Source organism: Belnapia rosea (genome assembly GCF_900101615.1).
In the GTDB taxonomy this organism is placed as follows: domain Bacteria; phylum Pseudomonadota; class Alphaproteobacteria; order Acetobacterales; family Acetobacteraceae; genus Belnapia; species Belnapia rosea.
This window is the reverse complement of record NZ_FMZX01000025.1, coordinates 1-50,226: the sequence shown is the minus strand read 5'-3', so window position 1 is coordinate 50,226 and position 50,226 is coordinate 1. Positions and strand designations below refer to the sequence as shown.

General features: G+C 71.7%; 47 protein-coding genes. 24 read left to right on the top strand and 23 right to left on the bottom strand.

All coding sequences use genetic code 11. From position 1 onward, the window contains the following. A partial coding sequence (locus tag BLR02_RS24050; RefSeq protein ID WP_090664920.1) for a transposase occupies positions 1-685 on the bottom strand: 685 nt, incomplete at its 3' end. A gap of 177 nt (positions 686-862) precedes the next feature. On the opposite strand from BLR02_RS24050, the gene BLR02_RS24045 reads away from it, so the two are divergent. Beyond that, positions 863-2,623, top strand: a complete 1,761-nt coding sequence (locus tag BLR02_RS24045) for a putative bifunctional diguanylate cyclase/phosphodiesterase (protein ID WP_090664919.1) — start codon at positions 863-865, stop codon at positions 2,621-2,623. Positions 2,624-2,630: 7 nt separating this feature from the next. Here BLR02_RS24045 and BLR02_RS24040 read toward each other — a convergent pair whose 3' ends face one another. The 6 genes from BLR02_RS24040 to BLR02_RS24015 form a co-directional block, all read right to left on the bottom strand. After that, positions 2,631-2,975: a gamma-glutamylcyclotransferase family protein gene (locus BLR02_RS24040; RefSeq protein ID WP_090664918.1), complete on the bottom strand. Its 345-nt coding sequence runs from the start codon at positions 2,973-2,975 to the stop codon at positions 2,631-2,633. After that, on the bottom strand, positions 2,962-4,389 hold the full coding sequence (pgmG, locus tag BLR02_RS24035) for a phosphoglucomutase/phosphomannomutase PgmG (protein WP_090664917.1): 1,428 nt from the start codon (positions 4,387-4,389) through the stop codon (positions 2,962-2,964). The genes BLR02_RS24040 and pgmG overlap by 14 nt, the downstream gene beginning before the upstream one ends. 69 nt (positions 4,390-4,458) lie before the next feature. Beyond that, the gene (locus BLR02_RS24030) at positions 4,459-5,334 is read right to left on the bottom strand and encodes a UTP--glucose-1-phosphate uridylyltransferase (protein WP_090664916.1); all 876 of its coding nucleotides are present in this window, start codon (positions 5,332-5,334) and stop codon (positions 4,459-4,461) included. Between the two features lie 131 nt (positions 5,335-5,465). Beyond that, positions 5,466-5,678: a hypothetical protein gene (locus tag BLR02_RS24025; protein ID WP_090664915.1), complete on the bottom strand. Its 213-nt coding sequence runs from the start codon at positions 5,676-5,678 to the stop codon at positions 5,466-5,468. A 67-nt stretch (positions 5,679-5,745) separates the two neighbouring features. Then, entirely contained in the window at positions 5,746-6,423 is a 678-nt protein-coding gene (locus BLR02_RS24020) for a J domain-containing protein (protein WP_090664914.1), read from the bottom strand. Positions 6,424-6,429: 6 nt separating this feature from the next. Then, a complete protein-coding gene (locus BLR02_RS24015; protein WP_090664924.1) occupies positions 6,430-7,125 on the bottom strand; it encodes a vWA domain-containing protein in 696 nt (231 codons plus the stop codon). Positions 7,126-7,251: 126 nt separating this feature from the next. Here BLR02_RS24015 and BLR02_RS24010 point away from each other — a divergent pair, with 126 nt between their 5' ends. After that, positions 7,252-8,850: a hypothetical protein gene (locus BLR02_RS24010; RefSeq protein WP_090664913.1), complete on the top strand. Its 1,599-nt coding sequence runs from the start codon at positions 7,252-7,254 to the stop codon at positions 8,848-8,850. 71 nt (positions 8,851-8,921) lie between these two features. Here BLR02_RS24010 and BLR02_RS24005 read toward each other — a convergent pair whose 3' ends face one another. The 3 genes from BLR02_RS24005 to BLR02_RS23995 form a co-directional block, all read right to left on the bottom strand. Further along, a complete protein-coding gene (locus tag BLR02_RS24005) occupies positions 8,922-10,145 on the bottom strand; it encodes a lipase family protein (protein ID WP_090664912.1) in 1,224 nt (407 codons plus the stop codon). Positions 10,146-10,237: 92 nt separating this feature from the next. Next, the gene (rlmN, locus tag BLR02_RS24000; RefSeq protein ID WP_090664911.1) at positions 10,238-11,398 is read right to left on the bottom strand and encodes a 23S rRNA (adenine(2503)-C(2))-methyltransferase RlmN; all 1,161 of its coding nucleotides are present in this window, start codon (positions 11,396-11,398) and stop codon (positions 10,238-10,240) included. Further along, entirely contained in the window at positions 11,395-11,883 is a 489-nt protein-coding gene (locus BLR02_RS23995; RefSeq protein ID WP_090664910.1) for an invasion associated locus B family protein, read from the bottom strand. The genes rlmN and BLR02_RS23995 overlap by 4 nt, the downstream gene beginning before the upstream one ends. A gap of 185 nt (positions 11,884-12,068) precedes the next feature. Here BLR02_RS23995 and BLR02_RS23990 point away from each other — a divergent pair, with 185 nt between their 5' ends. The 4 genes from BLR02_RS23990 (at position 12,069) to BLR02_RS23975 (ending at position 16,046) form a co-directional block, all read left to right on the top strand. Continuing rightward, positions 12,069-13,325: a methyltransferase gene (locus tag BLR02_RS23990; RefSeq protein WP_090664909.1), complete on the top strand. Its 1,257-nt coding sequence runs from the start codon at positions 12,069-12,071 to the stop codon at positions 13,323-13,325. Between the two features lie 10 nt (positions 13,326-13,335). Beyond that, entirely contained in the window at positions 13,336-13,851 is a 516-nt protein-coding gene (locus BLR02_RS23985) for a YdcF family protein (protein WP_090664908.1), read from the top strand. 129 nt (positions 13,852-13,980) lie between these two features. After that, positions 13,981-15,063: a TauD/TfdA family dioxygenase gene (locus BLR02_RS23980; RefSeq protein WP_090561534.1), complete on the top strand. Its 1,083-nt coding sequence runs from the start codon at positions 13,981-13,983 to the stop codon at positions 15,061-15,063. 14 nt (positions 15,064-15,077) lie between these two features. After that, positions 15,078-16,046 carry a Bug family tripartite tricarboxylate transporter substrate binding protein gene (locus BLR02_RS23975; RefSeq protein WP_090561536.1) on the top strand — a complete coding sequence of 323 codons (969 nt, stop codon included), beginning with the start codon at positions 15,078-15,080 and terminating at the stop codon, positions 16,044-16,046. A 235-nt stretch (positions 16,047-16,281) separates the two neighbouring features. Here BLR02_RS23975 and dnaN read toward each other — a convergent pair whose 3' ends face one another. From dnaN to mutM, 5 genes are all read right to left on the bottom strand, one after another. Next, entirely contained in the window at positions 16,282-17,409 is a 1,128-nt protein-coding gene (dnaN, locus tag BLR02_RS23970) for a DNA polymerase III subunit beta (protein WP_090561537.1), read from the bottom strand. 85 nt (positions 17,410-17,494) lie between these two features. Further along, on the bottom strand, positions 17,495-18,892 hold the full coding sequence (gene dnaA, locus BLR02_RS23965; protein WP_408735539.1) for a chromosomal replication initiator protein DnaA: 1,398 nt from the start codon (positions 18,890-18,892) through the stop codon (positions 17,495-17,497). A gap of 366 nt (positions 18,893-19,258) precedes the next feature. Beyond that, positions 19,259-19,525, bottom strand: a complete 267-nt coding sequence (rpsT, locus tag BLR02_RS23960) for a 30S ribosomal protein S20 (protein WP_090561541.1) — start codon at positions 19,523-19,525, stop codon at positions 19,259-19,261. Between the two features lie 122 nt (positions 19,526-19,647). Continuing rightward, the gene (locus BLR02_RS23955) at positions 19,648-20,427 is read right to left on the bottom strand and encodes an enoyl-CoA hydratase (RefSeq protein WP_090561542.1); all 780 of its coding nucleotides are present in this window, start codon (positions 20,425-20,427) and stop codon (positions 19,648-19,650) included. A 29-nt stretch (positions 20,428-20,456) separates the two neighbouring features. Further along, positions 20,457-21,302, bottom strand: a complete 846-nt coding sequence (mutM, locus tag BLR02_RS23950; protein WP_090664906.1) for a bifunctional DNA-formamidopyrimidine glycosylase/DNA-(apurinic or apyrimidinic site) lyase — start codon at positions 21,300-21,302, stop codon at positions 20,457-20,459. A gap of 41 nt (positions 21,303-21,343) precedes the next feature. Here mutM and BLR02_RS23945 point away from each other — a divergent pair, with 41 nt between their 5' ends. After that, a complete protein-coding gene (locus BLR02_RS23945; protein ID WP_090561547.1) occupies positions 21,344-22,102 on the top strand; it encodes a class I SAM-dependent methyltransferase in 759 nt (252 codons plus the stop codon). 139 nt (positions 22,103-22,241) lie between these two features. After that, positions 22,242-23,246 carry an SH3 domain-containing protein gene (locus tag BLR02_RS23940; RefSeq protein ID WP_090664905.1) on the top strand — a complete coding sequence of 335 codons (1,005 nt, stop codon included), beginning with the start codon at positions 22,242-22,244 and terminating at the stop codon, positions 23,244-23,246. On the opposite strand, the gene BLR02_RS23935 is transcribed toward BLR02_RS23940, so the two are convergent. After that, complete coding sequence (locus tag BLR02_RS23935; RefSeq protein ID WP_090664904.1) at positions 23,247-24,497, bottom strand: cation:proton antiporter; 1,251 nt, start codon at positions 24,495-24,497, stop codon at positions 23,247-23,249. Between the two features lie 113 nt (positions 24,498-24,610). Between BLR02_RS23935 and BLR02_RS23930 the strand changes: the two genes are divergently transcribed. After that, positions 24,611-25,585 (top strand): 2-dehydropantoate 2-reductase, encoded by a 975-nt coding sequence (locus BLR02_RS23930; protein WP_090664903.1) that lies wholly within the window; start codon positions 24,611-24,613, stop codon positions 25,583-25,585. A gap of 337 nt (positions 25,586-25,922) precedes the next feature. Here BLR02_RS23930 and BLR02_RS23925 read toward each other — a convergent pair whose 3' ends face one another. Continuing rightward, the gene (locus BLR02_RS23925) at positions 25,923-26,606 is read right to left on the bottom strand and encodes a cyclic nucleotide-binding domain-containing protein (protein WP_143018269.1); all 684 of its coding nucleotides are present in this window, start codon (positions 26,604-26,606) and stop codon (positions 25,923-25,925) included. Positions 26,607-26,827: 221 nt separating this feature from the next. On the opposite strand from BLR02_RS23925, the gene BLR02_RS23920 reads away from it, so the two are divergent. From BLR02_RS23920 to BLR02_RS23855, 13 genes are all read left to right on the top strand, one after another. Further along, on the top strand, positions 26,828-28,198 hold the full coding sequence (locus BLR02_RS23920) for an MFS transporter (protein WP_090664901.1): 1,371 nt from the start codon (positions 26,828-26,830) through the stop codon (positions 28,196-28,198). Between the two features lie 26 nt (positions 28,199-28,224). Then, entirely contained in the window at positions 28,225-29,589 is a 1,365-nt protein-coding gene (locus BLR02_RS23915; protein WP_090664900.1) for an MFS transporter, read from the top strand. Positions 29,590-29,608: 19 nt separating this feature from the next. Then, entirely contained in the window at positions 29,609-33,322 is a 3,714-nt protein-coding gene (locus BLR02_RS23910; RefSeq protein WP_090664899.1) for a nitrate reductase subunit alpha, read from the top strand. Then, a complete protein-coding gene (narH, locus tag BLR02_RS23905) occupies positions 33,322-34,950 on the top strand; it encodes a nitrate reductase subunit beta (protein ID WP_090664898.1) in 1,629 nt (542 codons plus the stop codon). The genes BLR02_RS23910 and narH overlap by 1 nt, the downstream gene beginning before the upstream one ends. A 2-nt stretch (positions 34,951-34,952) precedes the next feature. After that, positions 34,953-35,672 carry a nitrate reductase molybdenum cofactor assembly chaperone gene (narJ, locus tag BLR02_RS23900; RefSeq protein WP_090664897.1) on the top strand — a complete coding sequence of 240 codons (720 nt, stop codon included), beginning with the start codon at positions 34,953-34,955 and terminating at the stop codon, positions 35,670-35,672. Between the two features lie 6 nt (positions 35,673-35,678). Beyond that, positions 35,679-36,389 carry a respiratory nitrate reductase subunit gamma gene (gene narI, locus BLR02_RS23895; RefSeq protein WP_090664896.1) on the top strand — a complete coding sequence of 237 codons (711 nt, stop codon included), beginning with the start codon at positions 35,679-35,681 and terminating at the stop codon, positions 36,387-36,389. Beyond that, the gene (locus BLR02_RS23890; protein WP_218128044.1) at positions 36,386-37,138 is read left to right on the top strand and encodes a peptidylprolyl isomerase; all 753 of its coding nucleotides are present in this window, start codon (positions 36,386-36,388) and stop codon (positions 37,136-37,138) included. Before narI ends, BLR02_RS23890 begins: the two co-directional genes overlap by 4 nt. A 2-nt stretch (positions 37,139-37,140) precedes the next feature. Continuing rightward, the gene (locus BLR02_RS23885; RefSeq protein ID WP_218128043.1) at positions 37,141-37,788 is read left to right on the top strand and encodes a hemerythrin domain-containing protein; all 648 of its coding nucleotides are present in this window, start codon (positions 37,141-37,143) and stop codon (positions 37,786-37,788) included. Between the two features lie 13 nt (positions 37,789-37,801). Further along, positions 37,802-39,058 (top strand): molybdopterin molybdotransferase MoeA, encoded by a 1,257-nt coding sequence (locus BLR02_RS23880; protein ID WP_090664894.1) that lies wholly within the window; start codon positions 37,802-37,804, stop codon positions 39,056-39,058. 31 nt (positions 39,059-39,089) lie between these two features. Then, on the top strand, positions 39,090-39,827 hold the full coding sequence (locus tag BLR02_RS23875; RefSeq protein WP_090664893.1) for a carbonic anhydrase: 738 nt from the start codon (positions 39,090-39,092) through the stop codon (positions 39,825-39,827). After that, the gene (locus BLR02_RS23870) at positions 39,824-41,017 is read left to right on the top strand and encodes an NnrS family protein (RefSeq protein ID WP_090664892.1); all 1,194 of its coding nucleotides are present in this window, start codon (positions 39,824-39,826) and stop codon (positions 41,015-41,017) included. The genes BLR02_RS23875 and BLR02_RS23870 overlap by 4 nt, the downstream gene beginning before the upstream one ends. 46 nt (positions 41,018-41,063) lie before the next feature. Then, positions 41,064-41,411 carry a carboxymuconolactone decarboxylase family protein gene (locus BLR02_RS23865; protein ID WP_218128042.1) on the top strand — a complete coding sequence of 116 codons (348 nt, stop codon included), beginning with the start codon at positions 41,064-41,066 and terminating at the stop codon, positions 41,409-41,411. A gap of 325 nt (positions 41,412-41,736) precedes the next feature. Next, complete coding sequence (locus BLR02_RS23855) at positions 41,737-43,449, top strand: sensor histidine kinase (RefSeq protein WP_143018266.1); 1,713 nt, start codon at positions 41,737-41,739, stop codon at positions 43,447-43,449. On the opposite strand, the gene BLR02_RS23850 is transcribed toward BLR02_RS23855, so the two are convergent. Genes BLR02_RS23850 through BLR02_RS23835 form a run of 4 tightly spaced genes read right to left on the bottom strand, consistent with a single transcriptional unit; the run spans position 43,387 to position 45,752 of the window. After that, the gene (locus tag BLR02_RS23850) at positions 43,387-44,076 is read right to left on the bottom strand and encodes an NnrU family protein (RefSeq protein ID WP_090664888.1); all 690 of its coding nucleotides are present in this window, start codon (positions 44,074-44,076) and stop codon (positions 43,387-43,389) included. The genes BLR02_RS23855 and BLR02_RS23850 overlap by 63 nt on opposite strands. A gap of 10 nt (positions 44,077-44,086) precedes the next feature. Then, positions 44,087-44,623: a molybdopterin adenylyltransferase gene (gene mog, locus BLR02_RS23845; protein WP_218128041.1), complete on the bottom strand. Its 537-nt coding sequence runs from the start codon at positions 44,621-44,623 to the stop codon at positions 44,087-44,089. Between the two features lie 2 nt (positions 44,624-44,625). Beyond that, a complete protein-coding gene (ytfE, locus tag BLR02_RS23840; protein WP_090664887.1) occupies positions 44,626-45,300 on the bottom strand; it encodes an iron-sulfur cluster repair protein YtfE in 675 nt (224 codons plus the stop codon). Continuing rightward, positions 45,297-45,752 (bottom strand): group III truncated hemoglobin, encoded by a 456-nt coding sequence (locus BLR02_RS23835; protein WP_090664886.1) that lies wholly within the window; start codon positions 45,750-45,752, stop codon positions 45,297-45,299. Before BLR02_RS23835 ends, ytfE begins: the two co-directional genes overlap by 4 nt. 75 nt (positions 45,753-45,827) lie before the next feature. On the opposite strand from BLR02_RS23835, the gene BLR02_RS23830 reads away from it, so the two are divergent. Both BLR02_RS23830 and BLR02_RS23825 read left to right on the top strand, forming a co-directional pair. After that, positions 45,828-46,277, top strand: coding sequence for an RrF2 family transcriptional regulator (locus tag BLR02_RS23830; RefSeq protein ID WP_090664885.1), 450 nt, complete (start codon positions 45,828-45,830; stop codon positions 46,275-46,277). Positions 46,278-46,341: 64 nt separating this feature from the next. Further along, on the top strand, positions 46,342-48,768 hold the full coding sequence (locus BLR02_RS23825; RefSeq protein ID WP_090664921.1) for a recombinase: 2,427 nt from the start codon (positions 46,342-46,344) through the stop codon (positions 48,766-48,768). 60 nt (positions 48,769-48,828) lie between these two features. Here the strand turns inward: BLR02_RS23825 and BLR02_RS28885 are convergent, their stop codons facing one another. Together BLR02_RS28885 and BLR02_RS23810 are read right to left on the bottom strand one after the other, a co-directional pair. Further along, positions 48,829-49,011 carry a hypothetical protein gene (locus BLR02_RS28885; protein ID WP_143018265.1) on the bottom strand — a complete coding sequence of 61 codons (183 nt, stop codon included), beginning with the start codon at positions 49,009-49,011 and terminating at the stop codon, positions 48,829-48,831. A gap of 876 nt (positions 49,012-49,887) precedes the next feature. Beyond that, a partial coding sequence (locus BLR02_RS23810) for a transposase (protein ID WP_143018264.1) occupies positions 49,888-50,226 on the bottom strand: 339 nt, incomplete at its 5' end.

Sequence of the window (50,226 nt, the reverse complement as noted above, 5' to 3'; positions counted from 1 at the left end):
CGGCCATGCGGTGCATCGAGTGCAAGGTTCGCCAGACGATGCGGGGCGGGTACCAGGGGCGGGCGAGGAAGCTCTCGGCGAAGCGGCGGAAGATGGGGCGGTAGATTTCGGACAAATCCGGGTCGGGGAGGAGTTGGGAGGGCGCGGGCAGGGCGGAGAACAGGCCGAGGCGGCGGGCGAGGACGATGGCGTGCAGGCCGCCGCAGAGGCGGATGGCGCGGCGGAAGGCGCAGCAGATGCGGTGCGCGAGGGAGGCGAGGCGCTCCGGGTGGAGGGCGACGGCGAGCAGCAGGCGGGGCCAGAGGCCGGCGCGGGCCCAGCGGCGGTAGGAGCGGGAGACGGTGTCGGGCTTGCCGAAGTCGTGCGGCAGGATGCGCCAGGGGGCGCGGCCGCCCCCGTGCTTGGTGGTGGCCCAGTGGAAGATGGCGTCGAGGCGGGCGCGGGGCGTGCAGTCCATGGGTCGGCCGCGGTCGGCCATGCCGCAGCCCATGGCGGCGAGGATGGGGGCGAGGGCCCGCCATTCGGCATCGGTCATGGGTGCCCAGGGCCGGGGCGGGGTGAGGCGGGTCAGCGGGTCGAGGTAGAGCCTGCGGAAGAGGTCGTGCCTCGCCACGAGGTCGGCGGGGAAGATGCCGACCGGGATGGGGTCGGGCTGGATGCGGCGCCTGCGGCGACGGAGAGGCATAGGAAGGGGTCCAGCAATTGGGACGATCATCCTATAAGGATTTTATTCCTTATTCAAGACGTTCGGCAACCTTTGCGCGATAAAGCTGATGGCAATCATCCTGTGATGTAGTGGTCTGGCAAGTCACCCCATATGACGCGACAGGTCGCCAATTTTCCGTCGCCAATAAGGACAGCGATGTCTACCGAAGCTGCGCGCCTGGACGCCCTGCGGCAACTCGACCTGCTCGATACGCCACCGAGCGAGGCGTTCGACCGCATCACCCGCATGGCGGCACAACTCTTCCGCCTGCCCATCGCCGCCGTCTCCCTCACCGATTTCGACCGGCAGTGGTTCAAGTCCCGCGTCGGGGTGGAGCATCGGTCCATCCCCCGCGAGCGGGCGCCCTGCGCCGAGGTGGCCGAGACCACCGACCCGTTGCTGATCCCTGACCTGCTGGCCCATCCCTGCTACCAGGAGAGCCTGCTGGCCCGCTCCGGCATCCGCTTCTATGCCGGCGCGCCGCTGGTCACGCGGGATGGTTATGCGCTCGGCGCCATGTGCGTGCTGGGGACGGAGCCGCGCGAGGCGACGGCCACGGAGATGAGCATGCTCGCCGACCTGGCCGCCATGGTGATGTCGCAGATCGAGCTGCAGCACGCCTTCGGCCGCATCGACCCGATGAGCAGCCTGCCCAACCGGCTGCAATTCATCGAGGATCTGGAGGACATGGCGCGGGACCTGACGGCGCCGGAGCGCCGCCTCGCCGTGCTGGTCGACCTCGCCGGATCGGAGCAGATCAACCAGGCGGTCCGCGTGCTCGGCCCGGATTTCATCGACGAGCAGGTGCGCCATGTGGCGCGGCAGCTGCGCCAGGTGGTCGGGCCGCAACGCAGGGCCTACCATGTCGCCGCCACCCAATTCGCCTTCCTCGCCCGGTCCGGCGCGGAGGAGGAGGCCTATGCCGATCGGCTGGCCGAGACGCTCGAGCGGCTGCGGGGCGGCGATGCCCGCTTCCTCGCCGGTGCCACCGCGGGCGTCGCCCCCTTCATGCTGGGCGAAACCGAGCCGCAGGACGTGCTGCGGATCGCCTATAGCGCGGCGCAGGATGCACGCCAGGTGGAGCGGCGGGTCGGCTTGTTCTCATCCGCCCAGGATGCGGCGCATCGCCGGCGCTTCACCCTGCTGGACGCCTTCGCCAAGGCGCTGGAGCGGCCCGAGCAGCTCCGCCTCGTCTTCCAGCCGAGGGTCGACCTGGCGAGCGGGCGCTGCACCGGGGCGGAGGCGCTGCTGCGCTGGCGCCATCCGACCCTTGGCGACGTCTCGCCCGGTGAGTTCATGCCGCTGGTCGAGCAGACCGCCATGGCCCGGCCGGCGACCGCCTGGGTGCTGGAGCAGGCCATGACGCAGCTCGCCGCCTGGCGGCGGGCGGGCCTCGACCTGCGGCTCTCGGTGAATATCTCGGCGACCAACCTGACCGAGCCGGATTTCGCCGAGCGGGTGCGGGAGGGGCTGGCGCGGCACGGGCTGGAGGCGGATTGGCTGGAGCTCGAGCTGACCGAGAGTGCCGTCATGGCCGATGCCGGCCAGGCGCTGGCGGTGCTGGAATCCCTGGCGGGCATGGGATTGCGGCTGGCGATCGACGATTTCGGCACGGGCTACAGCAGCCTGTCCTACCTGCAGCGGCTGCCCGTGCATGTGGTGAAGATCGACCGCAGCTTCGTGCAGGGGCTGACCGAGGATGGACGACGGCGCTCGCTGGTCTCGGCCATGATCGCGCTGCTGCAGGATCTCGGCCACAGGGTGGTGGCCGAGGGGGTGGAGACCGATGCGGTGCTCGACCTGCTGGTTGGGGATGGCTGCGACGAGGCGCAGGGCTACCTGATCGGCCGCCCGATGGCGGCGAAGGACCTGGATGCCTGGCTGCGGGCCAGGCAGGAGGCGGTGCCGGCCCTCTGAGGGGTGGTCAACCGGCGCGCCAGCGCGGGGCGATCCAGGCGCGGGCGCGGACCGGGCCGCGGGGTGTCATGGGGCGAACGGGCGTGAGGCGGTACTCGGCGCCCTCATAGGCCGCGAGGCGGCGGAAGGCGGCAGGGCCGGCCCGCAGCAGCGCGCCCTCGGTCATCGCGCCGGGATGCGGCACCAGGGTCGGGTAGCGGGTGCCGCGAAGCGGGCAGCGGGCATAGCCCGCGAGGCTTGCGGGGCGGAGGCGGCGGGCGAGGCCGTGCTCGCCCGATTGCCGGGCGAGCACCTTCGGGTCGAGCAGGCTGCCATAGAGGAAGAGCAGCACGCCGCGGTCAGTGGCCGGCATTCTCCGCCGAGAAATCGGGGGCGGGGAGGCCGCTGGCGACGAGCTGCTCGACCAGCAGCGCCTTCAGCCGCTCCAGCCCCGCCTCGGTGGAGGCCTCGCAGCGGGCGACCAGCACCGCCTGGGTGTTGGAGGCGCGCAGCAGCCACCAGCCATCCTCGGTCAGCACGCGGACGCCGTCCACGTCCTGCACCTTGGCGCCCGCGGCGGCGAGGCGGTCCTTCACCTCCTTCACCACGGCGAATTTGCGGGCCTCGTCGCAGTCGAAGCGCAGCTCCGGCGTGTTGATGACCTGCGGCAGGGCGGCGCGGACCTCGCCCAGCCTCTCCTGCATCCGGGCGACGATGCCGAGCAGGCGGATGGCGGAATAGGGTGCGTCGTCGAAGCCGTACCATTTGTCGGCGAAGAAGATATGGCCCGACATCTCGCCGGCGAGCGGGCTGCCGGTCTCGGCCATCTTCGACTTGATGAGGGAGTGGCCGGTCTTCCACATGAGCGGCGTACCACCGGCCTTCTGCACCTCGTCGAACAGCACCTGGCTCGCCTTCACATCGGCGATGATGGTGCCGCCGGGCTTCGACTTGAGCACGTCGCGGGCCAGGATGATGAGCAGCTGGTCGCCGAAGAGGATATGGCCCTCATTGTCCACCACGCCGATGCGGTCGGCGTCGCCGTCGAAGGCGATGCCGAGATCGGCGCCGGTGCGGGCGACCTCGGCGATGAGCTGCTCGAGGTTCTTCGCGACGGTCGGGTCGGGGTGGTGGTTGGGGAAGGTGCCGTCCACATCGCCGTTGATGACGGTGTGCTCGCCGGGCAGCTTGCCGGCCAGCGCCTTGGTCACATCGCAGCCGGAGCCGTTGCCCGGGTCCCACACGACCTTGAGGGGGCGCTCGCCGCCGTCATAGTCCTGCAGCACGCGGGCGACGTAGTCCTCCATGATCTCGACATGGCGGTCGCTGCCCTCGGTGGCGACGGGGACGACGTCGCCGTCCCGCGCCATCCGGCCGATCTCCTGGATCTGCGGGCCGAAGAAGGGCTTCTGGCCCATCATCATCTTGAAGCCGTTGTAGTTCGGCGGGTTGTGGCTGCCGGTCACCATGATCGCGCCATCGGCCTGCAGCGCATGGCTGGCGAAATAGAGCATCGGCGTGGCGACGAGGCCGATGCGCAGTACCTCGATCCCGCAGGCGCGCAGCCCGGCGACGAGCTGCGGCTCGAGGTCCGGCGAGGAGAGGCGGCCGTCATAGCCCACCGCGACCTTGGCGCCGGCCTTGTTCCCGTTGGCGCGCACCACGAGCGAGCCGAAGCAGCGGCCTATGGCGAAGGCATCCTCGGGCTGCAGCGTCTCGCCGATGATGCCGCGGATATCGTATTCGCGGAGGACGGTGCCGTGGAATTCGTGGTGGAAGACGGACATCGATGGGGGGTCCTGATGGTGCGGATGGCCGGGTTTCAGCCGGCCATGGCGTAGCGGATGCGGGCCGGTTCAGGCGTGGCGCTTGAGGATCTCACGCATGGCCGGCGCCATGTCCGGCCGGGCCAGGGCGAAGGCGACCTGCGCCTCCAGGTAGCCGGCCTTGTCGCCGCAGTCGAAGCGCCGGCCCTGGTAGAGAACGCCGTGGAAGGGCTGGCTGCCGATCAGCTTCGCCATGCTGTCGGTGAGCTGGATCTCGTTGCCGGCGCCGCGCTCCATCTTCGAGAGATGGCCGATGACCTCCGGCATCAGCACGTAGCGGCCGATGACGGTGAGGTTGGAGGGAGCCTTCTCGATGGGCGGCTTCTCGACCAGCCCCTTCACCTCGACGAGGTTGCCGGTGGTGGCGCCCGGGTCGATCACGCCGTAGCGGTTGACGATCTCGCGCGGCACTTCCTCGACGGCGACGACGTTGCCGCCGGTCTCGTTGTAGGCGTCCGCCAGCTGCCTGGTGCAGGAGACCTCGCACTGCATCAGGTCGTCCGGCAGCAGGATGGCGAAGGGGTCGTCCGCGATGAAGGCGCGGGCGCACCAGATCGCGTGGCCGAGGCCGAGCGGCACCTGCTGGCGGGTGGTGATGATGGAGCCGGGCGGCAGCGCCTGGGCGTGGAGCATGTCGAGCTCCTTCTGCTTGCCACGCTCGGTCAGCGTCCGCTCCAGCTCGACGGCGACGTCGAACTGGTCGACCAGCATCACCTTGCCGCGGCCGGTGACGAAGCAGAACTGCTCGATGCCGGCGGCACGCGCCTCCTCCACCGCGTACTGGATCAGAGGCTTGTCCACCACGGGGAGCATTTCCTTGGCCATCACCTTGGTGGCGGGCAGGAAACGGGTGCCGAGGCCGGCGACGGGCAGGACGGCCTTCTTCAGCGGCTTCTTGGCGGGCACTGGGCTCTCCCTGAGGGATGACGATCGATGCGCCCGGGTCGTGGCGCGCAGGGGGAGGCATGCCATGCGGGGCGGGGGCGGGGCAAGCTAAGCTAGGTCATGGCGGGGGATCCGTCCCCCGCCATGGCCGGTCAGTCGCCCTTCGGGGTGGTGTCGTCGGCCCAGGGGCCGCGGGCGGCATCGCCGGGCACAGGGGCCTCCTCCTCCTCCTGCAGCAGGGTGCTGTCGCGGGTCAGGCCGCGGGCGTCCTTCTCGCCGGTGGCGGGCTGGCCACGATTGCCCTGGCGGAATTCGGTCTCGCCGAGCTGGCCGTTGCGGTCGTCGCTGCCTTTGTTGTCGGGCATGGGGCTGCTCCCTGGCTTGGGGTGGATGGAAGCAACGCGACCGGGCGGTGGATGTTCGTTGCGGCCCTCAGCCCAGCAGCAGGTCGCGGGCCTGGTTGATGCGCGTGGCCAGCCAGTCGCTGCCGCCCTGGTCGGGATGGGCCGTCCGCATCAGCCGGCGGTGGGCGGCACGGATGGCGGCGGCATCGGCACCCTCGGCGAGGCCGAGGATGGCGAGGGCCTCGGCCCGCGTCATCGGGCCATCGGGGGCGGGCGGGGCGGCCTCCCGCCAGCCGGGATGGGCCCGGTCGAGCCAGGTCTCGAGCAGCGGCAGGCTCTCCGGGTCGGTGGCGCGGCAGTCGTCCAGCAGGGCGAGCAGCCGGGGGAGGTCGAGCTCGGCCAGGTCGCGCCCGGCCTCGGCGCCGCGCAGCACGCGGCCGGTGAGGGTGCCGGCGGCATGGTCGAGCCGCATGGCCAGCGTCGCGGTCTCGATCGTGCTGGCATCGGCCTCGCCCGGCCGGCCGAAGCGGCGGGCGGCGGCCCAGCCGCGGAGGCGGCGCCACAGCATCGGGCCGAAGACGAGCAGGGCCCAGAAGGCCTGGCCGCCGCGTCCGCTGACCAGCAGCAGCACGAAGAGCCCGGCGCCGAGCAGGCCGAGCAGCCAGAACAGGGCCTGGCGGATGGCCGCGGGCGGGGCGGTGGCGAAGGCGCGCAGCAGCCAGAGGCCGAGCAGCAGCGCCCCGGTGCCGATTGCGAGCCAGGCCATCGGCGCCTAGCCGGGGGCGGGGAGCTGGCCGGCGATGCGCCGGGCGGCCTCGCCCGGCAGCCGGGCCAGGGCGGCGCGGCCGCCGGCGGCATAGACGGCGACGGCGCGGAGCAGGGCGCGCAGCGCCTCGGCGCTCGCCGCATCGAAGGGGGCGAAGGCACCGCCGGATAATTGGGCGAATTGGCGGAAGGCCTCGGCCGCGCGCCGGTCGCCGCCTTCATGGAAGGCGAAGATGGGCGTGCCGTGCAGGCCGAGTTGGCCGGCGAGGTGGCAGAGCGGGTCCAGCGGCTCCTCCTGCGCATCGCCGATGAGGATGAGGGCATGGACCCGGTCGCGCCGCGTCTCGGCCAGGGCATGGTCCAGCACGCGGCCGATCTGGGTCTGGCCGCCGAGGCATTGCAGGCCGGTCATCCGCCGGGTGAGCTCCGCCGCATCGGTCAGGAAGGGGGTGGCGGCGAATTCACCGAAGCCGCGGAAATAGGCGAGGCGGATGGCGAGGCCGCCGAGGTCGCGCGTCGCCGAGAACATCTCGCCCTGGAGCTGGCAGGCGCGGTCCCAGCTCGGCTGGCGGGAGGCGGTGGCGTCGATGGCGAAGATCAGCCGGCCGCGCCGCCCGCTGGCCGGGCGCACGGGCAGGCTCTCGACCTGGCGCAGGAAGGCGCTGACGGCGGTGGAACCCGGGGCGGCGGGCAGCTTGCTCATGCGGGAGAGATGGGCGCGCCGCATGGTGGCCGCCAGGGGCGGCGGCCTTCGTGCCGATGGCGCAAAATTGCGGGCGGGCGGCGCCCCGGCATGCGACAACCGGGCAGCGCAGGAACGGAGGCAGGAATGCGGGGGCTCCGCGGGATCGGGATGCTGGGCGGCTTCGTCGCCGTGCTCGGGGGCGGGCTGGCGCTGGCCCAGACCAAGCCGCCGGCGCAGGGGGCACCACAGCCGGTGCCGCAGCCGGGCAGCAAATTCGCCCCGTCTCCGGCTCCCTCGCCCGCCACGCCGCCGCTGCCCGACAAATTCGCCAATCCGCCGGTTATCCCGCCGCCGGTGCCGCCGCGGGCCCAGGCGCCCGGGCCCACCCCTGGCCCTGGCCCCGCACAGCCCACCGATAAATTCGGCACCCAACCCCCGGCCACCACGGCGCCGGCGCCGCCCGCCGCGGCCCCGGTTCCGCCGAACGAGCCGGCGGCCCTCGGCCAGCTGCGGGCGCTGCTCGGGCCGGGCGTCGGCCTCACCTATCGCAGCGCGACGGTGGCCGATACCGCGACCGGCGCCGTGCGCCTCACTGATGCGGAGCTGCGCCACCCGGATGGCCAGCGGATCGCTGCCGGCGAGATGCTGGTGGACCGGCCGCGGCCGGATGGCATCGCCGGCCTCACCGCCAGCACCGTCACCGTCACCGGCACCGAGGGCAAGGTCACGGCCATTGGCCGGGCGGAGCTGCGCGACCTCACCGTGGCGCGGCCGGCGCCGGGCGAGACGCTGCGGCCCGACCAGCTCTCGCTCGGCCTGCTGCGGCTGGAGGCGCTGGCGGTGCAGGGCGACCGCCCCGTCGCCATCGCCGAGGTGATGGTGCAGGACTACCGGCCGGGCGGGCCGGGCCGGGCCAGCCTCGCCGGGATTGACGTGCTGGTGCCGGAAGGCGGCGGCGTGGGTGACCGGGTGAAGGTCGGCCGCATCGCGCTGGAGGGGGTGGACCTGCCCGGCACCTTCGCCGCGCTGGCCGAGAAGGAGGCGCCGCCGCGGCCGCCCGGCGCCTATAACGCCGCGGTCGAGGGCGTCACCGTCACCCAGGGCGGCACGCCGGTCGGCTCGCTCGGCGCGCTGCGAATCACCGGGGCGCTCGACCAGAGCGGGCCGGATACCGGGCGGATCACGCTGGAGGGGCTGCGGGTCGAGCCCTTCCCGATGATCGCCCTCTGGCTGCAGCGCCTCGGCTACCAGGCGCTGACCGGGGATTTCTCGGTCGAGACGCGGATGGACCAGGCGGCGGGGCGGCTGGAGCTGGTCGGGATGCTGCTCGGCGTGCGGGATGCGGGGGCGCTCGGCCTCTCCCTCACCCTCGAGGGCGTGGCGCCGGACGGGGCGACGCAGGACCGGTTCCAGGCGGCGCGGCTGGCGGGCTTCGCGCTGCGCTATCTCGACCAGTCCCTGCTGCAGCGGCTGGCGGCGGCCGAGGCGCGGCAGAGCCGGCGGCCGGAGCGGCAGGTGCGGGATGGCTGGGCCAGCCAGGCGGCCGGCGCCATGGGCGGCGGCATCGGCGCCGTCGCCCCGGTGCTCTCGGCGGTGCAGCGCCTGCTGCGCGGCCAGGCGCAGGAGGTGACGATCACCGCCCAGCCGCCGAAGCCGGTGCCGATCGCCGAGTTGTCCGGCGCCGCGGCCGGCGGTGCGGAGGAGGTGCAGCGGGTGCTCGGGATCACCGCGACGGCGCGCTGATCCCCGGAGCACACCCGATCAGGGTGGACTCACCGGATCGGGGTGGTTGGCCCGAATACGACGGAAACCGCTCAGCCGCCTGCCTTGGGCAGTGCCGCGCAATCGGCCGCGCCCGGCTGGCCGGCGAAGCGGGCGGCGATCCAGGCCCGGGCTTCCGCCTCGCCCGTCACCATCACCCCGTTATGGTCGGCGCCGGCGACAGGCCGGTAGGCGAGGCCGGTGCCATCGGCGCAGAGCTGCGCCGCCAGGCTGTCCGTCCAGCCGGGCGGCACGGTCACGTCGGCCGTGCCCTGCATGATCATCGTCGGCGCGGCGATGCGCAGCCCGCCCGGCTCGTTCGCCTGTGCCATGCGGGTGAAGGCGGCGAGGTCCGGCTGGGGCAGGAACTGGTCGCGGGCGATGGCCTTTGACCAGTAGCCGGTGGTCAGCGCATGGGTCATGCAGCCCTCCTGCAGGTCCGGCAGGTGCACCAGGGCGGGTGGTGCCAGCACGCGGCGCAGGTCGATCTCCCGGTTCGTCCCGGCGAAGGAGAGCAGGGTGTAGAGCACATAGGGCAGCGAGAGCTCGACATCCGCCGCCTGCCGCACCGAGTCCAGCCGGCCCATGACCTGCGAGCCGGGGGCGAAGGCGAGGGTGCCGAGCTGGGTGAATTCCGGCACGTAGTCCGGCCCCTGGGCGCCGGTGAAGAGCGCCGCATGCCCGCCCTGGGAATGGCCCATCACCGCATAGCGCCGGCCGATGCCGGGCTCCACCGCGCGGCCGGCGCGCAGCATGTCGAGCGCGTTGCGGCCATTCGGCCGGCCCTGCAGGAAGGGATGCGGGCCGGGCGTGCCGAGGCCCTGGTAATCCGTCGCCACCACCGCATAGCCCCCGCGGACGAAGCCATCGAGCAGCCGGCGCAGTCCGGCGAGGTAGGGATGCTCCGGCCCCTGCGGCGTGTCGAGCGAGGGGGCGCAGGCGGAGGCGAGGCCGGTCGTGCCATGCGTCCAGGTGATGACGGGCCAGCCGCCCTCGGGCGGGCTGCCCTGCGGGACATGCACGGTGCCGGAGACGGCGATCGGCTTCCCGTCGGGATCCTGCGAGAGATAGAGCACGAGCAGGTTGCGCGCCGCGCCGGGCAGCGAGGCCTCCGCCGCGAGCGGGCGGCTGCGGATCACCGTGCCATGCTCGCCACGGGGCAGGGGGTTCGGCGGCTGGTAGAAGGCCGCCACCGATGCCGGCTCGGCCGCAAGGGGCGGGGGCGAGGCAAGGCCGGCCGCCAGCAGCAGGCCGGCCAGCAGCAATGGACGGAGCATGGCGGGGCGTTCCCTTGGGGGTCTCTGTCGGTTCCCGCACAAAGCGGGAGTGGACGCTACCACCCAGGGTTTTACCCGCGCAACGACCTGACTCAGGCCGCCGGGCGCTTCCGCTCGCTCTCGGTCTTCAGCTGGCCGCAGGCGGCGAGGATGTCCCGCCCGCGGGGCCGGCGGATCGGGCTGGAATAGCCGGCATCGTTGAGGATGGCGGCGAATGCCGCCGTCTGCTCATAGGTGCTCGTCTGGTAGGGGCTGCCCGGCCAGGGGTTGAAGGGGATCAGGTTGATCTTGGCCGGGATGCCCTGGAGCAGCCGCACCAGCTCGCGCGCCTCGGCCTCCGAGTCGTTGACGCCGCGCAGCATGACGTATTCGAAGGTGATGCGCCGCGCGTTGCTCGCGCCGGGATAGCGCCGGCAGGCATCGAGCAGCTCCTTGATCGGGTATTTGCGGTTCAGCGGCACGATCTCGTCGCGCAGCTCATCCGTCACCGCATGCAGCGAGACGGCGAGGTTGACGCCCAGCTCCTGGCCGCAGCGGTCCATCATCGGCACGACGCCGCTGGTGCTGAGGGTGATGCGCCGGCGGGAGAGGCCGATGCCCTCGCCATCCATGATGATGCGCAGCGCCTTGGCGGTGTTCTCGTAATTGTAGAGCGGCTCGCCCATGCCCATGACGACGATGGTCGAGAGCAGCCGCGGCTGGTCGTCCTTCGGGCTCGGCCATTCGCCGTAGCTGTCCCGCGCCGCCATGAACTGGCCGACGATCTCGGCGGCGCCGAGGTTGCGCACCAGCTTCTGGGTGCCGGTATGGCAGAAGCGGCAGGACAGGGTGCAGCCGACCTGGGTGCTGATGCAGACGGCGCCGCGATCGGCATGGCGGTCGGGGATGTAGACCGTCTCCACCTCCTGCCCGTCACGCCAGCGGAACAGCCACTTGCGCGTCTCGTCCTGGCTGGTCTGCACCGTGGTCGCCTGCGGGCGGCCGACGGTGAAGCGCTCGGCGAGCTTCGCCCGCATCGGCCCGGCGATGCTGGTCATCGCGCCGAAATCGGTCACGCCCTGGTGGTAGATCCAGTGCCAGAGCTGCTTGGCCCGGAAGGGCTTCTCGCCGAGGGCCGCGAGCTCGGCCACCAGCTCCTCGCGCGAAAGGCCGACCAGCTCGCGCCGGCCGTCCGGCAGGGTTGCCTCAGGCGGGTTGAAGAGGGCGGATTTGGCGAGGATGCGCTCGCGCTCGGCACTCGTCAGGTCACTCATCCGTTCCGGCCTCCCGGCGGGCATTCCTTGCTGATGGCATCATAGGCGGCGCTGAAGCCGGCGAGGGGGAAGGTGTCGGAGACGGTGCCCCGCCCGTTCGCGCCGGGGCCCTTCAGCACCGCCTCCCGTCCGTTGCGGAAGGCGCGGATGGCGGCCGCGCCGTCCCGCGCCGCGGCGGTGGAGCCGGCGGTGTAGAAGGGCAGGTCCGTGCCGCCCACCGTTGCCGTCGCCTCAGCATTGCGCGGATAGGCGTAGCCGGCCGAGACCGTCACCGTGTCCCGCCGGCCCTGCCGGTGCGTCACCGTCAGCATCACGCCCTGGCGGCTGGCGCGGGCGAAGGCATAGCAGACCTTCTGCCCGCCCTCGGCGAAGGAGGCGGCGATCCAGGACTGGAATTCGCCGAGCTTCTGCGGCCTGGCCTGCTGCGCCTGGGCAGCGGGGGCGAGGAGGCTGGCGAGGAGGAGGAAGCAGGGAAGCGCACGCATGCCGCTGGAAGCACCTGTCAGAGCCGGTCCGGCCGCTGCCCCGGGGGAGGGCGGCGCCGTCGAGGCGGAGGTCGAGTGAAGGTGGGGCCGCGGGGGTGGCGGTCTCTCGCCGCTAGATAGGCTTCTCACCGCGCCGCAGCAACCGGGCTGGCGGCCCGGGCCATCGCGCCTTATGCAACCCGGCCATGAGCGACGCCCCACAGGACCCTGGCGACCGGCATCTCGCCGCCCAGTACGAGGCCTTTCCCTACCCCGCGCGCGACCCGCGGGAGGAGGCGCGGCGCCTCATCATCGGCAGCCCGAGCCATCTGCGCGAGATCGACCACTGGATCTTTGGCAGCCGGCGCCACGCCTCGGTGCCGTTGCGGGCGCTCTTCGCCGGTGGCGGGACGGGCGACGGCACCATGATGCTGGCCCAGCAGATGGCCTGGGCCGGGCGGGAGGGCAGCGTCACCTGGCTCGACCGCAGCGGCGCCGCCCGGCGCATCGCGGAGGCCCGTGCAGCGACCAGGAAGCTCGGCAATATCCGCTTCGAGGAGGGCTCCCTGCTGGAGCTGGCCGGCTCCGGCCTCGGCCCTTTCGACTACATCGATTGCTGCGGCGTCCTCCACCACCTGCCGGACCCGCTGGCGGGGCTGCGCTCGCTCGTCTCGGTGCTGGCGCCGGGCGGCGGGATCGGGCTGATGGTGTATGCGCCGCATGGCCGCACCGGGGTCTATATGCTGCAGGACGCGCTGCGGCTGCTGGCGCCGGAGGGCGAGGCGCCGCCGGCGCGGATCGACATCGCCCGCCGCCTCTGGCGCCAGGTGCCGGAGACGGCCTGGCTGAAGCGCAACCCCTGGCTCACCGACCATATCTCGGGCGGCGATGCCGGGCTCTACGACCTGCTGCTGAACCCGCGCGACCGGGCCTATACGGTGCCGCAGCTGGCGGCGCTCGTCGCGGAGGCCGGGCTCCGCATCACCTGCTGGGTGGAGCCGGTGCGCTACGACCCGGACAGCTACCTGCCGGACCCGCGGCTCCGCGCCCGGACCGCCGCGATGACGCCGATCGAGCGGGCGGCGCTGGCCGAGGCCATCACCGGCAACATGGGCATCCACATCCTCTACTGCCGCCGCGCCGAGGAGGCGGACCCGGCGCCGCCCTGGGAGGAGCCGGAGGCGGTGCCGGTGCTGCGCGAGATGGATGGCGCGGCGCTGGCCCGCGGCCTGCCGCGCGACGGCACCATCCCGGTCAGCTTCGACGGGCTGCGGGTGAACCTGCCCATGCCGCGGCTGGCCGGCGCCATCCTGCAGCGTGTCGATGGCCGCCGCAGCTTCGGCGCCATCGCCGATGAGCTGGCGGCGAACGGGGTGGCGCGGGAGGCGTTCTGGCGGGATCTCGCCGCCCTCCGCCGCAGCATGGAAGCGATGAACCGATTGCTGATCGCCGCACCGACGTGACCCACCCAGCGTGAGGGCGGCCATCGTCATCTTCGGCGCCGCCGTCCGCCCGGATGGCAGCGCCAGCCCAACGCTGCGCCGCCGGGTGGAGGCCGCCGCCCGCTTCGGCGCCCGCCTCGCCGACCCACTCTATGTCCCGACCGGCGCAAAGGGGCGCTTCGGCCCCGCCGAGAGCCGGGTGATGGCGCGGCTGCTGGAGGAGTTCGGCGTGGCCGCCGCTAATATCCTGGAGGAGCCGACGGGGACGGACACCCTCTCCTCCGCCCTCGCCAGCGTGGCGCTGCTGCGGGGCATGGGCCATGCGGGGCCGGTCTATGCCGCGACCAGCCGCTTCCACCTGCCGCGCTGCCTGCTGCTGCTGCGCCTGGCCGGGATGCCGGCGCGGCCGGTGCCGATCGGCGGCTCGGCCGGGGCGGAGGGCTGGCGTCGGCGCTGGTACTGGCGCCTGCGGGAGGTGCCGGCCATCCCCTATGATGCCGGCCTGGCGCTCTGGCACCGTCTGGTGCGGCGGGGCGGGCACTCCTAGGCTGGCTGCCAGCCGAACCGCCTATACCGGCCGCACCCTGCGGGAGAACCTGCGCGACCCGGGCTGAGCGCGCCACCTCGACAGCCCCCCGGCTGCTTGCCATCCTCCACCCCCGGAGGAACGACACGAATGATCCAGCCCATCGCGACCGCGGCGGCCTGGCGGCCGGCCATGCTCGAAGCGTCCGGCGCCTGGCTGCGCCGGCTCACGGCGGAGGAGGTCGATGATCTCCGCGTTGCCTTTCGCCGCCTGCAGGCCACAGGCAAGCCCATGCTCGGGATGACGCGGGAGGACTTCCCCCTCGGCCCCTTCGGCGCCGTGCTGGCCGAGGCGGCGCGGGAGATGGAGGCGGGGATCGGCTTCCGCACCATCCGCGGCATCCCGGTCGGCGACTACACCGCCGAGGAGGCGAAGCTGCTTTTCTGGGCCATCGGCACGCATCTCGGCGTCGCCCGGCCGCAGGGCAAGGCGAGCCAGCTGATCTCCGATGTGCGGGATGCCGGCGGCACCTATCGCGGCACCGGCGGCCGTGGCTACAACACCAATGCCGAACTCGACTTCCACACCGATGGCAGCGATGTCGTCGCCCTGCTCTGCCTGAAGACGGCGCGCAGCGGCGGCCTCAGCCGCCTCGCCAGCTCGGTCGCGATCCATGACGCGCTGCTGGCCGAGCGGCCGGAGCTGGTCGAGACTCTCTATGGCCTCTTCCCGCATAGCCGGCAGAAGGAGGAGGCGGCGGATGAGACGCCGACCTATATGGCGCCCGTTTATAGCCTGAAGAGCGGGCATTTCGCCGCCCGCTACATCCGCAACCACATCCGCTCGACCCAGCTGATCGAGGGCGAGCCGCGGTTGACCGAGCGGCAGCACGCGGCGCTCGATGCCATCCAGGAGATGGCGAGCAGCGACGCCTTCTGCTTCTCCATGTGGCTGGAGCCGGGCGACCTGCAGCTGGTGAACAACCACGTCCTCATCCACAGCCGGACCCATTACGAGGATTTCGAGGAGCCGGAGCGGAAGCGCCACCTGCTGCGCCTCTGGCTCGCGGTGCCGGAGGGGCGGCCGCTCTGCGACGCCATGCGGGAGGTCTACAAGAACGTGGCGCCCGGCAGCGTCCGCGGCGGCTTCAAGGGGCAGAACCTGCCGCCCGGTCTGGCCGCCTGGCAGGCCCGCGCCGCCGCCGCGCTCGGCATGCGCGACACCCCGTATTGAGGAGGACCGGCAACATGGCGATCACGCGGCGCCTGGCGCTCGGCACCCTCGGCGCGGGGCTTGCCTCCCCCTTCGTGGCGGCACAGCCTGCCTGGCCATCCCGGCCCGTCGCCATGGTGGTGCCCTATGCGCCGGGCGGCGGCACCGACATCTTCGCCCGCGCCGTGGCGGAGGGCATGCGGGAGGCGATCGGCCAGCCGGTGGTGGTGGAGAACCGGGCCGGTGCCAATGGCGTGGTCGGCGCCGAGTATGTCCAGCGCGCCCCGGCGGATGGCCATATGCTGATGGTGGCGACCGGCGCGCATGTCATCAACCGCTATGCCATGCCGAACATCCCCTTCGACCCGGTGAAGGATTTCACGCCGGTCTCGATGCTCTCGGGCTATCCGCTGGTGCTCGCCGCGCATGGCGGCCAGCCCTATTCCGACATCGCCGGCCTCATCGCGGCGGCCAGGGCGAAGCCCGGCAGCATCGCCTTCGGCTCGACCGAGGCGGCGACCAGCTATGCCGGCAATTCCTTCGCGCGCCAGGCTGGCATCCAGCTGATCGAGGTGCCCTATCGCGGCAGCGGACCGCAGCTGAACGACCTCGTCGCCGGCCATGTGCCGCTGGCCGTCACCAGCACCGTCGCGGTGCTGCAGCATGTGGCGAGCGGGGCGGTGAGGGTGCTGGCGGTGACCTCGGCGCGCCGCTCCGCCCTGCTGCCCCGGGTGCCGACCATGGCGGAGGCGGGGCTGCCCGGCTACGAGTTCAACGGCTGGTACGGGATGTATGGCCCGCCCGGCCTGCCGCCGGCGATCGCCCAGCGGATCTTCGCCGCGGTGCAGGCCTCGCTCGCCAGGCCCGCCATCGGCCAGCGCCTGGCCGAGCTGGGCGCCGATCTGGCGACGCTCGGGCCGGCCGAGTTCGGCCCCTTCCTGGAGCGCGACAACCGCCGCTGGGCGGAGGCCGCGGCGGCGGGGCTCATCAGCACGGCGAACTGAGAAACGGGCCGCGGGCAGCCCATGATGCGAGAAGAATTCCAGTCAAAGATGTCATTTGCTGGAAAGAGTCCGGCCTTTGCCGCGCGCTGGCCTTCCCTCCGGTGGCCGACCCGCGCCGACGCTGGTGCAGGCACATCTCCACCTGCCCAAAGGTGCGTTGGCGTGGCTGCCGAAGGGGAAGGAGCCGGTGAAGCCGGCTTGATGAGCGGGGAAGGAGGCGGGGGAGCCCCCTCCGTCACACCCGCATCGGCATCAGGACGTAGAGGGCTTCCGGCTTCGCCGCATCCGTCACCACGGTCGGCGCGCTGCCGTCGGCGAAGCGGAACTCCACCATGTCGGCGATCTGGTCGGTGATGTCGTTCAGGTAGCGGGCCTGGAAGCCGATCTCGAGCGGCGTGTTGTCATAGGTCACCACCTCGCCATCCAGCTCCTCCTGCGCCTGGCCCTGCTCGGCGGAGCTGGCGGAGAGCAGCAGGCGGTTGCGCTCGAGGCTGATCTTCACCGGGCGGGAGCGTTCCGAGCTGATGGCGGCGACGCGGCCGACGGCCTCGGCGAACTCCTTCTTCCGCACCTGCAGCACCTTGTCGTTCCCGCGGGGGATGACCCGGTCGTACTCCGGGAAGGTGCCGTCGATCAGCTTGCTGGTGAGCTGCACCGCACCGATGTCGAAGCGGATCTTGGTGTCGGAGAGGCGGATGGTGATCTCGTCCTGCGTCTCCTCGGCGAGCTTGCGCAGCTCGTTCACCGTCTTGCGGGGGATGATGACGCCCGGGATGCCGGCCGCACCCTCCGGCAGCGGCTCTTCCACCCGCGCCAGGCGGTGGCCATCGGTCGCCACCGCGCGCAGCACCGGCGAACCCTCGCTCTCCGTCGCATGCAGGTAGATGCCGTTGAGGTAGTAGCGCGTCTCCTCGGTGCTGATGGCGAAGCGGGTGCGGTCCACCAGCTCGCGCAGCTGCCCGGCGGGGAGGGCGAATTGATGCGGCAGCTTGCCCTCGGTCATGGAGGGGAAGTCCTCGACCGGCAGCACCGAGAGGTCGGTGTTGAAGCGCCCGGCGCGCAGCTTCAGCGGCGCATCGCCGCCGGCATGGTCGAGCTCCACCTTGGCGCCCTCGGGGAGCTTGCGGACGATCTCGTAGAGGGTGGCGGCCGGCGCCGTGGTGCGGCCCGGGCGGGCGACCTGCACCCCGGGCACCTCCTCGACGACGGCGATCTCCATATCCGTCGCGGTCAGCCGCAGGATCCCGTCCTCGGCGGAGAGCAGGACATTGGCGAGGATGGGGATTGTGTTGCGGCGCTCGACCACGCTCTGCACATGGGCGAGCGCCTTGATCAGGATCGCCCGTTCGACCGTGAACTTCATCTGCCCCAGGCTCCCCCACACCCGACCATCTCGTCAGGGTAGCTATTCTAACAGCCTTGATTCACAAGGGTAAGCGGGGGATTCCTCAGGTTTCCAGCATCTTCCGCAGCAGGGCGACGTCCTCGGCGAAGCCGGCATCGGCCTCCATCAGCTCGGCGACGCGGGAGACGGCATGCATCACCGTGGTGTGGTCCCGGTTGCCGAAGCGGCGGCCGATCTCGGGCAGGCTGCGCTGGGTGAGCTGCTTCGCCAGGTACATCGCCACCTGGCGTGGCCGGGCGACGTTCCGGGCGCGGCGGGCGCTGCTCATGTCGGTGAGGCGGATGTTGTAGTGCTCGGCCACCTTCTTCTGGATCTCCTCGATGGAGACCCGCTTCTCATGGGCGCGGAGCACGTCGTGCAGCACCTCATGGGCGCTGTCCACGGTGATGGGCCGGCCGAAGAGGTTGGCATGCGCCACCAGCCGGTTCAGCGCGCCTTCCAGCTCCCGGACATTGGCGGTGATCTTGTTCGCCAGAAGCTCCAGCACCTTGGGCGGCACCGCCACCTGGGCGGCGGCGGCCTTGGCCTGGAGGATGGAGAGGCGCAGCTCATAGGTCGTTGCATGGATGTCGGCGACCATGCCGCAGCCGAGCCGCGTCCGCAGCCGGTCCTCGATTCCCGCCAGGTCGGAGGGCGATTTGTCCGAGGAGACGATGATCTGCTTGCCCTGATCGACCAAGGCGTTGAAGGTGTGGAAGAATTCCTCCTGCGTATTGTCCTTGCCGATCAGGAATTGCAGGTCGTCGATCATCAGCACGTCGACGGCACGCAGCGTCTCCTTGAACTCCATGGTGTTCTGGGAGCGGAGTGCCGCGATGAAGCGGTACATGAACTTCTCGGCGGACATGTAGGCAACGGTCCGCTGCGGGTCATGCGCGCGGATCGCCCAGGCGGTCGCGTGCATCAGATGCGTCTTGCCGAGCCCGACGCCGCCATAGAGGAAGAGCGGGTTGAAGCCTGGGCTTGCCGGCTTCTCCGACACCCGCCGGGCGCAGGCATGGGCGAATTCATTCGGCTTGCCGACGACGAAGGTGTCGAAGGTGAAGCGGGCCTCGAGCGGCACCACCCAATCGGAGCGCGGCTCCGGGGCGGGGCGCGTCTCGGCCGGGCGCGGGGCCAGGGGTTCGGCGAGGCCGCGGCCGTCGATCCGTTCGGTCCCGGCGCGCTCCTCCGCCCCGGCCAGCACCGCCTCGGGCGGTGGGCTGGCGGAGACGCGGATGTCGATGCGGCGCACCTCCGGATACTCGGCCTGCCACAGCGACCGCAGCCGGTCGCCGTAATGGCTGTTCACCCAGTCGCGCAGGAAGCGGGTGGGCAGGAGGATGATCGCATCCTCGCCCTCGATGCCGGCCAGCGTCATCTGGCGCAGCCAGGTGCGGTACTCGACCTCGCCGACCTCTTCGCGTAGGCGGCCGCGGATGCGGGCCCAGCCGGCAGCCAACTCTCCGGAGGATTGGGGGGGCAAGCGGGCCGGCCTCCTGTTCGATCCATACGAAAGCCAGCAGGCGCCAGCCGATGGTCGCGCAGTGGTTCAGAGACCTGCGCGGCGGTATCGGTCTAGGTGCTGGCGGGGAGTGGGATGAACCGCACGTCGATCCGACGAACGGGATGCTACCGCAGCCTCAAAGTCGGCGACAATAGCAACTTTCCATTTGGCGACGCCGCGGCAGTATCGACTGAATACAACCGCGAGCAAACGAGACCCCGCGCAACAGTGATGGTTGCGGGTCTTCGCAATCAATGCGCCGTGATGACATCACATGGTCCGGGCCATGGCTGCCCGGACACTCATGCGGTGAGACGGGGCTCAGACGCTGATCGACTTGATCCGGGCCGAGAGGCGGGACAGCTTCCGTGCCACGGTATTGCTGTGGAGCACGCCCTTGGTCGCGGCGCGCTGCAGCTCGGGCTGGGCCGACTTGAAAGCCTCCTGCGCCTGGGTCTTGTCGCCGGTCGCGATCGCCGCTTCCACCTTGCGCAGGAAGGTCCGCACCCGCGAACGACGCGCACGGTTGCGGATCGTGCGCTTCTCGGTCTGACGGATGCGTTTGCGGGCGGAAGCCGTGTTCGCCATGGCGCTGTATCAACTCGGGCAGGGGTGATGGAAATGCCACGCGGTCCGGCCTTGCTACCCGGTCCGCGCGAGGAAGGGGCTTCTACCCCCGGCCGGAGCGGGGCGTCAAGCGAGGCCTTGCCTCAGCGGTTGCTGAAGGCGGGCTTCCGCTTCTCGGCGAAGGCGGCCATGCCCTCCTTCTGGTCCTCGGTGGCGAAGAGCGCCTGGAAGGCCCGGCGCTCGAACTTCACCCCCTCGGCGAGTGTCGTCTCGAAGGCGCGGTTCACCGCCTCCTTCGCCACGGCGACGGCGGGGGCGGAGAGGGTGGCGATCTTCTCGCCGACCTTCATCGCCTCGGCCACCACCTCGGCGGTCGGGACGATGCGGGCGACGAGGCCGGAGCGCTCGGCCTCGGCGGCATCCATCATCCGCGCGGTCAGCACCAGGTCCATCGCCTTGGCCTTGCCGATGGCCCGCGTCAGCCGCTGGGTGCCGCCGGCGCCCGGGATGACGCCGAGATTGATCTCGGGCTGGCCGAATTTGGCGTTCTCGGCGGCGATGATCATGTCGCACATCATCGCCAGCTCGCAGCCGCCGCCGAGCGCATAGCCCGCGACCGCCGCGATCACCGGCTTCTGGACGTAGGTCACGGCCTCCCAGCGCTTGCCGATGAAGTCGTCGAGATAGACCGCCGGGTAGGTGCGGGACTGCATCTCCTTGATGTCGGCGCCGGCCGCGAAGGCCTTCTCGCTGCCGGTGATGACGATGGCGGCCACCTCCGGATCCGCATCGAAGCCGCGCAGCGCCTGGCCGAGCTCGTCCATCAGCTGGTCGCAGAGCGCGTTCAGCGCCTGCGGCCGGTTGAGGCGGATCAGCGCCACCCGCCCCTGCATCTCGGTCAGGATCATCTGATAGTCGGCCATGCGCATCCTCCGTCTTGGCCGGGAGGATATCAGCGCTGCAGCCGCGGGCAATAAAAGCTGGCCCGGCCGGACTGGACGATCCGCTGGATGCCCGGGCAGGCGGGCGGGCCGGGGCAGGCCTCGCAGGGCAGCCCTTCCCGGTCATAGACCTTGAACCGTTCCTGGAAGAACCCGATCCCGCCATCCGCCTGGACGTAGTCGCGCAGCGAGGAGCCGCCGGCCGCGATGCTCTCCTCCAGCACCGCCTTGATCGCCGGCACCAGCCGGACGGTGCGGGCGCCCGCGACGCTCGCCGCCAGCCGCCGGGGCGAGATGCGGGCCCGGAACAGCGCCTCCGACACATAGATATTGCCGAGTCCCGCCACGACCTTCTGGTCGAGCAGCGCCGCCTTGACCGGTGTCCGCTTGCCGGCCAGCGCCACGCTCAGCACCGCCGGGGAGAAGGCCTCCTCCAATGGCTCCGGCCCGAGGCCGGCCAGCAGGCGGTGCCGGTCCTCCCCGGCGGTCGGCACCAGGTCGATGCTGCCGAAGCGGCGGGGATCGACGAAGCCGACCCGGATGCCCTCCTCCGTCTCCAGCGAGAAATGCTCATGCGCGATGGGGGCGTTGGGCAGGTCCCCGGCCGGCCGCGCCACCATCCGCCCCGACATGCCGAGATGGATCAGCACGGAATCGCCGCCCGAGAGGCGCATCAGCATGTATTTGGCCCGGCGCCGGAACCCCTCCACGCGGCTGCCGGCCAGCCGTGCGGCCAGCCCCTCGGGGAAGGGCCAGCGCATATCCGGCCGGCTGATGGCGGCCGCGCGGATCACCCTGCCCTCCAGCACCGCGGCAAGGCCGCGCATCACCGTCTCGACTTCCGGCAATTCAGGCATAGGTTCCGCGTCGCCCCCAACCGGCCTATGGTGCCCGCCGCATGACCGAACGCAACTCCCCCTCCGACGAGACGATCGATTTCGGCTTCCGTGCCGTGAAGCGGGAGGAGAAGGCGAGCCTGGTCCGCCAGGTCTTCGACAGCGTGGCGCCGCGCTACGACCTGATGAACGACCTGATGTCGCTCGGCCTGCACCGGGCCTGGAAGGCCGCCTTCGTCGCCGCCATCGCCGCCTCGCCGCGGGAGGCGCTGCTCGACCTGGCGGGGGGCACGGGCGATATCAGCTTCCGGGCGCTCGAGGCGGGGGCGGGGCGCGTCATCCTGTCCGACATCAACCCCTCCATGCTGCAGGTGGCGCAGGGCCGGGCGCTGGAGCGGGGGCTGGCTGCCAACCTCACCTTCCTGTGCGCGGATGCCGAGCATCTGCCCTTGCCGGACCGCAGCGTGGAGAAGGTCTCGATTGCCTTCGGCCTGCGCAATTGCACCGACAAGCCCGCGGTGCTGCGCGAGGCCCGCCGCGTGCTCCGCCCCGGCGGCCGCTTCCATTGCCTGGAGTTCAGCCGGGTCGAGGTGGCGGCCCTGGCGCCGCTCTACGATGCCTGGTCCTTCAAGGTGCTGCCCCGTCTCGGGGCCCGCATCGCCCAGGATGCCGAGAGCTACCAGTACCTGGCCGAGAGCATCCGCATGTTCCCCGACCAGGATACCCTCGCCGGCATGATGCGGGAGGCGGGGCTCGAGCGTGTGACGTATCGCAACCTGTCGGGCGGGATCGTCGCTATCCATACCGGCTGGCGGCTGTAGCCGCCGGTCACCTGGCCGGGGTTCGGCGCCCCAGTCCTATGCTGCGCTGCAACTCAGGCTGACGTATACGTTCAGACGATGAGGGGCTCCGCTGTCCCAGAATGGCGGAGACGAGCCGCAGGGGGGCCATTTGCAACCCATGATCCATCACCCGGAGGCACAATATCGCCTCGACCAGCCGACCCAGCCGTTGCCGGAGGCGGATACCCATGCCTCGGTGGTGCCGGAGGGCTGGATCAGCCTGCCTGACTGCCTGCTGGAGCAGCGCCCGGCCTCGGGCGGAGCGGTGGCCAATGTGCTGGTGCCGCTGGTGCTGCTGCACCCGGAATTCGGCGTGGCCCTGCTCGGCGTGCCCGGCGCCGTGGCCGAGGCGGCGGCGGCGGCCCTGCGCCAGCGGCTGGAGGCGGCCCGCTTCAGCGCCATCTTCCCCGGCTACCTGCCGGTGGTGACGCTCGCCATGATGCCGGGCGAGCCCCTGAACCTGCAGCGCCGCCTGGCGGCCGCCTTCGCCGCGGTGCCGCCGCTGCATTTGGCCGGCGGCGATGGCTGGATCGCCCTGGTGCAGCGCCTGCTGCTGAGCCGCCCGCTCGTCCGTGTCGGCGCGCCGACGCCGGTGCGCGAGGCGCGCCCGGAGAGCGGCCGTCGCCGTCCGGGAGCGGGGCTGGCCGGGCTGCCCTGGCCGATGCTCGGCCTGGCGGGGGGCGGGCTGGTGATCGGGCTGCTGCTCGGCCTGAACCATCACTCGCCGGCACCGCAGACCGGGGCCGATGTGCCGGCCCAGCCAGCGGCCAGCGCCCCGCCATCCCGGCCGGAGGCCGCCGCCCCACCCCCGCAGCAGGCAACTGCGCCGCGGCCTGCGCCGGCGGCACCCCAGTTGCCGCAGCGCGTGGCGCCGCCGCCCGCCGCACCGCCGCCCGCCCCGGCGGCCGAGGCGCCGCCGGCGCCTAATCCTGCCCTGCCGCGCGTGCTGGTGCGGACGGCGGCCAATCTCCGGGCCGGGCCGGACAGCAGCGCCCCGGTGCTCCGCACCGCCGCGCGGGGCGAGGCCTTCCGTATCCATGGGGAGGCGCGCGGCGGCTGGATCCAGGTCGGCGGTGCGGCCCCGGAGGGCTGGATCCATTCGAGCCTGCTGACCGAGCCCTGATCACGCCTCCAGCGGCAGCACGCCCTGCCGCCGGCGGCGCTTGTCCAACCAGCGCATCGCCGGCGTCACCGTCATCCCATGCAGCCCGACCGAGAGCAGCACGGTCGCGCTGATCACCGCCCAGAGCTCCGGCATCTCGGCGAAGGAGGCGGCATTCGCGGCGAAGGCCAGGTAGTAGAAGCTGCCGAGGCCGCGGATGCCGAAGAAGGAGATCGCCAGCCGCTCCTCCATCGGCTGGTCGACGCCGATCAGCGAGATCATCCCGGCCGCCGGCCGCACCAGGAAGACGAAGCCGAGCGCTGCGGCGACACCGGCCCAGGTGAGATGCGCCAGCACGCCCCCTGCCAAGACGCCGCCGAACAGCACCAGCAGCACCATCATCAGCAGCCGCTCGGTCTGCTCGGCGAAGTCGTGCAGCCGGTCGTGGTAGTCATGCTGCCGCTCCGCCGCGCGCATGCCGAGGGCGGCGACGAAGACTGCGATGAAGCCATAGCCATGCACCATCTCGGTCAGGCCATAGGCGAGGAAGGTCGCGCCCAGCGCCACGAACCCATCCCCGGTACGGGAGAGGCGGGCCCGGTTCGGCATGCGGAAGGTGAGCCAGCCGAGCAGCCGCCCGATGGCCCAGCCGGCCCCGAGGCCGGCGGCGAGCTTCCAGAGCACATCCACCCCGATCCAGTGCAGCGCCCAATCCTCCGGCGCCAGGCCCAGCGCCGCCAGGCTCACCGCCAGGTTGACGAAGGGAAAGGCCAGCCCGTCATTCAGCCCCGCCTCGGCGGTGAGGGTGAAGCGCACCTCATCCTCCTCGCCGGAGCGCGGCGGCCCGACCTGGACATCGGAGGCGAGCACCGGGTCGGTCGGTGCCAGTGCGGCGCCGAGCAGCAGGGCGGCCGGGATGCCGAGGCCAAGCCCCCAATAGCCGATGAGGCCGATGCCCAGGATCGACAGCGGCATGGCCAGCGCGAGCAGCCGCCAGGTCAGTGTCCAGCTTCGCCAGGCCAGCTTCCGGTCGAGCTTCAGCCCGGCGCCGGTGAGCGCGACGATCACCACCAGCTCCGTCAGCCGTTCGGTCGTGTGCGGGTAGTGGTTCGGGTCCGGCCTGTCCCCGGTCGAGAGGCTGAAGGCCGCGAAGCCGAAGCCGATGCAGAACATGGGCAGCGAGAGCGGCAGCTCCCGCAGCACCATCGGCAGCCAGGCGACGAGCAGGATCAGGGCGCCGGTGCCGACGAGCAATACGATATAGGGGTCCATCCCCCTGCAACGTCCGAGCCGTGCCCAAGGTGCGGGCCAGCCGCAACGAAGCCCCGCTCGATCCCATCCACCCCGATGCGGCATAACCGGCCGGGCAAGGAGGAGGGGATGCCATGCGGGTCACGGTCCTGGGTGCTGGCGCGGTCGGCGGCTGGTTGGCGGCCGGCCTGGCGCGGGCCGGCCTGCCGGTCGCCATCTTCGCGCGCGGCGCCAGCCTGGTCGCGTTGCGGGCCGAGGGACTCGTCTTCCTTGAGGGCGAGCGGCGCGAGGCCTTCCCCGTCATCGCCTCCGACGACCCCGCGGCCCTGCCGCCGGCCGACCTGCTGCTGATCGGGCTGAAAAGCCATGACCTGCCGGCCGCCCTGCCGCTCGTGCAGCGGCTGCTGGGCCCGGAGACCCTGGTCGCCACGGCGCAGAACGGCCTGCCCTGGTGGTTCCTCCAGGGGTTCGGCGGGCCGGCCGAGGGCCTCGTGCTGCAATCGGTCGATCCCGGTGGGGCGCTTGCCGCCGCCATCCCGGTGGAGCGCGTGCTCGGCGGTGTCGCCCATGTCGGCAGCCGGGTCGAGGCGCCAGGGGTGATCCGGCTGATGAAGCAGGACCGGATGCTCTATGGCGACCCCTCGGGCCGCCACCCCGCCGCGCTGGCCGCGCTGGTCGAGGCGCTGCGCCGCGGGGGCATCCCGGCCGAGGCGGTGCCCGAGCTGCGGCGGGAGATCTGGCTGAAGCTCTGGGGCAATTCCAACATGAACCCGCTGAGCGCCCTCTGCCGCGCCGACATGCAGGCGATGCTGGAGGATGACGGCGTCCGCGGCCTGGTCGAGGCGATGATGGCGGAGATGGCGGCGCTCGGCGACCGCATCGGCCTGCCCACCGGCCAGACCATTGCCGAGCGGATGGCCGTTACCCGCCGGCTCGGCCCCTTCCGCACCTCCATGCTGCAGGATCTGGAAGCGGGACGGCCGCTGGAGCTCGGCCCCGTGCTGGGCGGGCTGGTGGAGCTGGCGGCCCATCTCGGCCAGCCGGCGCCGATGCTTGCCGCCGTGCACGGGCTGGCCAGGCTGCTGGCCCGGAACCTCGGTCGCGCGTGAACCGTCCTCTCGCGATGGAGAGGATTGCAAGACGCCACTGACTGGTGGCCTGCTGGCCCTGGTCGCCCCACCCGCGATGGCCGAGGGTCGCCAGCAGGCCCGGCCCCGGACCGCCGGTCACCCTCCGCCGGATCGGGCTTCGGGCATGTCGCCGAAGCCTCGTATCCGCTCTCCCCTGGCGATCCGGTCCCTCACGGGTGCCCTCCAGCGGGACATCGTTCGTCTCCGCCCCAGAGGCATGGCCGGCTCAGCGCGTTCCGAACAACAATGGACTGATCAAGGCTTGCCTACTGATGATTGAGCGATGCTCCCGCAGGCTCGGACCCCTCCCGGAAGCCTACCTCGCCCTACCCTGCAGGAGGCGGGCGCGGTCCAGAATATGGGCCTCCCGAGAGGACATGCGGATGGCGCCCTGCGCCTCAAGCGCGTTGAGCGCCCGCGAGAGCGTTTCGGGGGTCATGCCCAGCCGGGCGGCGATGGCTGTCCGTGGCTCCGGCAATGCGGCAACACCGGCGCCCGCCTCCTCCGGGACGCGCCGGGCCAGGAACCTCGCCACGCGGCGCTCGGAGGAGCGCAGCTTCAGATCCACCACCTGGTCCACCATCAGGCGCCAGTGGCGCGACAGGAGCTCGATGGCCGCGCGGCTGAGCGCCGGGTCGGCTGCGATGCCCTCGCGGAAGAGGTCGGCCGGGATCATCAGCACCCGCACGTCGGTCAGCGCCGCCCCCGAGACGAGGTAGGGCAGGCCGAGGATGGCCGCCGGCGCCAGGAAGAGCTCGCCGGCCCCGAAGATCTCCACGGTCGTCTCCGTCCCCGCCTCGTCCCGGGCCTGGAGGCCGACGCTGCCAGCGAGCAGCAGGTGCAGGAAGTTCGGCATCTCGTGCTGTTCGAACAGCACGGCGCCACGCGGCAGTTGCTGCGTGAAGCTGGGGCGGAGCAGGCGCGCCATCGCCGCCTCTCCTGCGGCGGCGAAGAAGGGGCTGCGCCGGAGCAGGTCGATGTTCAGCGGTCGGTCGGCCACGGTGCTCTCCCGGTCGGAATGACAGGCGGCATAAGAAAATCCGCGGTGCCGTTCGTTGATCTGGATCAAGGCACTTTTCGAAGTGGCGCAGGCCAAGGCTTGCTTCTCTTGGTCTGTCGAGCATTTTTCCGGGCAGCGGGAACAACGCTTTGATTTGAGTCAAGAAACCGATCCGCCCTCATACGCCACCTTCCGCCGGTCTCCACCAACGGGAGCGGCAGATGAATGCGATTGCGGGTGGGACGGTGAGCGGCGGTGACCGCGCCCGCGCCCTTTGGTCCAGCACGGCGGCCTTCACGGTCTGCTTCGCCGCCTGGACCATCTTTTCGATCCTCGGCGTGCAGGTGAAGCGCGACCTTGGGCTGACGGACTTCCAATTCGGCCTGCTGATCGGCACGCCCATCCTCACCGGCAGCCTGATCCGGCTGGTGCTCGGCATCTGGGCCGACCAGTACGGCGGGCGCCGCGTCTTCGCGCTGGTGATGCTGGCCGCCGCCGTCGCCACCTGGATGCTCTCCTATGCGCATGACTACACGACCTTCCTTCTCGCCGCGCTCGGCGTCGGCATCGCGGGCGGGTCCTTCTCGGTCGGCGTCGCCTACGTCTCGAAGTGGTACCCGAAGGAGAAGCAGGGCACCGCGCTCGGCATCTTCGGCGCGGGCAATGTCGGCTCGGCCGTGACCAAGTTCCTCGCGCCCGCCGTGATGGTGGCGATGGGCTGGCAGGCGGTGGCGCAGATCTGGGCCGTGGCGCTGGCCGTCACCGCCGTGCTCTTCTACGTGACGACCAGCGACGACCCGGACCTCGCGGCGCGGCGCGCCCGCGGCGTCGAGGCCGAGAGCTTCGGCGCGATGATGGCGCCGCTGGCCAACCTGCAGGTCTGGCGCTTCAGCCTCTACTACTTCTTCGTCTTCGGCGGCTTCGTCGCGTTGGCGTTGTGGCTGCCGCGCTTCTACGTGGGCGTCTACGGGCTCGACATCGTCACCGCGGGCATGCTGGGCGCCGCCTATTCCATCCCCGGCTCGCTGTTCCGGGTGCTGGGCGGCACGCTGTCCGACCGCTACGGCGCCCGGCGGGTGATGTACTGGACCTTCATCGGCGCGACCGCCTGCACCTTCCTGCTCAGCTACCCCGCCACGCACTACGTGGTGAAGGGCATCCGCGGCCCGATCGAGTTCGACCTTGCCATCGGCTTCCTGCCCTTCATGGCGCTGACCATGGTGCTCGGCTTCTTCATGAGCCTGGGCAAGGCCGCGGTCTACAAGCACATCCCGGTCTACTACCCCGGCCGTGTCGGCAGCGTGGGCGGCGTGGTTGGCCTGATCGGCGGCCTGGGTGGCTTCATCCTGCCCATCGCCTTCGGCGCCATGAACGACCTGATCGGCGTCTGGACGAGCTGCTTCATGCTGCTGTTTGCCATCGTCGCTGGCAGCCTGCTGTGGATGCACCTTGCCATCCGCCGGATGGAGAAGGCCGAGCACCCGGCGCTGCGGGCCCCGCGCGACCTGCCGGAGGCCGCCGCCCTCGTCAACCCGAACCCTACCCCCGCCGCGGCGCCCGCGCCGGACGGCCGCACCGTGGCTGCCGAGTAGGCCGCGAAAGAAGAGGGACGCACGCCATGTCCACCACCATCGACAAGGCCGGCGCCGCGCGCGCCGGCGGCACCTGGCTCCAGCGCTGGCAGCCCGAGGACGCCGGCTTCTGGGCCGAAGGCGGCAAGGCCCGCGCCTGGGCCACTCTCGCCGTCACCACCTTCGACCTGACCCTCGCCTTCATCACCTGGTTCGTGGTCAGCGCCCTGGTGGTGCGGCTGCCGGGCCTCGGCTTCAAGCTGACGACCGACCAGCTCTTCTGGCTGGCGGCGATGCCGGGCCTCGCGGGTGGGACGCTGCGCATCGGGCACACCTTCCTGACGCCGCTGCTCGGCACCCGGCACGTGGTGGCGCTCTCTACCCTGTCCCTGCTGGTCCCGGCGGTCGGCTGGTTCCATGCGGTGCAGGACAACACCACGCCCTACTGGGTGCTGATGCTGCTGGCCTTCGCCTCCGGCCTCGGCGGCGGCAACTTCTCGTCGTTCATGCCCTCGACCAGCCTGTTCTTCCCGAAGCGTCTGCAGGGCACGGCCCTGGCGATCCAGGCGGGCGTGGGCAACTTCGGCGTCAGCGTGGTGCAGTTCGTAACGCCCTGGATCATCGGCCTGTCGCTCGCTGACGGGCTGCTGGGCGAGGGCCAGGTGCTGCGCGCTGCCAATGGCGCGACGAAGACGGTCTGGATGCAGAACGCCACCGCGATCTATGTCCCGCTCATCCTCCTCGGCGCGCTGGCCGCCTGGACCTTCCTGCGCTCCGTCCCGGTGAAGGCGAACTTCCGAGAGCAGCTCGACATCTTCGGCCTGAAGCACGGGCTGATCATGACCGTGCTCTACATCATGACCTTCGGCATCTTCTCCGGCCTCGCCGCGGTCTTCCCGCTGCTGATCAAGCAGTGCTACGGCAGCCTGCCCGGCGCGCCGGACCCGCTGACCTACGCCTTCCTTGGCCCGCTCGTCGGCTCCGTGGCGCGCGTCCTCGCCGGCCCGGCCGCCGACCGCTTCGGCGGCGCCAAGGTCACGCAGGTAGCGGGCTTCGGCATGCTGGCCTGCGCGCTGACGGTGCCGTTCTTCACCCAGCCGACCAGCATGGACGACTTCCCGTACTTCGTCGGCAGCATGCTGGGCCTGTTCATGTTCGCGGGCATCGGCAATGCCAGCACCTTCAAGCAGATGCCGATGCTCTTCCCGCCGCGCCAGGCGGCCGGCGTCATCGGCTGGACCGGCGCCATGGCGGCCTACGGCCCCTTCTTCTGCAGCCTGCTCATCGGCCAGAGCCTCGCCTTCTTCGGCAGCCCGAACGCCTTCTTCTGTTGGTGCGCCGCCTACTTCGCGGCCTGCATCGGCCTGAACTGGTTCTTCTACGCCCGGCGTAACGCGCCGAACCCGTGCTGAGCACGGAGGAGCACTGATCATGTCCCACTTCCTCGACCGCCTCTCCTTCTTCAAGCGCCATGTGGAGGGCTTCTCCGGCGAGCACGGCCGCGTCACCAACGAGCCGCGCGGCTGGGAGGACGCCTACCGGTCCCGCTGGTCGCACGACAAGATCGTCCGCAGCACGCACGGCGTGAACTGCACCGGGTCCTGCTCCTGGAAGATCTACGTCAAGGGCGGCGTGGTGACCTGGGAGACGCAGCAGACCGACTACCCGCGCACGCGGCCCGGCCTGCCGAACCACGAGCCGCGCGGCTGCGCCCGCGGCGCCAGCTACAGCTGGTACCTCTACAGCGCCAACCGGGTGAAGCACCCGATGATGCGCAAGCGGCTGCTGAAGCTGTGGCGTGCGGCGCGGGCGGAGCATGCCGACCCGGTGGATGCCTGGGCCAGCATCCAGGCGGACGAGGCGAAGCGCCGCGAGTACCAGAAGGTGAGGGGCCTCGGCGGCTTCGTCCGCGTCTCCTGGGACGAGGCGGAGGAGCTGATCGCCGCCGCCAATGTCCACACCGCGAAGCAGCACGGCCCGGACCGGATCATCGGCTTCAGCCCGATCCCGGCCATGTCCATGGTCAGCTACGCCGCGGGCAGCCGCTACCTGTCGCTGATCGGCGGCGTCTGCATGAGCTTCTACGACTGGTACTGCGACCTGCCTCCCTCCTCGCCGCAGACCTGGGGCGAGCAGACGGACGTGCCGGAGAGCGCCGACTGGTACAATGCCGGCTTCCTGATGATGTGGGGCTCCAACGTCCCGCAGACGCGGACGCCGGATGCCCATTTCATGACCGAGGCGCGCTACCGCGGCGCCAAGACGGTGGTGGTGACGCCGGACTATTCCGAGGCGTCGAAATTCGCCGACCTCTGGCTGCACCCGAAGCAGGGCACCGACGCGGCGCTGGCCATGGCCATGGGCCACGTCATCCTCTCCGAGTGGCACGCGCAGGGGCGGGGCGACTACTTCCTCGACTATTGCCGCAAGTACACCGACATGCCGATGCTGGTGCTGCTGGAGGAGAAGGACGGCCGCCTGGTGGCCGGCCGCCAGCTACGCGCCAACGATCTGGAGGGCGGCCTCGGCGAGGCGAATAACCCTGACTGGAAGACCGTGGCGGTGGACGACGCGACCGGCCGGCTCTACGCGCCCACGGGCTCGATCGGCTTCCGCTGGGGCGAGCAGGGCAAGTGGAACCTCGAAGGCCGCGACAGCCGCACCCTGGAGGTGACCACGCCACGCCTCTCGCTGCTCGGCGAGGAGGAGGCCGAGGTCGGCTTCCCCTATTTCGGCGGCCGCGCACCGGAGTTCTTCAACCCGACCTCGCATGACGAGGTGGTCGGCCGCAGCGTGCCGGTGCGGCGAGTGACGCTGGCCGACGGCAGCACCCGGCTGGCCGCGACGGTCTACGACCTGTTCCTCGCCAATTATGGTGTGGCGCGCGACGGCAGCGCCGACTTCGACGCCGACGCGCCCTACACCCCCGCCTGGGCCGAGAAGGTCTGTGGCACCCGGCGCGGCGACATCGTCGCCACGGCGCGGGAGTTCGCGGCGAACGCCGACAAGACCCATGGCAAGTCCATGGTCATCCTCGGCGCCGCGGTGAACCATTGGTACCACGGCGACATGATCTACCGCGGCATCATCAACCTGCTGGTGATGTGCGGCTGCATCGGTCAGTCGGGCGGTGGCTGGAGCCACTATGTCGGCCAGGAGAAGCTGCGGCCGCAGACCGGCTGGGTGCCGCTGGCCTTCGCGACCGACTGGTCGCGCCCGCCGCGGCAGATGAACTCGACGAGCTTCTTCTACGCCCATACGGGCCAGTACCGCTACGAGACGCTGGGGCTGGAGGGGCTGCTCTCGCCCACCGCGCCTAAGTCTCTGGACGGCTCGCTGATCGACCTCAACGTCCGGGCCGAGCGGATGGGCTGGCTGCCCTCCGCGCCGCAGCTCGAGCAGAACCCGCTGCGCCTGGCGGCGGCGGCGAGGGCGGCAGGCGTCGCCCCGGCGGATTATGTGGCGCGGGGCCTCAACGATGGCGCGTTGCGCATGTCCTGCGAGGACCCGGAGAACCCGGCCAACTGGCCGCGGAACATGTTCATCTGGCGCTCCAACCTGCTCGGCTCCTCGGGCAAGGGGCACGAGTACTTCCTCAAGCACCTGCTCGGCACCACCAACGGCGTGCAGGGCAAGGATCTGGGCGAGGAGGGCAAGACCAAGCCGGGCGAGGTGGTGTGGCGCGACGCGCCGGAGGGCAAGCTGGACCTGCTGGTCACGCTCGACTTCCGGATGAGCACGACCTGCGTGCATTCCGACATCGTGCTGCCGACCGCCACCTGGTACGAGAAGCACGACCTCAACACCTCGGACATGCACCCCTTTATCCACCCGCTGAGCGCGGCGGTGGACCCGGCCTGGGAGGCGCGGACCGACTGGGCGATCTTCAAGGGGATCGCGCGGAAGTTCAGCGAGCTGTGCCAGGGCCACCTCGGTGTCGAGCAGGACGTGGTGCTGAACCCGCTGATGCATGACACGGCGCAAGAGTTGGCGCAGGGCGTGGTGCGGGACTGGAAGCGCGGCGAGTGCTCTCCAGTGCCAGGCAAGACCATGCCGGCGGTCGCGGTGGTCGAGCGCGACTACCCGCGCACCTATGCCCGCTTCACCGCTCTCGGGCCGCTGCTGGAGAAGCTCGGCAACGGCGGCAAGGGAATCGGATGGAAGACCGGGCATGAGGTCGAGTTCCTCGCCGGCCTGAACGGCACCGTCACGGTGCCGGGCGTCGAGGGCAAGCGGCCGCGGATCGAGAGCGACATCGACGCGGCGGAGGTCATCCTCTCCCTCGCGCCCGAGACCAACGGCCATGTCGCGGTCAAGGCATGGGAGGCGCTGTCGAAGAACACCGGCCGCGACCACAGCCACCTTGCGAAGGGCAAGGAGCACGAGGCCATCCGCTTCCGTGATGTGCAGGCCCAGCCGCGCAAGATCATCTCCTCCCCCACCTGGTCGGGGATCGAGAGCGAGGAGGTCTGCTACAACGCGGGCTACACCAACGTCCACGAGCTGATCCCCTGGCGCACCCTCTCGGGTCGGCAGCAGCTCTACCAGGACCACGAGTGGATGCTGGCCTTCGGCGAGGCGCTCTGTGTCTACAAGCCGCCGGTGGACCTGAAGGCGCACATGGCGATGGTGGGCGCCAAGCCGAACGGCAACCGGGAGATCACGCTCAACTTCATCACGCCGCACCAGAAATGGGGCATCCACTCCACCTACAGCGACAACCTCATCATGCTGACGCTGAACCGCGGCGGCCCGGTGGTGTGGCTGAGCGAGGTGGACGCGAAGCGGGCGGGCATCGAGGACAACGACTGGATCGAGGCCTTCAACCTGAACGGCGCCCTGACAGCGCGCGCGGTGGTCAGCCAGCGCGTGCCGGAAGGCATGACGATGATGTACCACGCCCAGGAGAAGATCGTGAACACGCCGGGCAGTGAGGTCATGCTGACGCGCGGCGGCATCCACAACAGCGTCACCCGCACCACGCCGAAGCCGACGCACATGATCGGCGGCTATGCGCAGCTCTCCTACGGCTTCAACTACCACGGCACCATCGGCACCAACCGCGACGAGTTCGTGGTGGTCCGCAAGATGGCGAAGGTGGACTGGATGGAAGAACCGGCCGCGGCCGAGAAGGAAACCGTGTGATGAAGGTCCGCGCTCAGATCGCGATGGTGCTGAACCTCGACAAGTGCATCGGCTGCCATACCTGCTCGGTCACCTGCAAGCAGGTCTGGACGACGCGCGAAGGCGTCGAATACGCCTGGTTCAACAATGTCGAAACCAAGCCCGGCATCGGCTACCCGAAGGACTGGGAGAACCAGGACAAGTGGAAGGGCGGCTGGAAGCGCAAGCGCAACGGCAAGCTGGAGCCGCGCATCGGCTCCCGCCTCAGGGTGCTGGCGAACATTTTCGCCAACCCCGACATGCCGCAGATCGACGACTACTACGAGCCCTTCACCTTCAACTACCAGCACCTGCAGACCGCGGGTGAGTCGAAGGCGATGCCGACCGCGCGCCCGGTGAGCCTCATCACCGGCCAGCAGATGGAGAAGATCGAGTGGGGCCCGAACTGGGAGGAGATCCTGGGCGGCGAGTTCGCCAAGCGTTCGAAGGACCGCAATTTCGACAAGGTGCAGAAGGACATCTACGGTCAGTTCGAGCAGACCTTCATGATGTACCTGCCGCGTCTCTGCGAGCACTGCCTCAACCCGGCCTGCGTCGCCGCCTGCCCCTCCGGCAGCATCTACAAGCGGGAGGAGGACGGCATCGTCCTGGTGGACCAGGACAAGTGCCGCGGCTGGCGCATGTGCGTCTCGGCCTGCCCCTACAAGAAGATCTATTACAACTGGCAGTCTGGTAAGGCGGAGAAGTGCACCTTCTGCTTCCCGCGCATCGAGGCGGGCGAGCCCACCATCTGCTCCGAAACCTGCGTCGGCCGCATCCGATACCTCGGCGTCATGCTGTACGACGCCGACCGCATCGAGGAAGCCGCGAGCGTCGAGAACGAGGAGCACCTCTACCGCTCGCAGCTCGACGTCTTCCTCGACCCCTCCGACCCCGAGGTGATCGAGGCGGCGCGGCGCGATGGCGTGCCGGAGCTGTGGTTGGAAGCGGCGCGGAAGTCGCCGGTTTACAAGATGGCGATCGAATGGGGCGTCGCCTTCCCGCTGCATCCCGAATACCGCACCCTGCCGATGGTCTGGTACGTGCCGCCGCTCTCGCCGGTGCAGGCGGCGCACGAGGCCGGGCATGTCGGCTGGAACGAGGCCGCTGACCTGCCCGACGTGAAGTCGCTGCGCATCCCGGTGAAGTACCTCGCCAACCTGCTGACCGCGGGGGCGGAGACGCCGGTCATCCTTGCCCTACAGCGCATGATGGCCATGCGCATGCACATGCGCGCCCGCACGGTCGAGAACCGCATGGACGCCGAGGTGCTGCGCCAGGTCGGCCTCTCGGTCGAGCAGGTCGAGGAGATGTACAAGGTGATGGCGCTGGCCGACTACGAGGACCGCTTCGTCATCCCGAGCACGCACCGCGAGTATGCCGAGAACACCTTCGACCTGAAATCCTCCTGCGGCTTCAGCTTCGGCAACGGCTGCTCCACCAGCGGCTCGACCGGGGCGAACCTGTTCAGCACCAAGAAGACCTCGGCCGGCCGCCAGGCGCCGCGCGTCGAGTTCCGGCGCGTCCCGGCCCGGCCGAAGCCTGCCGAGGCGCCGCTCCCGGCCGTGCCCCCCACCCCGACGGTGCCCCGCCAGCCGGAGGAGGTGTGACCATGCGCACCTCCCTCCGCGCCCTCGCGGCGCTGCTGTCCTACCCGACAGGGGACATGCTGGTGGCGCTGCCTGAGTTGTGGGCCGCGCTGGCCGCCGACGCGGCGCTGGCGCCGGCCATGCCGCAGCTGGACCGGCTGCTGGACCACCTGGGGTCCGGCGACCCGCTCGACCTCGAGGAGGAGCATGTCGCCCTCTTCGACCGCACCCGCAGCCTGTCGCTGAACCTGTTCGAGCACGTCCACGGCGACTCGCGCGAGCGCGGCCCGGCCATGGTGGAGCTGAAGGGCATCTACGCCGAGGCCGGGCTCGACCCCGACACCGGCGAGCTGCCCGACTACCTCCCCATGCTGCTGGAATACGCCGCGGTCGAGCCGGCACGCGGCGCCGAGCTGCTGGCCAACGCCGCACCGGTGCTGGACCTGCTGCACGGCCGCATCTCGTCCCGAGGGGCGCCCCATGCGGCCGTTCTCCACGCCGCGCTACTCGTGGCGGGGAAGCCTCTCGGCCAGGTGCCGGCGACGGCCGAGCCGGAGCAGACCCCCGAGCAGCTCGACGCCGCCTGGGCCGAGGCCCCGGTCATCTTCGGCCCCGGCAGCGATCCGGCCGCCGACTGCGGCGTGGACGCGCTGGCCGCCAAGCTGCGCGCCGCCCGCCGGAACCCCAACCCCATGCCGCCGCGGCGCCTCGTGATCCGTCACGTCGCCGCCAGCCAAGGCTGACCCGCCATGAGCGAATACCTCCACACCCTGGCCTTCGGCATCTACCCCTACGTCGCCGTGGCCGTCTTCCTCCTTGGCAGCCTGGTCCGCTTCGAGCGGGAGCAGTATTCTTGGAGGTCCGGCTCCTCGCAGCTGCTGCGCGCCCGGCAGCTCCGCATCGGCAGCAACTGCTTCCACATCGGCATCCTGTTCCTGATGGCGGGCCACACGGTCGGCCTGCTGACGCCGCACGAAGTTTACGGCCTGCTCATCACCGCGCCGCAGAAGCAGATGCTCGCCATCGTCTCGGGCGGCGCGGCGGGCACGCTCTGCTTCATCGGCCTGACCCTGCTGCTGCACCGGCGGCTGTTCGACCCGCGCATCCGCGCCACCTCGTCGGCCGCCGACATCGCCATCCTGGCGATGCTCTGGGTCCAGCTCGTGCTCGGCCTGGCGACGCTGCCCTTCTCCCTCGGCCACAGCGACGGCAACGTGATGATGCAGCTCAGCCATTGGGCGCAGCACATCGTCACCTTCCAAGGCGACGCGGCCTCCTACCTGCTCGACGTCGATTGGGTGTTCAAGGCGCACATCCTGCTCGGCGTCAGCCTCTTCGTCGCCTTCCCCTTCTCCCGCCTCGTCCATATCTGGTCCGCCCCCGTGGGCTACGTCTTCCGGCCCTACCAACTCGTCCGCCGGCGCGGCGCGGCGCGGCCCGTCGCGGGGTCTGTGCGGTGATCCGGGTCGATGGCATCGAGATCCCGGAGGCCGCGATCGGCGCCGAGATGCAGCACCACCCGGCCGCCTCGCGCGAGGCGGCCTGGCACGCCGCGACCCAGTCGCTCGTCGTCCGCCAGCTCCTGCTGGCCGAGGCCGGGCGCCGGGGCCACGACACGGAGGACGAGGAGGCTTCGGTCGACGCCCTCCTCGCCGGGCAGGTCTGCATCCCCGAGGCCGACGAGGCGACCTGCCGGCGCTGGTTTGAGGCGAACCGCGCCCGGCTGCGCAGCCCCGATGCCTGGCACGCCCGCCACATCCTGCTGGCGGCCGATCCCGAGGACGCCGCCGCGCGCGCCGCGGCCGAAGTCGCGGCGACGGCCATCATCGGCGAGCTCCGCGCCAAGCCGGACCGCTTCGCCGCGCTGGCCGCCCGCTCCGCCTGCCCCTCGCGCGAGGAGGGCGGCGACCTCGGCCTGATCGAGCCGGGCACGACGGTGCCGGAGTTCGAGGCGGCGCTGCGTGGCCTGCGGCCGGGCGAGCTGCACCCTGGCCCGGTCGTCACGCGCTACGGCTGCCACGTTGTGCAGCTGCTCGAGCACGAGCCGGGGCGCGACCTGCCCTTCGAGGCGGTGCAGGGCCGGGTGGCCGGCTGGCTGCGGGAGGCGAGCTTCCGGACCGCCATGCGGCAGTACATCCAGGTGCTGGCCGGCCAGGCGCGGATCGAGGGCTTCACCCTGGCGGCGGCCGAAGGGCCCCTGGTGCAGTAGCCGTGGCCCCGGACGTCGCACCCGTGGAGTCGGCCATCGCGGCTGCCGCGACGGCGCATCCGGGTGTCGTCGGGGAGGCCGTCGGGCGGCAGCATCGCCCCGGGCGGGTGGCGGCCGAGGCGGGGCAGCCCGCCGCGGCCCAGGGCGGCGCCGGCGCGCGGGTGGCCCCGCTCCAGGCGGCGCTGCTCGACGACCCGGTGGCTTTCCTCTCGGCCGAGCACGCCCGGCAGACCGTGCTGCTCGGCCACCTCGAGCGGGTCGCCTGTGCCCCGCTCGGCCGCGCCGCCCGGGGGCTCGCCGCCATGCTGCTCGGCTGGCTCACCGCCGAGCTGCCCATCCACATCGAGGACGAGGAGCGCTCGCTCTACCCGCGCCTCGCCGCCCACGACGCATCCGGCGTGCTCCCCACCCTGCAGGCGCGGCACCGCGAGGACCGGAACGCGGTCGGGGCCGTCCTGGCCGGGCTGCGGTGCGTCGCAGCGGGCGAGGAGCCCGATGGCGATTTCACCGCGGCCGCGCTCGCCTTCGTCTCCGGCCACCGGCGCCACCTCGCGCTGGAGGAGGAGGCGGTCACCCCACTGGCCCACCGGGTCCTCGCCCCGGAAGCCCTGTCCGCGCTGGCCGACGAAATGGCCCGGCGCCGCTCCTGAAGGAAATGCCACGATGCCCGACGGCACGCTGATCCACGCCCCGCTCGATTGCTGCGACGAGGAGCCGGGGCTCCTGCCGGTGGCCGAGGCGCGGGCGCGCCTGCTCCGCGGCGCCGTGCCGGTGGCGGGCGACGACATCCTCGCCCCCGCCGCGGCGCCCGGCCGGGTGCTCGCCGCCGCGCCGCGGTCGGCCCGGTCCCTGCCGCCCTTCAACCAGTCCGCCATGGACGGCTACGCCCTGCACGCGGCGGACCTGGTCGCGGGTGCCGCGCCACGGATCCTCCGGCGGATCGCCGCGGGGGAGGCGGCCGGCCCGGCCATCGGCCCGGGCGAGGCGGTGCGCGTCCTGACCGGCGCCCCCGTGCCGCCCGGCGCGGCGGCCGTGGTGATGGAGGAGCACGTCGCGCTGCGGGGCGACCATGTCGAGCCCCGCCGCGTGCCGCGCCCCGGCGGCAACATCCGCCGCCTCGGCGAGGACCTGGCCGCCGGCGACGTCCTGCTCGCGCCCGGCACGCGGCTCGACGCACGGCACCTGGCGCTGCTCGCCGCCGCCGATGTCGGGCAGGTCGCGGTTCGCCGGCCTGTCCGGGTCGCGCTGCTGTCCAACGGCGACGAGCTCGGCGCCGCCATCCGCGACAGCAACCGGCCGATGCTGGCCGCCCTGCTGGCGCGGCCCGAGGTCGCGGTCACCGACCTCGGCATCCTGCCGGACTACCCGGCCGCGCTCGCGGCCGCGCTGGCGGGGGCGGCAGGGAATCATGACCTCATCCTCGCCTCGGGCGGCGTCTCCGGCAGCGATGCCGACCACCTGCCGGGCGCCCTGCGCGCTGCGGGCGGCGCGGTCGAGGTGCTCCGGCTCGCGCAGAAGCCGGGCAAGCCGCTGGCGCACGGGCGTCTCGGCGATGCGCTCTGCCTCTTCCTGCCGGGCAACCCGCTGGCCGCGCTGGTCGGGTTCCTCACCCTCGGCCGGCCGCTGCTGGCGCGGCTTTCCGGTGCCGCGGAGGAGGCGGGGCCCGCGCCGCTGGCCGCGATGGCGGCGCGCGGCTTCGCCCGCAAGCCGGGGCGGGAGGAGTTCCTCCCCGCACGGATCGCCGGCCATGACACCTCCGGCCTGCCGCTGGTCGAGCCCTCCGGCCCCTTCGGCTCGGCGCGGCTGGTGCCGCTCGCCGCGGCTGACGGGCTGCTCTGGGTGCCCGCGGGGACCGAGCAGGTGCGGGCCGGCGACGCGCTCCGCTTCCACCCCTTCGCCGCCAGCTTCGGCCTGGCCTGACGCCGCCGGCCACACAGAGGGCAATCGACCCATGGACATGCCCATCCCGCCCCCGGGCCCTTCCGTCGATCCCCTCGGGGGCGACGCCCTGCACCGCCTCGTAGCCGGGTTCGGCCGCTTCCGGCACTCGCATTTCGAGGCGGACCACGAGGTCTACGACCGGCTGCTGGACGGCCAGCGGCCGGAGGTGATGGTGATCGCCTGCTCGGACAGCCGCACCGACCCGGCCATCATCTGCGGCGCCCAGCCGGGCGAGCTCTTCGTCCTGCGCAACGTCGCCGCGCTGGTGCCGCCGCACGAGCCGGACGGGCGGCCGCACGGCACCGCCTCGGCCATCGAATTCGGCGTGGTGGCGCTCGGCGTGCGGCATGTGGTGGTGCTCGGCCATTCCTTCTGCGCCGGGGTGCGCTGCCTCCTGGGGCACGACCATGGCGGCCAGCGCTTCGACTACGTCTCCGATTGGGTCGGCGTGGCGCGCGAGGTGCGCGAGGAGATGGACGGCCTGGTCACCGAGGCCGAGCGCCTGCTGATTGCACGTCGCGCCGAGCAGGCCGCGGTGCTGGCCAGCCTGCGCCACCTCGCCACCTACCCTTTCGTCGCCGAGCGCGTCGCGGACGGCCGCCTCGCGCTGCACGGCTGGTACTTCCACTTCGGCTGGGGCGTGCTGCAGGCGGCCGAGGGCCCGCGCGGCCCGTTCCGGCAGGTGGATGGCGGGGCGCCGCGCCCGGCCATCGGTTCCTGCCCGAGCCTCGAGGACATCGTCGCATGAGTGCCACCACAGCGCCGCGAGTTGCGGCGAGTCCTGCCCTGTTCCGCCAGGGGCTCAGGCCCTTCTTCCTGCTCTGCGCCGCCTGGGCCGTGCTGAGCATGCTGCTCTGGATCGCGGCGCTGCACGGCGCCGCGCTGCCGGACGGGCCGCTGCCCCCGGCGCGCTGGCACGCGCACGAGATGCTGGCAGGCGTCGTGGGAGCCGCGCTCGCCGGCTTCGTGCTGACTGCCATCCCGAACTGGACCGGGCGGCCGCCCTATGCCGGGGCGCCCCTGGTGCTGCTCGCCGTGCTCTTCCTGGTCGCGCGGCTGGTGCTGCTGCCCGGCTCGCCGGTCCCGGCGCCCACCGCCGCGGCGCTTGCCCTGCTGCCCATCCCCGCATTGCTGATGACCGTGCTGCCCGCCCTGGCGAAGGCGGCGACGCCCCGGCTTTTCGGTCCTCCCGCGCTGATCCTGACCTTCTGGGCCGGCGATGTCCTGATGCTCGGCGAGGCGGCGGGCTGGTGGGACGGCACCTTCGCCGTGGGTGAACTGCTCTGCCTCGACATCGCCCTGGCCCTGGTCGGGCTGATCGGCGGGCGCATCATCCCGGCCTTCACCCGCAACGCCCTGAAGGGCGCAGGGGAGACGGAGATCCGCCCGCTCCCGGGCGTGGACGCGGCGGGGATGCTGGCGCTCCTCGCGGTCGTCGTCCTGGACCTGGCGGCGCCGGGCGGCATCCTGGTGGGCGCGGCCGCCGCGGCGGCGGCGGTGCTGGCGCTGCTGCGGCTGTCCCGCTGGCAGGGGCTGCGGACGCTCGGGCGCCCGATCCTCGCGGTGCTGCACCTCGCCTACCTCATGGTCCCGGTCGCCCTGGCGGTGAAGGCGGCGCACCTGCTGGGCGGCGCGGGCTGGGCGGCGAACTGGCTGCACCTGCAGGGGATCGGTGCCGTGGCCCTGATGATCCTGGCGGTCATGCCCCGGGCGACGCTCGGCCACACCGGGCATCCGCTCGTCGCCGCGCCCGCCATGCTGGCGGCCTGGGCGCTGCTGCCCGCGGCGGCGCTGCTCCGGGCCTTCGGCCCGGCACTCCTGCCTGGCCTGCTGCCCTATGCCGCGGCTGCGGCCCTCTGGGCTCTGGCCTTCGGGCTGTTCCTGCTGGCGCACGGGCCGATGCTGCTGCGGCCGCGGGCGGACGGGAAGCCCGGGTGACCCTGGCGCGTTGCTCCCGGAGTTCAGAGAACGGGAGACGGGGCCGGTGCAACAGGACGAGGAACTTCCCGCCGCGGCGGGACAGGTGGCGCGGGCCTACCCGGAGCTCTACCGGGCCTATGCCGCCCTCGGCGAGGCCTGCGCCAAGGCGGGGCCCGTCGAGGGCGAGGCGCTCCGGCTGGTGAAGCTGGCGCTCGCCATCGGTGCCGGGTCCGAGGGCGGGGTTCACTCGCATTGCCGCCGTGCCCTGGACGAGGGTGTGCCGAAGGAGGCGCTGAAGCAGGTGGCGCTGCTGGCCGTCCCGCCCCTCGGCTTCCCGCAGGCGATCGCGGCGCTGACCTGGATCGAGGACATCACCTACGGCCGGTGCGGCCCGGCGCAGCCCCCCGGTTGACGCGGGATGATCGACCTGGCGGCCTGAGGGCCGCCCGGCGAGCGTGGCGCCCTGCCAGGCGCCTCGCGAGGCGGCCGGACGCCCACCGCCTGCTGCTGCTGACCGATGGCAAGCCGGACGACGCCGATCACGACGAGGGTCGCCACGCTGCCGAGGGCATGCAGCGCCTCGGCGAGCTGCCGGGGCTGCGCGTCGACACCATAAGGAACCCGCCGCAATACTAACCTGGGCCGCCTTCGCCGTGCGCCGCCTGACGCTGCCCGCCCGGATGGCACTCCTCGTGCTGTCCGGGGTGGTCCCGCTGAGTGCCTACAATCTGGGCGTCGTGTACCTGGGCTACGTCCACGAGCGGGAGCGTGCGAGCGCCGAGGCGCTCGGCCTTGCCCGCGCGATCGCGGGCGCGGTCGAAGCGGAGCTGAACACGCGGACGGCGGAGCTCCGGGTGCTTGCACTGTCGCGCGCCCTCAGGGTGGACGACATGGCCGGGTTCCGTGAGCGGGCCGAGGAGGTCGTCGCCGGCGAGGTGCCCGGCTCCGCAATCCTCCTGCGGCGCGAAGACGGGCAGCAACTGATGAACACGGCGCTGCCGCCCGGCGAGACGCCGCCCCGGCAGGGCCGGGACGCGCCGCGCCAGAGCCTCGCCACGGGCGGATCCTTCGTCTCGGACGTCTACTTCGGCCCGGTGCTCCGCCGCCCGGTGGTCGCCATCGAGGTGCTCGTCAGGCGCCCCGGCGGGCAGCCCGATCTCGTGCTGGCGATGATCCCCTCCGCCAACGCCTTCGACGCCATGATCCGCCGGCAGAGGCTGCGCGAGGGGTGGATCGCCAGCATCATCGACCGCAAGGGCGTGCGCGTCGCCCGCCAACCCGACCCCGAGCGCTTCGTCGGGCAGTCGGTGACCCCGGAGTTCCTGGCAACATGGAGCGCCGGACGGGTCGAGGGCGTGGCGGAGTCCATCTCGGCCGAGGGTATCCCGGTGCTGACGGCCTACAGCAGGCTGCCGGAGATTGGCTGGGGCGTAGCCGTCGCAGTGCCCACGTCCGAACTGACCCGACCCGCCCTGAGGGCGGCGGTCGCCTCGCTCCTGGTCGGTACCGTCCTGCTCGCGTCCGGCCTGGCGCTGGCCCGCTGGGCGGCCGGGACGGTGACACGGCCCTTCGCCGCCCTGCGGCGCATCGCGGCCTCGGCTGACGACGTGGGCGGCGCCCCCGACCCGGGCGGCACCGGATTGCCCGAGGCGGACGAGGTTGCGGAGGCGCTGCGCTCCGGGGCGCGCCGCCGTCGCGCGGCGACGGCCTCCTTGCTCGAGAGCGAGCGGCGGCTGCGGCTCGTGGTCGCCGAGCTGAACCACCGGGCCAAGAACGCGCTGGCCACCGTGCAGTCACTGGCCCTGCAGACGGCCCGAGGCGAGGCGGGAGGAGACCCCGCGCGGTTCTCCTCGGAGTTCGGCGCGCGGTTGCAGGCCCTCGCCCGGGCGCACGATCTCCTTGTTACCTTCCATTGGGAGCCCGCCGCGCTGGGCGCCGTGCTCCGCGCCGGGCTCGCGCCCTGGTTGGGCGGGGAAGGCTCACGGGTCGAGGTGCGGTGCCAGTGCGGGCCGACGGTTCCCGCCGCCGCCCCGGGCCAGGTGCAGGCCCTGGTCATGGCCCTGCACGAACTCGCCACGAACGCGACGAAGCACGGCGCGCTGTCCACGCCGGAGGGACGCGTCGAAGTCACCTGCCGCGCGGATGAGGCCGACCGCGCCGTCGTCGAATGGCGCGAGGCCGGAGGCCCCCCGGTGCTGGGTCGGCCCGAGCGGCGCGGGTTCGGCACGCGCCTCCTCGAGCGGGCGCTCGCCCGCGACCTCGGACCCGGCGGGAGCGTGACGCTCGACTTTCACCCGTCCGGCGTCCGCGCCGTCATCGCCTTCCGGCTCCGCAAGCAACCGCGTCTGGACGACGAGATTCCGCTCCAGCGCCGGGAGCCGGCGGGCTCAGGGGGGCAAGGGCGAGACGCCGATGGCCGGCCCGTGCAGCACGAGAAGGGCGAGCCATAGCAGCGCCGCCGCGGCGAGCCGCCGGAGGGAGGGAAGGCTGGCTGGCCGCCACCGTCCGGCGGCCAGCGCCGCGCCCGGCAGGAAGGAGGTGTGGAGGGCGAGCAGGGCCCAGGTGTCCGCGCCGAGCTGACGCCTGCGGCGCCGGTCGATGGCGCGCATGCCGAGGAGCGCGAACCCCGCGAAGCCGCCGAAGAGCAGCAGATGCGCGAGGTCGCCATTCGGCACGACATGCGCCCCGGCCCAGAGCACGAGGGCCCAAAGCAGCGGATGCCGGGTCAGGCCCGCGATGCCCGGGTGCTTTGGGTCGTATCTGGCCGTGCGGCCGCCGAGGGAGAGCGGGTTGGGGGCGGCCGTCCCGAAGGCCACCAGCAGGCAGGCGGGCGGCACGGCGAGGTTCGGCACCCACCACTGCCAGGACGCCATCTCCCAGAAGGGGAGATAGGGCGCCCGCCCGGCGGCCGCGACCAGCCATGCGAGCGCCGCCACCGAGAGGAGGCTGTAGAGCGCGAGGTAGGCGCGCTCGCCGAGCGCCCCGGCGAGGCGTCGGCGCAGCGCGGGGCGCGCGGGCAGCGCATGGGAGAGCAGGAAGATGCCGAAGGCCCCGGCGAACTCGCCCCAGCCGCCCATGCCCGTCCCCTCAGGCCGCCTTCGGGCGGAAAGCGACGCAGGCGGCCGGGTCCGTCTCCAGCCGCGGTCCGCCGATCAGGTCGATGCAGTAGGGGATGGCCGGGAAGACCGCGTCCAGGCATTCGGCGATGGCGGAGGGCTTGCCGGGCAGGTTCACGATGAGGCTGCGCCCGCACGTGCCAGCCGTCTGGCGCGACAGGATGGCGGTCGGGACGCTGCGCAGCGAGACCGCCCGCATGAGTTCGCCGAAGCCGGGGAGCATGCGGTCGCAGACCGCTTCCGTCGCCTCCGGGGTGACGTCGCGCTGCGCCGGTCCGGTGCCGCCGGTTGTCACGACGAGCGGGCAGCCCTCGAGGTCGGCGAGGTCGCGCAGCGCCGCCTCGATGTCCGCCCGCTCGTCCGGCACCAGGCGCCGCACCGGCCGCCAGGGCGTGGCGAGAATGCGGGCGAGGGCAGCCTCGATACCTGGGCCTCCCCGGTCCTCGTACTCGCCGCGGCTGGCACGGTCGGAGACGGTGACCACGCCGATGGGGACGGGCGCCGGCACACTCAGGCCCCGAAGCGCGGGAAGAGCACGTTGTTCTCCAGGTGGATGTGCTCCATCAGGTCGTCCGTCAGCTTGCGGGTGCCGGCATAGAGCGCGCGCCAGGTGTTGCAGGCGCCCTCCGGCGGCACGCCGCCCGTGGTCAGGGCGTCGAGGGCGCGGAGCTGTGCGCCGTGGCTGTCGTGCTCGTGGCGCATCATGCCGATGGGATGGCCGATCATCGGGTGGCCGCCGCGGCGCATGAGGGGGAACAGAACCTGCTCCTCCTTCTGCATGTGCTCCTCCAGCTCGACGCCGATCTCCGACAGCAGATCGGCCAGGCCGTGCGGCGCCTCCGCCCGGTCGCCGTGCACCGCCTCGACGCGGCGGGCCAGCCGTACCAGCTCCGGCAACTCGCGCCGGTGGGTCGCGTGGTAGCGGGTCTCGATCAGGGTGATGAGATCCTCGGTCGCCTCCGGCGCCGCGGCCTCGCCCGGCATCAAGGCGGCCAGCTCCGCCTCCACCGCGCCAAGGTCGGCGCCGCGCGCCGCGGCCGCCTCGGCGAGCGGGGCTTGGCCGCCGCAGCAGAAGTCGAGCTTGTGGCGCCGGAAGACCGCCGTCGCGCCGGGCAGGCTGGCGGCGATCTCGGCGACCGGCCGCGCGGCATAGGCTCCGGCGGCCGGGGCGAGGGTCTCGGTCATGGCTGTACTCCTGGCGCCATCGGGCGCCCTCTGGCCGGCAGCGCGAGGGGGGTGAGCCCCATCTCCAGGCTGCGGGCGATGCGGCGGGCGCGCTCGAGCATGTGCCCGGCACCTTCCTCGGTGAAATGCGCTCGCGCCGTCGCCTCGAAGAGGGCGAGCCAGCGAGCGAAATGGGCGGGGGTCAGTGCCAGGTGCGCGTGCGCCTGCATGGGCTGACCATGGTAGCCGCCGGTCATCAGCGCGACCGAGCCCCAGAACCGGGTGAGGGTGGCGATATGCCGCTCCCAGTCCCCGACGCCGGCGAAGGCCGGGCCGAGCAGCGGGTCCCGGCGCGCCGCGCCATAGAAGGCGCGCAGGAAGGACTCGATGGCCTCCTCGCCGAGGCCGGTGCGGGCCGCGATCTCACGGGTGAGGGCGGCGCGGCGCTCGGGGGTTTCCGGGATGGTGGTCAAACTGGTATCTCCAACTCCAGTTACTTTCGTCCGGGATTGTGGTACCGTCAATACCAGATTCGAGGAGTCCTCCGGTTGCGCTTGCTCGCCTCCACCGACATCGCCCTGCGCCTGCTGATGCGGCTCGCCGCCGAGCCCAGCCGGGTGCGCAAGGCCGAGGAGCTCTCGGGCGAGGTCGGCGCGCCGCGCAACCACCTGCACAAGATCATCCAGGACCTGGCGGGAGCGGGGCTCGTGCGGACCCTGCGCGGGGCTCGCGGCGGCGTGTTGCTGGCCCGGTCGGCAGCGGAGATCCGCATCGGCGAGGTGGTCCGTCGGCTGGAGGAGGGGCAGGCGCTGGTCGAGTGCTTCCGGCCGGATGGCGGGGCCTGCTGCCTCTCGGCGGATTGCCGCCTGCGCGGCGTGCTCGCCCGCGGGCGCGCCGCGTTCCTGGCGGAACTCGATGCCGTGACGCTGGCGGATTGCCTGCCCGGTTTAACCGAGACCCTGCGTTCCCTATATGTGGTGGGTGACACTCCGGTCTGATCACCATATGCTGCTTTCGCCGACTCGCCGAGACTGGTGGCCGGCGGATACAGGGATGTCCCTCATGGATGGTTACCTCTCCCGCGCCCCCGAGGCGCGGCAGGCTCCGAGCCCCGGTGCGAGCTTCGGCACCGCGCCGCTTCCTGCCCGCGCGCTCGATCCCGGGATGGGGTTGGCCGTGGCCCGCCGGACGGTATTCCGTCCCGCGGACGGGGAGGATTTCGGCCGCGTGGCCGAGCGGGTGGCGGCGGGCAACATGGCGCTGCTGGGTGACGCGGCGGACCCGGTCGAGCAGGCCCGGTTGCGCAATGCCATCGCCACCGGCGCCCTGATCACCTCCGGCCGGCACCTCCAGCATGGCGATCGGGACCAGCCCGGCCGGAACATGGAGGTCTTCACCAACTGCTCGACGGCCAACGCGTCCTTCACCCTGTTCTACCTGCTGCTGAACGGCAGCGGCGTCGGCCGGGCCTATGACGACGAGCTGGTCGTGGTGGATTGGGGCCGGGCGCCGCGGCTGCTGCTGCGGCTGGACTCCACGCATGCCGATTGGCCACGCACCCGTGCCGACCTGCACCGCTTCGGCGCCGAATTCGGCCTGCTGCCCTGGGGCACCCGCCTCGATGCCTTCTCCGAGGCACAGGAGGCGGAGATCCGCGCCTGGATTGCGCGGGAATTCACCGACGAGGCCACCGGGGAGCTGCCTCCCGGCACCATCCGCCACGAGATCGCCGATAGCCGCGAGGGCTGGGGCAAGGCGGTCGAGCTGCTGGAGAGCCTGGCCTTCGAGGGTGCCGCCGACCGCACCCTGCTGCTCGATTTCTCGGCCATCCGGCCGCGCGGCGCGCCGATCGGCGGCATGCAGGGCCGTCCCGCCTCCGGGCCGCTTTCCTTGGTGCGGGCCTTCGTGAACCTGCGCCATCAGGTCATCGAGCCGGCCCGGCACCGCGCGCCCGGGGACGAGGCTCTCCAGCCCTGGGAGCAGGCGCTGCTGGTGGACCACCATCTTTCGGTCGAGGTGCAGGTGGGCGGCGCCCGCCGGGCCGCGCGCATGGCGACCAAGTCCTGGCGCGACCCCGGCATCCTGCGCTTCATCCGGGCCAAGTCCGAGGGCGGGCTCTGGACCGCCAACAACTCCGTCATGGTGGACGCCGAGTTCTGGCAGGGCGTGCGCGCCGCCCGTGCGGGCAGCGCCGAGCCCCCGCATCGCCACGCGCTGGCGGTCTTCGAGGAGGCGACGCGCTGCGCGTATATCAACGGCGAACCAGGCTTCATCAACGGCGACAAGCTGGAGGATGCGCGCACCGGCGATGCCTGGCGCAAGCCCGTGCATGAGGATGGCCGCGACATCCGCTCCGCCCGGTACCGGGCCGATCTCGCCGTGCCGCTGCTCACCGAGCTGGCCCGCCGGGCGCAGACCGCGCGCTTCCCGGTCACCACCAACCCTTGCGGCGAGATCACGCTGCATGTCACCGGCGGCTACTGCGTCATCGCCGACTTCGCGCCGCTCTTCGCCTGCCCCGCGGATCTCGCCACGGTCACGCCCGGCCTCGTGCCGGACGATCTCGCCGCCGAATGGGACGCGCGGGTCGAGGACAGCGTCCGCCTCGGCGTGCGCTTCCTGATGCGTGCCAACACCATGGATGCCCTCTATGCGGAGGAGGTGCGGCGCACCAACCGTATGGGCATCGGCCCGACCGGCCTGCATGAATGGGCCTGGATGCGCTGGGGCCTCGGCTTCGACGACCTGCTCGACGAGGCGCGATCCGCCCCCTTCTGGGCCATGCTCGACCGGCTCTCGGCGGCCGCGAAGGAGGAGGGGGCCGCCTATGCCGAGGAGCTCGGCCTCGAGACGCCGGTCACCGTCACCACCGTCAAGCCGGCCGGCACGACCAGCAAGCTCTTCGGGCTGACCGAGGGCGCCCACCTGCCCGCGCGGCGGCAATATCTGCGCTGGGTCCAGTTCAAGGGCACCCGGGACGGCACGGAAGGCTGGGCCACCGACAGCGACCCGCTGCTGCCGGACTACGAGGCCCGCGGCTACCCGGTGCGGGTGCTGCAATCCTTCCCCGGCATGTCCGTCGTGGGCTTCCCGACCCTGCCGCTGATCCAGCGGCTCGGCATCGGCGAGAGGCTGGTGACGGCGCCCGATGCCTCGCCCGAGGACCAATACCGCTGGCTGGCGCTGCTGGAGCGGCACTGGATCGGCGCCGAGCGCGGCAACCAGGTCTCCTACACGCTCAAGGTCTATACCGACCGGCACGACCTGGAGGCCTTCCGCACCATGCTGCTGGAGCACCAGCCGCGCATCCGCTGCTGCGCCATCCTGCCGAGCCGGCCGGACCAGGCGCTCGGCTACGAATACCTGCCCGAGGAGGAGGTGCCGTTGGAGCGCTTCGCCGTGCTGGTCGAGGGCATCCGCGACCCGGCGCTGCATGAGGCGATCGAGCTCGCCCACCTGCAGTGCGCCTCGGGCGTGTGTCCGATCTGAGATCCCTCCCCGGGGCCAACCGACGTCGGCTGTCCGGCCGGACGGCGTGCCAGTCTCCCGTCAGGCGTCCTGGCCCGTTTCCGGCGGCGCCTCGCTGCCGGAGACGGCCGCGACGCCTGACGGGGCTTCTCCGGCCGTCGCGGAGCTCGGGCGAGGCGGGATCGCCTGCCGTCCGGGCTGCCGCGTCGGCATGCCTTCCCTGCCGGCCAGCCCGAGCGCCCCTGCCACGACGGTCAGTGGCACGGCAGGTGCGTTCCAGCGACCGTGGCGAAACCCGAGTGCGGTTGCCTACCCGGCATCACCTTGGCTCCAGGAGGCATGGGGTGCGGCGGCTGCGGGACCGAAGGCCGCGCCAACGACACTGGAGGTCTCATGACGCAGTCACAGTGCCACGCCGTGTGGGGATCACTTGCGTGGACCCAGGCCGAACTCGCTACGCGGCCAAGGGTCCACCAGGCCACAGTCCGGGGATTCGAACTCGGTCGGAAGGAGCCCATCCGCGTCAGTCAGGAGGCCATTCAACGGGCTTTCACGGCCGCTGGGATCGTGTTCGTCGTGGACCCAGAAAGAGGTGAAGGCGTCTTCCTTGCTCGTGGCAGGGCAGACGACGGCAGTGTCAGCGGGCGTCAAGCCAAGGGGAAACAGCCGAATGAGATCGCCGGCCCTGCAGGCCGCTGAAGGCGACAGCCACAGAGATTCCCGGTGACGAAGAGGATTCGCCACCACTCCATCCTCGGCGAGCGTGGCATCAACGCCATCCAAGCCGTCGTGCTCGAAATGGGATTCGTCTTCTACCCGACCGGGGGCGTCGAGGCTGGCATCGACGGCTACATCGAGATCCGCGATGACCAGAAGCGCCTGCGCCTGCCGAAATCTCGTTCAGCAGCAGGTACTCGGCGGTGCATCCGGCCAGCTTCGCCGCGAGGGTCGTGCTTTATGAGTAGTCAACCTGTTCGCTTTGGGTGGGTAGGTGCTGCTTGGTTTGAACAGTGTTCCTGGCCGGAGCGGTAGACCGCAGGCGGCATACGGTTGGAAACGATGCGTAGCCGGTTGGACGCCTCGAATAACTGTCTGGCTGGTTGCTGTTGGGCCCATTAAAAGCTTAGAGTCCGTCCGGGATCATGTTGTTTTCTGACATAGCCTTCGGAGCATGCGGCGGACGGAAGCCCATCGCAGGAAGGCAAGCGCGCGGCGGTTCAGGCACTCCCAATCCTTGGCCAATCGTCGGCAGCGATTGAGCCAGGCGATAGTGCGCTCGACAATCCAGCGCTTTGGCAGCACGACGAACTTGTGCAACTCGGATCGCTTGACGATCTCGAGGTTGATCTGGCGACAGGTCGTGCGCAGCCCGGCCTGGAAGTTGGCGCCCTGGTATCCGCCATCGGCGTAGAGCTTCAGCAGGAAGGGGTAGAGGCCGAACAGCGAGCCCATCAGCAGCACGCCACCATCGCGGTCCTG

Coding starts and splice junctions, on each gene's coding strand:
- BLR02_RS24015 (WP_090664924.1), bottom strand. CDS start 7,125: ATGAGCAAGCTGCCCGCCGCCCCGGGTTCCACCGCCGTCAGCGCCTTC.
- BLR02_RS23915 (WP_090664900.1), top strand. CDS start 28,225: ATGTCCACCACCATCGACAAGGCCGGCGCCGCGCGCGCCGGCGGCACC.
- BLR02_RS23850 (WP_090664888.1), bottom strand. CDS start 44,076: ATGGGCGGCTGGGGCGAGTTCGCCGGGGCCTTCGGCATCTTCCTGCTC.
- BLR02_RS24025 (WP_090664915.1), bottom strand. CDS start 5,678: ATGCCCGACAACAAAGGCAGCGACGACCGCAACGGCCAGCTCGGCGAG.
- narJ (WP_090664897.1), top strand. CDS start 34,953: ATGCGCACCTCCCTCCGCGCCCTCGCGGCGCTGCTGTCCTACCCGACA.
- BLR02_RS24040 (WP_090664918.1), bottom strand. CDS start 2,975: ATGCCGGCCACTGACCGCGGCGTGCTGCTCTTCCTCTATGGCAGCCTG.
- BLR02_RS23870 (WP_090664892.1), top strand. CDS start 39,824: ATGAGTGCCACCACAGCGCCGCGAGTTGCGGCGAGTCCTGCCCTGTTC.
- rlmN (WP_090664911.1), bottom strand. CDS start 11,398: ATGAGTGACCTGACGAGTGCCGAGCGCGAGCGCATCCTCGCCAAATCC.
- BLR02_RS23955 (WP_090561542.1), bottom strand. CDS start 20,427: ATGGCCGACTATCAGATGATCCTGACCGAGATGCAGGGGCGGGTGGCG.
- BLR02_RS23980 (WP_090561534.1), top strand. CDS start 13,981: ATGATCCAGCCCATCGCGACCGCGGCGGCCTGGCGGCCGGCCATGCTC.
- BLR02_RS24005 (WP_090664912.1), bottom strand. CDS start 10,145: ATGCTCCGTCCATTGCTGCTGGCCGGCCTGCTGCTGGCGGCCGGCCTT.
- ytfE (WP_090664887.1), bottom strand. CDS start 45,300: ATGACCGAGACCCTCGCCCCGGCCGCCGGAGCCTATGCCGCGCGGCCG.
- BLR02_RS23990 (WP_090664909.1), top strand. CDS start 12,069: ATGAGCGACGCCCCACAGGACCCTGGCGACCGGCATCTCGCCGCCCAG.
- BLR02_RS23935 (WP_090664904.1), bottom strand. CDS start 24,497: ATGGACCCCTATATCGTATTGCTCGTCGGCACCGGCGCCCTGATCCTG.
- BLR02_RS23945 (WP_090561547.1), top strand. CDS start 21,344: ATGACCGAACGCAACTCCCCCTCCGACGAGACGATCGATTTCGGCTTC.
- BLR02_RS23940 (WP_090664905.1), top strand. CDS start 22,242: ATGATCCATCACCCGGAGGCACAATATCGCCTCGACCAGCCGACCCAG.
- BLR02_RS23975 (WP_090561536.1), top strand. CDS start 15,078: ATGGCGATCACGCGGCGCCTGGCGCTCGGCACCCTCGGCGCGGGGCTT.
- rpsT (WP_090561541.1), bottom strand. CDS start 19,525: ATGGCGAACACGGCTTCCGCCCGCAAACGCATCCGTCAGACCGAGAAG.
- BLR02_RS23880 (WP_090664894.1), top strand. CDS start 37,802: ATGCCCGACGGCACGCTGATCCACGCCCCGCTCGATTGCTGCGACGAG.
- BLR02_RS24010 (WP_090664913.1), top strand. CDS start 7,252: ATGCGGGGGCTCCGCGGGATCGGGATGCTGGGCGGCTTCGTCGCCGTG.
- mutM (WP_090664906.1), bottom strand. CDS start 21,302: ATGCCTGAATTGCCGGAAGTCGAGACGGTGATGCGCGGCCTTGCCGCG.
- BLR02_RS23910 (WP_090664899.1), top strand. CDS start 29,609: ATGTCCCACTTCCTCGACCGCCTCTCCTTCTTCAAGCGCCATGTGGAG.
- BLR02_RS24045 (WP_090664919.1), top strand. CDS start 863: ATGTCTACCGAAGCTGCGCGCCTGGACGCCCTGCGGCAACTCGACCTG.
- BLR02_RS23930 (WP_090664903.1), top strand. CDS start 24,611: ATGCGGGTCACGGTCCTGGGTGCTGGCGCGGTCGGCGGCTGGTTGGCG.
- BLR02_RS23875 (WP_090664893.1), top strand. CDS start 39,090: ATGGACATGCCCATCCCGCCCCCGGGCCCTTCCGTCGATCCCCTCGGG.
- BLR02_RS23825 (WP_090664921.1), top strand. CDS start 46,342: ATGGATGGTTACCTCTCCCGCGCCCCCGAGGCGCGGCAGGCTCCGAGC.
- pgmG (WP_090664917.1), bottom strand. CDS start 4,389: ATGTCCGTCTTCCACCACGAATTCCACGGCACCGTCCTCCGCGAATAC.
- BLR02_RS23920 (WP_090664901.1), top strand. CDS start 26,828: ATGAATGCGATTGCGGGTGGGACGGTGAGCGGCGGTGACCGCGCCCGC.
- narI (WP_090664896.1), top strand. CDS start 35,679: ATGAGCGAATACCTCCACACCCTGGCCTTCGGCATCTACCCCTACGTC.
- narH (WP_090664898.1), top strand. CDS start 33,322: ATGAAGGTCCGCGCTCAGATCGCGATGGTGCTGAACCTCGACAAGTGC.
- dnaN (WP_090561537.1), bottom strand. CDS start 17,409: ATGAAGTTCACGGTCGAACGGGCGATCCTGATCAAGGCGCTCGCCCAT.
- BLR02_RS24020 (WP_090664914.1), bottom strand. CDS start 6,423: ATGGCCTGGCTCGCAATCGGCACCGGGGCGCTGCTGCTCGGCCTCTGG.
- BLR02_RS23995 (WP_090664910.1), bottom strand. CDS start 11,883: ATGCGTGCGCTTCCCTGCTTCCTCCTCCTCGCCAGCCTCCTCGCCCCC.